Origin of the sequence: Fictibacillus sp. 7GRE50, from assembly GCF_015903875.1 — a bacterium.
GTDB lineage: Bacteria > Bacillota > Bacilli > Bacillales > Fictibacillaceae > Fictibacillus > Fictibacillus phosphorivorans.
In genome coordinates, this window is the sequence record NZ_JACZDW010000003.1 from 633,255 (window position 1) to 689,908 (window position 56,654).

A 56,654-nucleotide genomic window follows, 5' to 3' on the forward strand; every position below is an offset into this window, starting at 1 on the left:
CATGCCATCTCAACAGCTTATCATGCATACCGTTTGTCTCAAAAATATGGTGTGAATCCTGATTTAGCGACAAAGGCTGCTTTTCTTCATGATATCGGTCACTATACATGGTATAAGAATGGTCATTGGGACTATGACATGTACAAAGAAAATGATATTCATGCGATTAAAGGTGCAGAACGTGCACATCGAATTTTAGTGTCTCTCGGTGAAGACCGTAAGAATGCAAAAGAAATTGCTCTTGCCATTTTACTGCACACCGATTCTTATCTCCCTGCTGGCTCGCTAAACCTTAATCCGTTGCAAAAAGTTGTTGCTTTAGCTGACGAAGCAGATGAAGAACCAGGCGGAAGCCACCACTATCGTACGATTAGTGATATGAAAGCTATAACCATGATCAAAAAATTAGATGAAATGGTAGATGAATATCATGAAGAAGAAAAAGTAAAACACTCTGTTTCCTAAGAAAGGAAAAGAGTGTTTTTAACATTTCTACCTATTTTTTTAATAAGCTACAAATCCAATAGCTTTTTCACTCGAATACGTTCCGATCGTGCTTCCAAATCGAGTATAGATCACTTTTGGGAAACTAGATAATGAAAATAATTCTTCAAATTCCTTTATCACTTCATCAGTAGAAGGAAAACTATGAATGAGGTAAAGAGTTTTCTCAGGATTTTCTGCTTTCCATTCAGTGATGTATTCTTTCATCTTAGAAAGACCCTTCTTACTTCCTCTAAACTTCCCAATCGTTTCAACAACACCATCAATGATTGAAATCATCGGTTTAATATTTAGCATTCCTGCTATAGCACCTTGAACAGCAGATATTCTTCCACCTTTTTTCAAGTTTTCTAACGTTTCAAGCAGTACATACGCTTTAATGCCTGACTTCGTCTTCTCTAAGTTACTCACGATTTCAGTTAAAGCTTTTCCTTCACGTGCTAATTCAATCGCTTCATTTAGTAAAATTTGCACACCACCTGAAGCGATACCGGAATCTAGAATGATCACTTTTTCCTGTTCTTCTTCAGTTAACATGCTCTTACCGATCGTAGCACTTTGAACCGTTCCACTTAAGTTAGATGAGATGCCAATGTATAGGACATCATGGCCTTTATCCACTTCTTTTTGAAAGGCTTCATAAAAAGATTGTGGAGAGGGCTGACTTGTTTTTGGTAATTCTGGTTCCATACTCATACGTTTATAAAATTCATCTTCAGTAATATTCACGCCATCTAAATAATGGTCTTCTCCAAATTGTACATTCAATGGTACAACGGTTAACGAGTAATCCAGTTTCTCAAGATCTATTTTAAGGTCACTTGCGCTATCTACTATAAAACTAAGGTTCATATTGTTCTACCCCATTTCTGCTTCTCGATCAATTATTAGGGATGTATAAAGCATTGTATACGCTTTACACACTTCTATTAGTTTAACATAAAAACGACCTCCTGTATTATAGGAGATCGTTTTAAATGTGTTAATTCTGTTGCTTTACAGCTTCTTCATCATAAAGGTGACATGCTACCCAATGACCTTCTCTAGCTTCTTGCCATTTAGGTTTAACTGCTGCACACACATCCATTGCATGTGGGCAACGAGTACGGAAACGGCAGCCACTTGGAGGATTGATCGGACTCGGAACATCTCCCTCTAAGATGATACGTTCACGGCTTCTTTCAAGTTCAGGATCCGGAACTGGAATCGCTGATAAAAGAGCTTGTGTATACGGGTGAAGCGGCTCTTCATAAAGCTCATCACTTGTTGTAAGCTCTACGATATTACCTAGGTACATTACACCTACACGATCAGAAATATGTTTAACCATAGATAGATCATGGGCAATAAATAGGTAAGTAAGTCCACGTTCTTTTTGCAGTTCCATCATTAAGTTAACAACTTGCGCTTGAATGGATACATCTAGAGCTGAAATCGGCTCATCGGCAATAATAAAGTCCGGATCTACGGCTAGTGCACGAGCAATTCCGATACGTTGACGCTGTCCACCTGAGAATTCATGCGGATAGCGGTTTGCGTGTTCTTTGTTTAATCCTACTGTTTCAAGTAGTTCATAAACTCGATTTTCACGGTCTTTCTTTGTTTTCGCCAATCCGTGAATATCGATACCTTCAGCAATTATATCCTTAACCGTCATACGAGGATTAAGAGAAGCGTATGGATCTTGGAAGATCATCTGCATTTTGCGATTAAATTTCTTTAACTCGGAACGAGATTTTTTATCATGAACATCATCGCCTTCGTAAAGAACTTCACCTTCAGTAGCATCATAGAGACGGATAATTGTACGTCCAGTTGTAGATTTACCGCAACCTGACTCACCTACAAGTCCAAGTGTTTCTCCTTTATAGATATCAAAGGAAACATCATCTACAGCTTTTAGTACGCCCTTTTTTCCAGCTGGGAAATACTTTTTAAGATTTTTTACTTCTAATAATTTTTCTCTTTCTACTACTGCCATTATCGAGCACCCCCAACTAATGCCTCTTCCGGCGGTTCAACTTTTGGCGCTCGCTCATCTAATAACCAGCAAGCTGCTTTGTGAGAAGAAGATACATCTGTAGCTTCAGGCATATTCTCCAAACAAACTTCCATTGCATATGGACAACGCGCTGCAAACGGACATCCCTTTGGAGGATTCATTAGATCAGGCGGTGTTCCTGGAATCGCTAAAAGTTCTTTTGATTCTGCATTTATCTTCGGCATTGAAGCCAATAATCCCCAAGTGTACGGGTGTTTCGGCTTATAAAAGATTTCATCAACTGTTCCAGTCTCAACGATCATACCACCGTACATTACAGCTACACGTTGAGCTAAGTTAGCTACAACTCCAAGATCATGTGTGATCAAGATAATCGCTGTACCTGTTTTATCTTGTAGATCACGCATCAAGTCAAGAATCTGTGCTTGAATAGTAACGTCAAGTGCTGTTGTCGGTTCATCCGCGATTAATACTTTTGGGTTACAAGCTAGAGCTATGGCGATAACTACACGTTGACGCATTCCACCTGAAAATTGGTGTGGATACTCTTCCACACGAAGCTCAGGATTAGGAATACCAACAAGTTTCAAAAGATTAACAGATCTTTCTTTTGCTTCACTCTTGCTCATGTTTTGGTGCTTACGAAGACCTTCCATGATCTGTTTCCCGATTGTCATCGTCGGATTTAGAGATGTCATTGGATCTTGGAAGATCATTGAAATTTCAGCACCACGAATTTTTTCCATCTCACGCTCTGATGCTTTTGCCAGGTCTTTTCCTTGAAACTTAATCGATCCTTGCTTGATCGAACCAATTTTATTTGGTAAAAGTCTCATGATTGATTTAGATGTTACTGATTTACCTGAACCAGATTCACCAACGATAGCAAGTGATTCACCTTTATCTAATGTAAAGCTAACGCCACGAACAGCCTTAACTTCTCCCCCATACGTTTGGAAGGAGACATGAACATTATCTAACTCTAATAGTTTTTCCATTTTATAATCCCCTTCCTATTTTCTCATTTTAGGATCAAGTGCGTCACGAAGACCATCACCAAGAAGGTTAAAGCTGATCATCAAGATACACATTACTGATGCAGGAAAAATCGCCAAATGCGGATAGATTCGAATTGATTTAAATCCATCTGATATTAATGATCCAAGCGATGCTGTTGGCGGCTGAATTCCTAAACCGATAAAACTTAAGAATGCTTCAGAGAATATAGCTCCAGGAATTGTAAATGTACTTGCAACAATTATTGCACCTAACGTATTTGGCAACAAGTGTTTAGAGATTAATCGTCCGTTTGCAGAACCTAAAGTCTTAGATGCTAAAACGAATTCACGATTTTTCAATGAAATGACTTGTGCACGGACTATACGTGACATCCCGATCCAACCTGTAATTACGAGTGCAAGTGTTATTGAGAGTATTCCAGGATCAAGAATGATAATGAATAAGATAACGACAACTAGTTGTGGTATACCAATTAGTATTTCAACTATACGTTGCATGATATCATCTGTTCTTCCACCATAAAAAGCAGAAACCCCGCCGTATGTTACACCAACAATCAAATCGATTGCAGCTGCAAGAAATGCGATGTAAAGTGAAATCTGAGTACCTTTCCATACTCGTGTCCATTGGTCACGTCCAAGGCTATCAGTTCCGAACCAAAAGTAATCACCTTTAGGAACATTCTTCATTTCATATTGGTTTACATCACGAATGTCTACTCCGTTTAATCCTAAAAATTCTATTTTTTCAAGTCCAGGAATTTTAGGAGGTAAATTTGACCTCATTAATTCCTGATCGTCAATCCCATACTTACTTAACACGGGAGCAACAAATGAAAAGATTATGATAAACACGATTGCAAATAACCCTAACATTGCGCCCTTATTCTTTTTCAAACGTCTAAACGCATCTTGCCAAAAGCTTAAACTTGGTTTTAATATCTCTTCTGCTTTATTCGAATCAAGATTAGCTGGGCGGAATAAATCAGGTGTTAGTTTACGTTCTGACATACTCATTATGATTTACCTCCTGCTACACGAATACGAGGGTCGATGATTCCGTATAAAATATCTACTACTAATATGATTACAACAATTAAAAAGCTAAAGAATAATGTTGTACCCATAATAACCGGATAGTCATTAACCGTAATTGCTTTTACGAACTGTTCTCCAATTCCAGGGATGGAGAAAATATTTTCAATTACTAGGGAACCTGTTATGAGGGCCATAGCCATAGGGCCTAGTATCGTAATAATTGGAATCAAACTATTTCTTACACAGTGCTTAAAGATTACTGCCTTTCTACTAACTCCCTTAGATCTTGCCATTAAGATATAATCTGTTCCTAGAATTTCAAGCATTTCAGTACGCATAAAACGAGCTACTGTCGCAATAACTCCTACGGATAAAGAGAAAGCTGGTAATATGTGGTACTCAGGTCCGTTCCAAAAGGCTACTGGCAGCCACTGAAGTTTTACTCCTACAAAGTATTGCAATAGTCCTGCAAATACGAATGAGGGAATAGCAATACCTAGAACCGCTATGATCATAGCCCCATAATCAAGAAACGTATTATGTCTCAATGCAGCAATGATACCTAATAGTAGTCCTACAAGAGTACCGAAAACTAGAGCCTCAAAACCGACAGTTGCTGATGGTCCCATACCATTAACGATTAATGAATTAACGGTACGTCCATCGAATTGAAACGTATACCCTAAATCACCCTGTGCCAATTTCCCTAGATAATTTATATATTGAACAGGCACCGGGTCATTTAACCCGTATTTTTCATTTAATGCATACCTTTGAGTTTCCGTTAACTTGTCTTGGTTGTTAAATGGAGAACCCGGTAACAACTTCATTAAAAAGAATGTAATCGTTGCAATGATCAGCATCGTCAAAAACATGTATAATACTCGCTGTGTAATATAACGCAACATTACAAACACCTCCCCCAAATGTTTCAAGCCTTAATATTTTGAAATCTTTCTGTAATATCTATCTTAAGGGACAAAATATTTTATATCAATAGAAAATATTCTTTTTTCGACATTTTCTGATTTCTTTTTTGATTAATAAAAATTTCCATCTGTCCTTTTCATGGCAAAAAAGAGAGTACATGTCAGGAACACATGTACTCTCCTGAGAAAAACTATTTACTATTTTACAATAGAACTAATTATTGTTGCTTACCTTCGATATACATCCACTTGTAAGAAGTATCTGCACCGAATAAGTGGTGTACAATACCTTTAACGTAAGGTTTACGTAGACCAGTTAGACCTCTTTGGTAAATAGGAGAGATTGCTTGATCTTCAAATAACACTTTCTCAGCTTCAAGCATCATTTCCCAACGCTTGTTAACGTCAGTTTCTTTTTTCGCTCCATTTACTAACTCATCATACTTAGGATTAGAGTATTCCATTTGGTTATGAGCTCCACCAGTTACGAACATATCGATGAAAGTCATTGGATCTTGATAGTCAGGACCCCAACCAGCATAAGAAATATCATATTCTCCGTTAGACTCTAACTCAAGCTTTTGCTTGAATGGTTGTGCTTTAATAGAAACTTTCAAACCAGGTAGATTTTTTTCTAATTGGTTCTTAATGTATTCTCCATCTTTCTTAGCACCGTCAGAATCGTAGTTTAAGAATTCAATTGAAACTTCTTTCTTACCGATTTCTTCTAGTCCTTTTTCCCAAAGTTTTTTCGCTTCTTTAGGATCAAATTTACCAAAGTCTCCGTTTGTTTTACGGAAATCTTCGTTTCCTTCAGGGCTGAACGTGAACTCACCAGGAACTAGGTAGTATGCTGGCGTAGATCCATTGTTAAGTAACACATCAACTAATGATTTTTTATCGTAAGCCATATCAATCGCCTTACGGATGTTTACGTTTTTAAGTTCTTCTTTCTTTTGGTTGATACGAAGGAAGAATACTGTTGCTTCTCCACGTTTAGTTAAATCTTCGTTACCTGCGAACTGATCAACAAACTCAGAGTTCAAACCAACAGAGTCCACTTGACCTGTTTCATATAAGTTAACACCTGTAGCTACGTCTTTAACGATTTTCACGTTGATTTCGTCAAGCTTAACCGTGTCTTTGTCCCAATATTCATTGTTTTTCTTGTACTGCCATCCTTCGTTATGCTTCCACTCAGAAAGAACGAAAGGTCCGTTGTAGATCATTGTATTAGCTTCAAGAGAGAACTTATCTCCTTGAGATTTAACATATTCTTCTTTTTGTGGGTAGAACGTTGCAAATCCAGTTAGTCCTAGGAAATACGGAGCTGGAGCTTCTAATGTTACTTCAAGAGTAGTGTCATCAACTGCTTTAACACCTAGCTCTTCAACTTTACCGTATAATGGGTCACCCTCAGTTTGGATTGCGTTAGCATTCTTTACAGGTCCCATGATATAAGCATACTCAGAAAGTGTATCTGGGTGTAATGCTTTTTGCCAAGCGTAAACGAAATCTTTCGCAACTACTTGAGATCCATCGCTCCATTTAGCGTCTGGGTTTAATTTAAACGTGTATACTGTTCCGTCTTCACTAACTTCATGACTTGCAGCTACACCTTCAGTTGGTTGGTTGTCTTTGTCAAGACGGTATAAACCTTCAAATACGTTGTTCATTACTTCGAATGAAACTGCGTCAGTTGCTTGTGAAGAGTCCATTGAAGGAATTTCTCCAGAATCAACTAGATTAAGTACTTGTGGCTCATTTGGCTTTTCAGTTGCTTTCTCGCCTTCGCCGCCTTTAGAATCGCTTGCCTTGTCTTTGTCTCCGCCACTACATGCAGCTAAGAACATGCTTAGTACAAGTACTAATGTAAGAAGCAATGACCATTTTGACTTCTTCATGAGTCGACCTCCCCTTTTTATCCTGTTAAATTGTTAGCAGATGAAAGCATCAAGAATTATCAGACATTTTCATCTACAAGTTCGATTATACAAGTTTTCAAACAATTGTGCATTTATTTTTTTTAAGAGTTTTACAAAAAGCCCATTATATTTACTTTTCCTTAACAAAAAATAGGTATATATACCTATTACCAAACAGGGTTTATTTTCTGATAATTCTACAAATTTTACCAAAATTATGTGTAAACTAGCATGAATATTACATTCTCGATTTTTTGTGAGGATAAGACATGCTTCACTTTGTAAGATAATTCGTCATTTTTATATTTCATTTGTTACAATGGGAGTAAAGTCTGACGGTATAATTCAAAAAATATGGTACATTTCTTTATGTTTATGGTGTAATTCTTACTAGATGGAGGCTTCTACAGATGAACATACTTTTTAAAAGAATCCTGATCATATCAGCGTTCCCTGTCGTGATAGCATTTGGCGTTAGTTTGATATCTTCCGGACCTTTTACCCTTGAAAAATACGTAAATACTTTATTTTATTTTTCATTGTCGATTGCGCTTATTGGCATTGCTTTATACGTAGCAAAAGGTGGATTCTTTGATTTTATAACGTACAGCTTTAAAAAAGTGGCTCGATCATTATCTAGACATCCAGAGATCGATGATGTGGTTTCATTTAAGACAAACTTTCAAGTATCAGAGCGAATAAATGTCTCATATATGAAGTCGTTTTTATACAGTGGCCTTCTTTTAACTTTCATCACGATTGCCGTTGCATATATTCTATAATTTGTGTATACTACAAAAAATAAATGTTATATGCGATGAGAAAGAAGAGTACATGATGTGAAGCTCTCAGAGAGCCTGTGGTTGGTGAGAACAGGTAGTGAATCATGATGGAATGGGCTTTTGAGCATTCTGACCGAACCTTACTAGTAGGCTCAGGCGTGTAGATGTCCGCACGATATAATGGACAGCGTATCGGTACTTTACCTGTACGTGTCAAAGTGATTTTCGGTATGTATGAAAATTATAAGGGTGGCACCGCGGTCCATTCGTCCCTTGCATGAGGCGACGAGTGGGCCTTTTTATATTGATTTTTAAAAACAAAGGAGAGATGAATCATGTCTGTAATCTTCTCAGGCATTCAGCCGAGCGGAAATTTAACGATCGGTAACTACATTGGAGCGATGAGGCATTTTGTTGAACTTCAAAATGAACACGAATGTTATTTCTGCGTTGTTAATCAGCACGCCATTACGGTGGCACAAGATCCTGTTGAATTGAAAAAAAACAGCAGAAATTTAGCTGCTTTGTATTTAGCAGCAGGAATCGATCCTGAAAAATCGACAATTTTCATTCAATCTGAAGTTCCAGCTCACACGAAAATGGGATGGATGATGCAATGTGTTACGTATATTGGTGAATTAGAGCGCATGACACAGTTCAAAGATAAATCAACTGGAAAAGAAGCTGTATCTGCAGGATTATTAACGTATCCTCCTCTTATGGCAGCAGATATCCTTCTTTATAACACGAGTATCGTTCCAGTTGGAGATGATCAAAAGCAGCATCTTGAGTTAACTCGAGATATCGCTGAACGCTTTAATAAGAAGTATCGTGAAGTCTTTGTGGTTCCAGAGCCTCGTATTGCTTCGGAAGGTGCAAGAATCATGTCACTTGTGGATCCTGAGAAAAAGATGAGCAAGTCTGATCCTAATCAAAATTCATTTATCTCTATGCTTGATGACGAATCTGTAATCTTAAAGAAGATTAAGCGTGCTACTACTGACTCAGAAGGTGTAGTTGCTTATGACAAAGAAAATAAGCCAGGCATTTCTAACCTATTAACGATCTATTCACAGTTATCAGGAGAAAGCATCAAATCGCTCGTAGAAAAGTATGAGGGCAAAGGGTATGGTGACTTTAAACAAGGTGTGGCAGAAGCTGTCATTAACGCTCTTAAACCTATCCAAGAACGTTATAAAGAATATTTAGCATCGACTGAATTAGATGACATTCTTGATTCTGGTGCAGAAAAAGCTAATCGTGTGGCGAATAAAACGTTGAACAAAGCGGAGCGAGCAATGGGATTAGCTCGTAAACGTGTTTAATTTTATCGATTTTTCGAACTCTATAAAAAATTGAACACACAAAAAAACCAGCAGAACTGATTTTTTGATCAACTGCTGGTTTTTCTTATTTTAGAAACGATACCTAGTTCACTTGTGTACCGTTCTCAAGCTCCCAGATCTTTTCAAAATACGGTTGTCCTTTTACTAGCCTCTCACACATATCCACATGTTGTTTGGACCATCCGCTTTTTAATTCACAGTATAACGCATCCCATGCTTCGTCAAAATCCATCCGCTGAATTCTTCCATATTGCTCTGGCATCCACTCTGTACACCAATATCTCATCTCAGCGACATTTTTTGTTGAATGAAGCTGATCTAAAGCCATGAATAAGAGTTGCTTCAATTGTCTCTCTTTGCGCGTTAAGCCTCGCATGCTGTCTGGATTCGGAGATAGGATGTGATATTCCTTACTTAACTGCTTTTCACTGAACGTATAGACGTTTGTCTCCGTCTGCTCTGCCATCTCAAATACTAGCTGTTCTTGTCTTGGTATGAGTCTGCTCTTACGGATTGGTATTCTATAACCCATCGTATCTATGATGAGAGATTTCTTTTCATCCGTGATGATAAAGCAATGTTCGAGTTGCACCCGTTGGTTGTTCTTTCTAACGTAAGCTTTCTGGTGCACCTCTTCAAGTAGGGAATCCGGCAGATCATTCAAATCATTCTCGATATAATGAAAGAGTGTGGATTCTATTTTAATAATGGGTACTTGATCCAATAATTCAATATAGTCGTCTTTTCTCCATTCATGAAACTCACAAACGTTATAGCCGTTCTCTTCTCCTTCAAACCAGTTGACCCAAACATCACGTAAATATAACATCTGTACCCCTCACTTCTTTGCCGATTTGTATTTAAAATCAGTATAGTCAGAGGTTGTCCTTTTTATTCTAAATAAAGGTAATTAACTCGAAGTATGCAAAACCCCGCTTTCAAAAGAAAACGGGGTTTGACAACGAATTATTCTTCTATTTTTTTAAAGACTAATGATGCATTATGTCCACCGAAACCTAGTGAGTTACTAAGAACAGCTTTCACTTCTGCCTGTCTTGCCGTATTTGGAACATAATCTAGATCGCACTCTTCATCTGGTGTTTCATAGTTAATTGTTGGAGGAAGAATACTTTCCTGAATCGCTTTTACAGAGAAGATTGCTTCAATTCCACCTGCAGCTCCTAATAAGTGGCCTGTCATTGATTTTGTAGAGCTGACCGGAATCTTATAAGCATGCTCGTTAAACACAGCTTTAATGGCAGCTGTTTCAAACTTATCGTTGTAATCCGTACTTGTACCATGCGCGTTAATGTAAGAGATTTCTTCTGGAGCTAGACCGCTATCTTCAACAGCTTGTCTCATGGCACGTGCTCCGCCTTCACCGCCTGGAGCAGGTTGAGTGATATGATAAGCATCACCTGTAGCTCCGTACCCTACGATTTCTGCGTAAATTTTAGCTCCGCGTTTTTTCGCAAATTCGTATTCTTCTAGAACTAGAATCCCAGCTCCTTCACCGATGATAAATCCAGTTCTGTCTTTATCGAACGGACGGCTAGCTGTTTTTGGATCTGGATTCGTTGATAGTGCTCCTGCTTGGCAGAATCCTGCTAGTGCCATGTCTGTGATCGGTGCTTCTGTTCCACCTGTAACCATTACATCTGCATCTCCGCGCTGGATCACTTTGAATGCATCTCCGATTGAGTTTGCACCTGATGCACAAGCCGTTACGGTACATGAGTTCATACCTTTAGCACCAATTGTAATTGAAACTTGACCAGATGCCATATCCGGAATCATCATCGGTACGAAAAATGGACTAACGCGTCTTACACCTTTCGCTTCAAAAATACGGAATTGTTCTTCATGAGTATCCATTCCACCAATACCAGAACCAATCCATACTCCTACGCGAGGTGCAATTTCTTCCGTGATATCTAAATTCGCATCTTTAACAGCCATAATAGATGCTGCTACCGCAAACTGCGTAAAACGATCCATACGGCGTGCTTCTCTTTTATCCATAAAATCTTCCGGATTAAATTCTGTTGCTTCTGCAGCAACTTTAACCGGAAACTTTTCTTTATCTCTTCTTGTAAGTGGACCTACACCACTTTGACCTTCAACAATCTTTTTCCATGTTTCTTCTACGCTGTTTCCAAGAGGTGTTACGGCTCCTAGACCGGTTACGACTACTCTCTTTTTCATTGTAAAACCAACTCTCCTTTGTACACATTGTTGTAATTGATGATTTATCGTCCCCAACGAAGCGCAACAGCACCCCAGGTTAGTCCTCCACCAAATCCAACAAGTACGATTGTATGATCTTCTTTTATTCTACCATCTTTCAGGGCTTCTTTTAATGCCATTGGTATTGAAGCAGATGATGTATTTCCAAACTTGTCAATCGTCATGACCATTTTTTCTTTCGGAAGCTCTAAACGTTCTCGTGAAGCTTCCATGATTCTTATATTCGCTTGATGCGGGATTAAGAAATCAACGTCTTCTTTCGTCAAACCTGCTTTATGAACAACATTTAATGAAGTCTCACCCATTTGACGCACAGCAAATTTAAAAACTTCTCTGCCGTTCATATGGATAAATTCGTCTTGGTACAAATGTTTTGCTCCTGTTCCGTCTGAACCAAGCTCAAATGAAAGGATGCCTCTACCTTCACTAACATTTGAAAGGATAGCAGCTCCAGCTCCGTCTCCGAAAAGCACAGCTGTATTACGATCTTTCCAATCTGTTATCTTAGATAGCTTTTCAGCACCAACGACTAGAACATTTTTATATGTTCCCGTTTCAATAAATTGCTTTCCTACCACCAAACCATAAATAAATCCTGCACATGCTGCACTTACATCCATACCTACGGCGTTCTTCGCACCTAGTGATTCTTGTAATTGGCATGCTACTGATGGGAATGGATTGTCTGGTGTAACGGTTGCGACCACGATTAGATCAATTTCTTCTGCAGAGATGCCAGCATCTTTTATTGCTTCTTCCGCTGCAAATCTAGCCATATGAGACGTTGTCATCGATTCGTCTGCAATTCTACGTTCTACGATTCCTGTTCGAGTTCGAATCCACTCGTCACTTGTATCAACCATCTTTTCCAGGTCGGAGTTCGCTAGAATTTTTTCAGGGATATAACTTCCCATCCCTATGATTCCTGCATTCATAACATTACCCCTTTGGCTTTAGTTTATTTTCAATGAAAATCTTTTCCATCGCTCCCGTTTAGGTGAGCAACTTGCAACTACAATTTATTACTTCCTAAAAGGAAAGAAGTAATTGTAGAATCTTTATAATCAAATATTATGACCTGGTACTAATTTTATGATATCTCTTATATTTTGTCTAGTTAAAGTTCTTTTCTTTTCACCAATATAAGCCGTAGGGCATATCCTGTATGGAAGAAAAATGTAAGTTTAGTGAAATTGATATTAGGAGTGGTTCAACATGCATAATCCTCAAGCTAGACAGCAACCAATGTATCCTCCGCAGTTTCCTGGACGTTTTCCAATGGGCCAAAACCAGCAGCATATGCAGCAAGGGTTTCCACCACCTCAACATTTTGGCGGCCCTGGATTCAGAGGCATGCCGGCACCACCGTTTCATCAACCGATGCCTCGACCATTTCTACATTCTTTTCGAACGCAGGAAGGTTCTCTAGACTATAATAAAATTTTTGCTGTTATCGACCAATCAGTAAAAGTCGCACAACAGATCTCACCTATCTTTTCTGCGTTTAAGAAGAAGTAAAAAAAGCCAACCCGAGCTGGTTGGCTTTTCTTTGTTTACTTACCCTCTTCTTTTCCAAGTTCGTATGCATCGTTCATTACGTTCATCAAAAGCTGAAGCATCGGCTGCACATCCTCCATGCCAAGCTCAATTCCTTTTTTCTCTAAAAAAGCTTGTGCTTCTGGCAGATGTGACATAGCGATCTGCATAAATTTCATATTGCGTTCTGTATCCATCTTCTTAAGTTCCTCCCTTACATTATGTAAACGCTTTTTAACCCATTTTCTATTATAAAGAAAAATGTTCGGTGGATAAAACGTTTTGTGATTAATTTTCAAGCCAACTATGATTTCGATTATACTGGCTAGGGTATCCATACAATTAATTCAAGAAATTTTTGAAATAATCCTAGAAATGTGAAACTTATTCCGGCGAGTTTTTGCAATAAACTAGCGAGCTTTTCTCATTTACTTGCGAGGCGACAAACCTCGACAATGATAAACTACAAAATACCCTATCCCCCACTACCATTCATTTAGTCCGTAAACTTCCCTAAACATCTAAAAAGGTGCTCCCAAAAATCTTCAGGACCACCTTTTTTAGCTAAATCTCTTTAGAATTCGGCTTTGATTTTTTGTTTCTATTTCTAAAATGCATTATTTGTTTCATGATGCCTTCTTTTATTTTCGTTTTCGCACGAAACCCGAGCTCAGTCTCCGCTTTTTCACCTTTAATCCGCATCTTTCTTTTTTCTTTAAATGTTAATTGATCTGCTTTTAATTCTGTTAATCCTTCTATCCATTGGTCCTGGTTGCCACTAGATATGTTATAGATCTCATTTTTCGCGGTTGATTTACCTGCCAAGAATAATGCCTCAGCTGCGTCATCAACGAACAATACGTCTTCTGTAACAGAATCTTTGGAGATTGAATCATTCCTATTCTGGTCTTGGTCCTCTATTGAAATCACCTGTTGGTACGTATGATGTTCGGGCTGTCCGGGTCCATAGACAGTAGGAAGTCTCATGATTACGAACGGAAAATCATGCTGTTCAGCAAGTTGTTTTACGATATTTTCTTCCGTTAGCTTTATTAGACCAAAAAGGGATTCTGGATTTTTTGGTGAAGTCTCCAAAACATCACCCTGTCTTTTACCATATACATCATAGGAAGATACATAAATTAATTTTGTTTCACTATTAGCTAATGAAGCGACTTTTTTAAGAACGGATACGTTTCTTTGCACTTCATCTTCAATATTCGCCCACGGTGCTGTTGGTTTGACTGAGCAAGCTAGGTGGAAAATAACATCGCAGCCGTTTGAATGTGGTTGAAGATCCGTTTCATTAATATCATAAGGAAGATATTGAAATCCGGCATGACGTGCAATAAAATCAATCCGGTCTGGAGATTCTGCCATATCAATGCCGACGACGTCCACTTCTTCATCCAACAAACGGCTGCACAAATGGTAACCGATAAACCCTGCCGCTCCTGTTACAAATGCCTTTTTCATGTAAGAGCCTCCAGTCCATTTTTCTCCTCTTACTATCCTATGGTGATACTCGAGAGAATACGATACTTTTTTTGCACACAAAAACCCCATCACGTACTACGGTAATGGAGTTTCTATAACACTTTTTCATGGTTTTTAAAATATTCTTGAAAGGCCCTTGCCGGATTAAACGTAGCTTCAGGTACATGAATAGATAATGATATAGGCGCATCAATCTCTTGTCTTCTCTTCTCATATGGCCTGCTGTGTTCTTTAAAATTAAATGCAACACCGCGTGCCGCATGCCATATCTGAACAGGAGTTTTCGCTGTAAGTTGTTCTGTTTGAGGTAGTTTATCTATAAATGAATCAATATCTTCTTCGGAGTTGTAAGCAGAAATAATTTCTCTTTTCAGCCGTTTAAAAAATAACCGGTTCTGTCTTTCATGATTAAAATGATGCTGCAGGTCTATACAAGGGTTTATAAATAAGGCGGAGCGAATATTTTTTTCCATATCCTCCATAAGCTGCAGTGCAACAAGTGATCCCATACCCTCTGCGATCAAATGAATATTCGGGTTTAATATTTCATGCTTCATAACATAGTGGTATAGTCGCTTTGCAAGAATGACTGCTCTCGGACTGCCCCAATGTCTTCCGTATAAGTTAGAATAAAAGATGGTATATCCTTGATTTTTGAGGGCTTGAATGAGATTTGCACGTTCAGTGTTTTGTTTCCAAAGACTTGTATGCTCATCTACATAATGACTGCAATCGCCGATGATCATGACGCCAAAACCGTTCGGCTGCTTCGGTAGGTGTATAATATTCCATTGATTGTCTATCTGGAAAGTGCGTTTGTCGATACTCACATTTCTCCCCTCGAATTCGCTTTTCTTAACCAATGTATGCAGGGGAAACAAATTAGCTAAAGTTATCTGCCTAAGAATTAAGTTCTTTTTTCAATTGTTCTAACGTTTGTTTTCCTTCAGAAGTCAAATTCTTTTCTTCTTGTTCTTCTAACGCTTTCAATTCATCCAACTTTTCTTCCATCTTTCATCCCTCCGAATATTAATGTCTATTTTATATGTACTTTCTTCTTCGTACTCATTCCTTATCCTGTTAAGCTTGAACAATTTATGAAAATTTCTAACATTTATGGATTATTGATCGATTATTTACACAAAGAATCTTTCCCTTTATCTCAACTTTTGTTACTATACAGAAGGGTAAAGAATTCGTTTACATAAAGAGGTGAATGTGGCATGCGTTATATTTGGACGTTAATATGGTCTTTATTATTAAGTAATATGATTTTTTATGTGCTCGTTTCAATGCAAGGCGGAACATTCGATTTCGTAACAGCTTGTATTTTTGGAGTAGTATTTACAGTCATTATTTCTATTCTTGGTGAGTTATTACCAGCAAAAAGCGAAGAAATATAAAATAAAAACCCGGGTTAGTTACCGGGTTTTTATTTTTGCTATGGCTTTCTTTTATATGTCCAAACTCTGTTATGATTCGTTGTCTCTGGAAATCGGTCACCGGCTGATAAATGGACCTGCTGCGGATCATTTACCATACTTCCTGTTTCACCAATTTCTACATACATCCCGTTATTTGGTGCTTTCTGGCCATGTTTAAAATGTTTATTTTGCCCCATACGTTGATGTACCCTCCTTTCTTCTATAGGTTACCCGCGCTTACACTGATAACTCTTGCTAAAAAAAGAAGGATTCCATCAAAATTTCCCTTAAAACGCTCCGTTTACTCCTGCCACAGCATGAAGCGGAAACATACATCGATAGATCTGATATCCTCTTACATCATATTGCGCTTCTGAGTTGCGATTTTCTTGAGCTTCTTCTACATAAGGGATAGCAAAATAAACGTTTTGTTGATCGACATATTCAATAAATCCTGTATAAGTTGCACCATCCATCAACATTAATTGCACATGCTGATTTCTGTTTTTTAAGCATGTTTTATACATTTTTTTAAATGGGGATCGACCCATTCCCGCCGATTGCCCACCAAAATTTTGTGATCCTCCATACGGATATGGTTGCGGATACATATTACCCCCTCCTTCTACCACATCCTATTCAAAGGAAAAGAAGATGGTACATATATCTATAGACAGATATTCTAAGTTGAAGGGATTGTGAAAAACCTTGGAGAAAGGTACATGTGAGCTTTGTAGAAGAGAACCACTCGAATTAACCGTTCATCACCTAATACCTAAAGAAGAAGGCGGCAGATTCTCTGCCACCGCAAACCTATGTATCCCTTGTCATAAGCAGATTCACTTTTTGTATACAAATTCTGAGCTAGCTTTACTTTACAACACGGTTGAAAAGTTAAGAGATGCGCCAGAACTAAAAAAATTCTTAAAATGGCTACGTAAACAGCCCTCATCAGCGTTACCTCGAATGAAAAAATCAAACCGTTTAAAGCGAAGGAGATGAAGGAATGAAGGAACTTGTAGGGAACTGTGCAATCTGCGCTAAAAATTTATATTGTGTGGACGGTTTTTTTCAAGGTCACATCGTAAATAATCAAAATCTCTGTTTATCTTGTTTTGAACAAAACAGAAAGGAACCTACGGAGTAACGAGTCAGGCAGGTTCCTTCATTTTTTTCTATAAGTTTTTTGCTTTTGCATGTTTCTAGTTCTCTACATACGCAAATTGATTTTCGCTCAAATCAACTACTTTCAAAATATACTTCTCGGTTTTTAACAATCACTAGTCATTAACCCCCACTAACAGGTGGTATGAAAGCAACCGTGTCCCCATCGTTTACTTGATCCGTTAAATCTACATACTCCTCATTTACAGCAACGAGTGCATTTTCGATTCCAGATAGTTTTCCGACTTGATTTTGAAGCATGTTTCTTACTTCTTCTACAGAAAGAGGAGATTTTACTTCAATAGCAACTCTTTCTGTTTCGGCTTGCTGCGCCAAATTTGCAAACAATAAAATTTTTATCATCATTTCTTCACTCCATCTGGGTGTCCAGCAGGATAAGTTTTTGTACCTATTTGGTTGCCTACCCACTCTTCTCCATCTGCATAATGCTCTTTTTTCCAAATGGGCACTATTTCCTTGATACGCTCAATTGCATATCGACTTGCTTCAAATGCATCTTGCCGATGAGGAGTAGATACAGCAATCGTAACCGCGATATCAGATATTTGGAGGGTTCCGATTCGATGTGTTATAGCCGTGATCGCATTCGGCCATTTTTCTTGAATCTCTATTCCGATTTTTTCAAGCTGCTTTTCTGCCATCGGTACATATGCTTCATAATGAAGAAACTTCGTTTGTTTTTCTCCAGTCATTTCCCTAACCGTACCGATAAAGACAGAAATGGCACCTGCATTGTGATGGACCACTTGATCAATGACTTCTTGATTGTTTATAGACTTCTCCGTGATATTAAATCTTTTCATGACCCACTCTCCTTGCGATGTTCTTGAATGATGTATGTTACTATACAATCCAACCACTTCTTTTCATCATCCCTTGTAAATCTGGGACTAGGACTGCCTGTTCTCTGAATTGGTGTTGCTAAAGACTTGTTCAAATGGATCGTTGCGATCACATCAAGAGAATGAATCAATAGATCAATATCTTCTGCCTCGTTTCGTAAAAGTACGACTCGTGGAAATTGTATATTTTTATAACCTTCTATTAGAATACAATCCATTTCAAGGGTTTCGTATATAGCGATTGCTTTATTCAATGGTAATTCTGAATTCATAGTCAATATTGAGTTCTCAGATGAAATCACACATGTTACATGCGCACCGGCGCTTCGATGTTGCTCTGTATCTTTTCCAGAATCATTATGATCTACCCGAACTCCGTGACCATGATGCTTAATCACTCCTGTTTGTAGATGGAGTTCCGCCAACCTTTTGAGCAATTTTTTTATTAGTGTTGTTTTTCCACTGTTTTGATAACCGACGACTTGGAGAATAACGGGTGATCCCACGGCCATTCGCTCCCTTCGCCGTGCCATGTGATTACACCAACCTCGTTTCCTTTTTCCAAACCTCTTGTACCTCCAGGCAAAACAATTAGACAGTTTGCCTCTACTAAAGAGGAAACTGAGCTTGATTTATCAAGGCCAGCAGGCTTTACGATGTTTCCACCGCCTACTTCAGTTAATACAGCTCTAACAAATCGAGTAAACGGATTAGGCTTTGGAAAATCACTCGAAAGCATTGCGTTTGTAACTGTGCAGTGTGGTTTTAACATGTTCATTCCTTTTAAAATTACAGGTCTTACAAAAAGTTCAGCTCCAACAAAGCAAGCTGACGGGTTTCCTGAAAGGCCAAAAAGCCATTTATCTTCATAACGTGCAACGGTAGTAACACTGCCTGGACGCATGGCAATTTTATTAAAAAGAACATCTGCACCAAGCTTTTTGTATACCTCCGGAAGAAAATCATAATCACCAACAGATACACCACCTGTTGTGATCAAAACATCAGTTTCCTGCAGTGCTGCTTTAATACTTTTATATAAAGAATCAAAGTTATCCTCACGATGTTGATAGAGCTTTACTTCTGCTCCCATCGCTCTAACTTGTGCTGCACACATGTAGGCATTGCTGTTTCTTATTTTTCCTGGCTGCAGTTCTTCCTTTACGTCGAGAAGTTCTGTTCCTGTTGAAAGAATACCTACGATAGGTCTTTTGTACACAGAAACGGTGTGATAACCAAACGTTGAGAGAATCGCTACTATTCCTGGAGTGATTTTTGTTCCTGCTCTTACTAAGAGTGTTCCATTTTGTGTGTCTTCCCCTTGAAAGGAAATGTTTTCATCCTTTTTAACAGATCGTTTTATGATGATTTGATTTTCGCTATCGTTAACAAGCTCTTTTACTAGTTCCAGCATGATAACTGCATCAGCACCATCCGGGATTTGTGCACCTGTCATAATGCGAACTGCCATCCCGCTCTTCACTTCACGCATTGCAACTTGTCCTGCCCCTATCGTCTCTACAACATTTAATGTAATGAGGTTATCCAGTGATGCATGTTTCGTATCTTCAGAACGAATTGCGAAACCATCATATGGTGACCGATTGAAAGGAGGAACATCATGGGTAGCTGTAAGATCCTCTGCCAATATTCGATGATCACACTCCATGATTGAAACTTTTTCAATTTCCCATAGACGGGTGTGTTCCATGATTTTATTTACTGCCTCAGCAATAGGTAGTGGTGTTCTTTTTGTGACTGGCAAAATTCCCACTCCTTTAATTTTCAGAATATATACACTTTTCAGTTTACTTTTATCTTTTTCTTTGTTATTATTTTTTTAAATTATGGAAAGGATGTTGATCGAATGAAGGTTTCTTATGAATATTACCACCGATCCGGCTATAAAGTAACCATAACCGACATCCCAGAAGAATTTAACGAACAGGGAGTTTGGTCCCTTCGCATCATGCATTCTCTACAAAAGCAAATTGACGAAATCGACCATATGTATCAGCCAAAAAGAACATATAGGCTTAAGCTTGAAGAAACGGGGTAATCTTTACACCGTTTCTTTTTTTACTTTCAATTGTTGTGCAATCCACTCTACTGCGTTTAAATAGGCAGCACGTGAAACTTTGTGTCCGGAGGTTTTGTCGTTCATATACACCGATGAACTATTCTTTTCGGTTAAGGTTTGTACGTAAGGTTTTGCAAACTCATATGGTATTACTGCATCAGCTTCACTATGCCAAATGAATAATGGACGGTTATTAAGCTTTTCAAGATTTAATGTAAGATCGAAATCCTTCAATGTAGAAATTGATTCTTCAAGCTCTTCTAGTGTAAGAGGAATATCGTAACCTGCCTTCTGAATTCTTTCGATCTGCCATTTAGCAAACTTTTGATGAGCTGGTGTTCCCATGAGTGCACATCCGGCACTGATCATCGGGTTATTTACGAGTGAACCGTAAGTAATGATAGCTCCCATAGAAGTTCCACCTACCGCAATTTGATCTTCCAAAACAAATTCGTTTTCTTTTGCCCAATCCATTATATTGTTCACATCTTGAATACCTTGTTGAACGATATTCCAGAAATCATACTCCATCGACTTAGGAGGGTTTGCAACGATTCGTTCACCATGATGAAGTGCATCTGGTAAAATGACTCGAAAATCTTTTTCAGCTAGTGAATATGCAAAATGTAAATTATGCTCTTTTGCACTCGTATATCCGTGTATGAAAATAAAAAGCGGCAACGGTTTACCTGTATTTTCTTTTTTTTCCGCAAGTAAGAAAGGAATATCGCCGATCGTTCCTTTTTGTATACATACCATGTGTGTATCTCCTCTTTCTCTTTTTTTCCATCTTATCATGAGACATGTTTCTTTTTCATGAAAGACGCCCTGTATGAATAGACTTTTTGTAAGTAAAATAATACACTTTATATAAGCATCCTAAAAAAGGCAGGTACTTTCGTGACACAACCTTACTTAATTGCATTAGATCTTGACGGAACTTTATTAAACGATGAGAAAAAAATTCCTAGAAAAACAAAAGAACTACTTTTTCAATTGATCGATCATGGTCACCATGTTTGTATTTCTACTGGTCGTCCTTTTCGTTCTTCAAACATGTATTATGAGGAGCTAGAACTTAACACTCCCATTGTGAACTTTAATGGTGCTTTTGTTCATCACCCACATGATGCAAGTTTCGGAATTCACCATTCCCCACTTGAACTTGACGTTGCTAAACGTATCATTTCAGCCTGTGAGACGTTTAAAGTTAAGAATATTATGGTCGAGGTTCTTGATGATGTATATTTAAAAAAACCTGATGAAGTGATTGTTAATACTTTCATCATGAATGAAAATCCTCTTCAAATTGGCGACCTTCATAAAACCTTGAAAGATGACCCTACCGCAATTCTTGTTCATCCAGAGGATCATCATATTCCAGAGTTAAGAGCGATGCTTGAAAAGGAGCATGCCGAAGTTGTCGACCAAAGAGTTTGGGCAGCTCCATGGAATATTATAGAGGTTATTCGTTCTGGTATCAGCAAAGCCTCTGGCCTAGAAAAAATCGCTGCATACTACAACATCCCACAAGATCGGATCGTAGCTTTTGGCGATGAAGACAATGACTTTGAAATGATTGAATACGCAGGGCATGGAGTGGCAATGGGAAATGCGATCGATGAGCTTAAATCCCGAGCGAATTATGTAACCCTTACAAACGAAGAAGAAGGTATTGCTCATTACTTAAAAAATATATTAAAACTTGTTTAATCACGATAAAGATCTTCTGCTGAATGTCAGCTGGAGATCTTTTTTTCCATTTCTTTTTTAAAACGTTTGAAGCTTTTAGCTACATATTGTACTTCTTACGGTAAAAACTAAAGATACGGGAGAAAAGGAGGAATTTAAAATGAGTAAAAAGAGTCGTTCCAAACGAGCAACTAAGCAAGGAGCCGATATGGTAAGTCAGGAAACAACTATGGCTTTCAGTAAAGATGAGCAACAAGATCGCAAACGTGAAAAAGAAGAAAGAAATTCATTAGGAGGCATATAACGATGGCAAACAGATTATTTCAAATCGCAAGAAATGCTGTTCAACAGGCTGTTGGAAAGGTACAACATTCCACACATGATTTAAATAACAAGATATCTAACAGTGAACATGCCCCTCATGCTGAACTTTCTGGTCATGACAAGGAAGTTGCACAGAATGCTCTTTCTTCTGCAATGGCTAATTCGTCTGATGCAGAGCGAGCTCAGTTGGCTGAGTTCCAAAAAGAATTGGATGGCCACGCTGGTGTTTCGTCTTCTGTCAATCCTACATCTGAACATGCAGAAAACCAACATACAGAGTCAGGTCAGCCTCAATCTTTTACACAAGCCACTGGCTTAAGTTTAGAAGACGCTGAAAGCTTATTGGAAGACAATCCCGATCGCCTAAACTAGAACTAGAAACAGCTTTCTCTTTTCACGGAGAAAGCTGTTTTTTTGGGAATGTAATGGCTGTCAATGTTTTGATTTTTCTTAGCACAAGTTCACTTAATTCTTCATATCCGAATTTATTAAAATGAAGACCATCATCTATCACGTATTTTTGAATGTTCTTTTCCACTAGTGTTTCGAACAAAGGTACATATGATGTTCCCTCGTGTTTCGCTACCTTTTTAACCGTTTGTGCATACTTTTTCATTCTATCATTCGTGCGTGCCATTTGCTGTTTCTCAAACACAGGAGCTGGACTGATCAAAATCACTTTTTCTGCCCCAATTTTATTTACCATGTAAGTCAGGTTCTTTTCGTACTCTTTTAATGGAATAAGTCTATGATCGCTTGAATCATTCGCGCCAAAAAGAATGGTTACAAAATCAGGGTGATGCCTTAGAACGTCATCTTGTAGTCTAACTAGAGCAGCTCTCGTTGTTTCTGCAGGTATTCCAGCATTCATAACTACCCATTCGGTTAGTTCTTGCCTTAAACGGGAAGTTAATCTAAGTGAGCCATCTTTACTCTTTTCTTTTGAAGTGATGCTGTCTCCAAAACAAACAAGAGTCTTCATTTCTTACTCATCTCCTCTTTTAAATCTCTCTATTTAAACTATTCGAAAGAAATTACCTTTTATCAAACGTCAAACTCTCATTATTTTTGTTATAATGTGTTTGTGAGCGGATATCTTATGTTTTAGAGTAATTTTGGGGGCATTGTATGAAAATATATCGTGTAACGAATGAAGCTGAATCTCATATCATTGAAGAAATTGCGCATTTATTCTTACAGCAGCGTACGATGGACGGTGAACCAGAAGAGAAATCCAGAACGTTTGCTGGTATTAAGATGGCACTTGAAAACCCAGATAAAAGCGGAATTATCATTGCCGAAGAAGAAAATTCCGTGATTGGACTAGCCTTCTTCAACTTGGGAGTAAGTCTTCGTATCGGTGGACCATATCTTTGGTTAAATGAGCTTTATGTACATGAAAAACACCGTAACAGAGGAATCGCACGTAAAATTTTGCTACACTTGATCTATTGGGCCGAAAGAGATGGCATTAAATCCATTGAACTCGAAACGGGTATCAATAACTCAGTTACGAAGCATCTGTATAATTCATTGGATTTCCATGATATCATCTCTAAAAGATATGCATTTCATTTTTAATACTATACTTTGAAGGAGTGTTTGTAATGGCAGTAGAATTTTCAATCCAACCAACACCTAATCCTAACGCAATTAAATTTGATGGTTCAGAGAAATTTTTAGAAGGAAGACTTTCTGCACGCGTAGGTGATGATTCAGATTCACCTCTAGCAAAAGCACTTTTATCCATTGATGGCGTAGAATCAATTTTTGGTTTTGAAAACTTTATTACAGTAAATAAAACGAACGACAGTGACTGGAACGAATTAATGCCAGAAATTCAAAAAGCATTAGAAGAGAATGCTTAAATGTTCACACCAGCCTATAAGATTAGGCTGGTTTTTTTGTTGTTAAAAACTTGTAAGCATGACTAACGTCTATTTGAATGATTGAAGCGGCACCGCTAGTGTATCTGATTTTCCCCCATTTTTAGGATTGTAGTTATACAATTCAAGCATGAGGGTGCCGTTTATAGGTAAATCTTCCTCTGGAATGTTAATGTTAAACGAGAATGGAGCCCAAGCTGGTGCACCTTCAGCTGTTTGTTCATGTCTTTCAATAAAAACGTTATGACCATCAGATACTGAATAGCCAAAAGATGCTTCAAATACTCTCGCCTCTCCTGAAACTTTGTAACTACCGTCTTTTCCTGAAAAGTGTATGTTTCGAAAAGAATTATTTCTCAGTTCTCCAGTTCCTCCTTGAAGAGTGAGCGTTTCTTTCACTGTTACATTCTCAGTCTTCAATGAACCAGGTGAGATCTCATTCGGTAGAAAGGTTGCGTTCACTTTATAGATTCCGGCTTTTCTTTTTGCAGCAGAAAGTTTCCACTTTGTTTTCCAAATGTGACTTGCTCCTGCTTTTATCTGTACATCCTCTTGTTTTTTCTCATAGTTTTTCCCTTTAGAATGCCTGAAAACTTCTTTACTTGAAGAATTCACTATAGAAACATCGAACATCTTGGAACTGTTGAATGATAAAGTTACTGTATGATTGCTTTGGTTCTCGAGAACAGCTAGTATATCAATGCCATCGTTTCTTTGTTGGATGGATAGAACGGGACTAAGCTGAGAAGCTACTTCACCTTGTTTTTCTTTAGGCTTCTCCTTTTCCTTGCTGCAAGCTGACATTAGAAAAATAACCGCACAAAAGGTTAGAAAGACTATAACGGTCGTTTTATATGGCTTCATGTTAACAAATCACCTCACTTTCATTCTTACCTTTATATGGTGATTTTATTGAAAACATTCGCAAAAAAACACACGGTATGGACCTTGTCCATACCGTGTGTACAAAAGTGAAGTTTTGTAATTGTGTGGGGTCAGACCCCCCCTCAGTCGTTTCTGAAGAAGCCGTAGATGCCCGTTGTGTGCACGATATTTGTGAAGGCTTTCGGATCAACTTCTTTAAGAACCTGTTCTAAATCATATAGTTCATATCGTGTGATAACGATGATAAGCATCTCTTTATCTTGCTTAGAGAAAGCTCCTTTTGCTGGTACGATCGTTATTCCTCGAACCATCTTACCGTGGATGGCTTCTTGGATCTCATTCCCCTTCTTAGTAACAATCATCGCCGTAAGCTTTTCGTGACGCGTATGTACCGCGTCAATAACACGAGATGATACATAGAGAGCTACAAGCGTATATAACGCCTTCTCCCATCCAAATAGGAAACCTGCAGCGAGGATGATCAAGCCGTTTAGGATAAAGAAATAACCACCGATCGGTTTGTTCTTCATTCTTGATAAGATCATAGCGATGATATCAAGTCCACCTGTTGAAGCCCCATACTTTAAGGTAACACCTACACCTAAAGCTGCTATAACTCCGCCGAACACAGCATTCAGCAAAATATCAGAAGAAACAACGGTTATGGGTATGATCTCTAGAAATGCCGTGATCATGATAACGCTCAAGAAGCTATATACCGTAAAAGATTTTCCTACTTTCAGCCAGCCTAAAATCGTAACAGGAATATTAAACAATAAGTACAAAATACCAGTGCTGATCGGGAAAGCAGTGTTAACGAGTAAGGATGAAATCAACTGGGAAACCCCAGTAAATCCACTAGCATAAACTTTTGCCGGTATTAAGAACATGTTAAGAGATACGGCATTAAGCAGGGCTCCTACAATGATAAAAAAGATCTTTTTTAGTTCAGTTATACCTAAGTCGCTTAAGCGAAAACGTTCTGACATAAGTGAGAGTCCCTCCTTTTTTCATTAATCCAAGATTCATTTTTAACAGATAAAGATACCCCGCGTCAATAGTCATAAGAGCTATTTTTTAAACATGATTATTGCCTTTTCATTCCATCACAAGTTAAACTATAGAAAAAAGCCAAGCAGGTGAACAATAATGACTACGATAATAACCGATACAGGATCTGATCTACCTAAACAGCTTTTGGATGAATACGAGATTATTATGCTTCCTTTAATCGTTCAAGTAAATGATGAAGAGTATTTAGATCGATCTAATATCGAACCAAAACAGTTATATACATATATGAAGGAAGGCGCTGTTCCTAAAACGGCTCAAGTCCCTCCATCTATTATTAAAGAAACATTAACTTCATTTGCAAGGAATGGCCAACCTGCCATTTATATTACTTTGTCCTCAGGAATCAGCGGAACCTATCAGACAGCTGTTCTTATGAAAAATGAAGTACTTGAAGAATTTCCAAACGCTCAGATTGAAGTCTTTGATAGCCAATCTGCATCATTAGGATATGGATTAATGGTGCATGAAGCTGCTAAAGAAGCGAAGGAAGGAAAATCTTTTGATGAAATCCTTCAAACCCTTCAACATTACCAAAACCATCTTGAACATATTTTTACCGTAGATGACCTTGAATATTTATTGCGCGGCGGCAGAGTGAGTAAAACGGCTGCAGTCATGGGAACACTCTTAAAAATAAAACCTGTTCTTCATATGGAAGACGGAAAACTGTTTCCACTCGAAAAACTGCGTGGAAAGAAAAAAGTTTTAGGACGCATGGTAGAAATCATGAAGGAAAGAGCTTCTTCTCTTGATGACATAACGATCGGCATCAGTCATGCAGATGATACTGAAACGGCGAAAGCATTAAAAGATTTAATCATTGAAGAAACAGGAAACAAAAATATTTTAGTTACCATGATCGGCTGTGCGATAGGCGCTCATGCAGGGCCAGGAACAATTGCTTTATTCTTCTTAAATACACCTAAAAATGTATCTTAAAACATGATGAATAATAGAACCCCTTCTGACAGATGTTAGAATCAGGAGGGATATTTATGACACACCGTAATACGAAAGACAATAATAAACGACCAGCAGATAATCAAGCTATGAATCAAATGAAAAATGAAGCAGAGCTTGAAAATAAACAAAACGGAAAACAACCTTATTCTAAAAAACCTGATCATCTTTAAAGATAGGAAAAGCCCCCTTTTGAAAGGGAGCTTTTTTTGTTCATTATTCAACATTTATCATCACCGTTTAGATGATTGGAAATTTAATCGTAAAACAAGTATCGTCTTTCGTTGAAGATACTTCAATCGTACCATTATGTTTTTCAACGATCTGTTTACACACAGAAAGCCCAAGCCCTGTTCCAAGTGACTTTGTCGTAACAAAAGGTTCAAACACGTTCTCGAGTAAATAATCAGGAATCGGGTTACCATTATTGCAGATTGATAATTCTGCCATGTTTTCTTCGTTTTCCCTTAGTGATACTTTAATCTTTCTCTCACCGTTCCAACCGCTCAATTCTTCGACTGCATTCACTAGAATATTTAATAACACTTGTTTGATCTGTGAACTGTCTCCTTCGGTATATACGGAATTTTCAACTTGTGAGATGGTTACGATATTCGCTTCAGTAAAACGCGGATACATAAAATTAAGCATTTCTTTCAAGAGGGATGATAAAGAAACTTTTTCAAGCTTATCTTCTAAGCCTCTCATCTTTGATAAATATAAAAATTGCGTAATCTTTTCTTCAAGACTCTGCATCTCATTTTGAATAATTTCAAAGTAATACTCTGATTGATCTGTTTTATTTAATTCCTTTTGTAGAAGGTAGATAAATCCTTTAACTGAAGTCAGCGGATTTCTAAATTCATGAGCAAAGCTGGCAGCGATCTGCCCAAGCATCGTTAATCGATCGTGATGCATCTCTTGAATGAACTGATTTTTCCGATCAATAATTGAATCCTTAAGTGCTGTGTATTCTTTTACACTCAAAAAGACGAGCTGATCAAAATACCGCTGCATCTTTAATACCCCATCACCTTTTAATTGATCATTTAAAAGTGAACACATTAAAAGTTCATAAACGATGCTTCGTCCAACGTTGATGTTATGAACGAAATCGCCTACGTTCGCTTTGGCTTCGATTCTTTCTTTGGCAATCTTGCTTGTTAAAGCCTTTAGCCTTTCGAGTGACCCTGTTTCTAAATAGTTTATTAATTCTATGATTGTTTGATGGCCGTTCTTTTTCACTTCTTCAAAGAAAGGGTCATTTTGAGGCAACAGTACGTTCTCCAGCCATTTTTCAACAATGCTTGTTTTTTGCATCTTCAAGAATTGAGCAAGTTCTGTATTTGTTTGTATGTTTGTACTGCTATCCAATGTTATCACCCTTTTATTGAAAGCGGCTGTTTTCGTTTTCATTGTTGCTTTCGATAGTTGTTGATTTCCGCTCTAAGGTTGCTCGCCTTCCATGGGGCGTGCGGGGAGTCTCCACCTGCCCGCTCGTCCCATAAGAGTCTCGAACCTTATGCTACAAACAACTTGTCAATGATGCGTTATTAGTCGAAATCAAAAGCAACAATCATTAGAAAAGAGCCTATTGAAAATCTCTATTCTCATTATGAATGATATTACATGTTTCTACAATGCATTGTCGAAATCTGTATAAACTATGGAAAAATATACATGATGTTGATACGTCTGGAGAAACTATTTGTAAATGAGTTTGGAAGGATGGTCATGATGCACACGATGTGGAAAGGTGCGATTAGCTTTGGTCTTGTGAATATACCGATCAAGCTGTTTGCCGCAACTGAGAATAAAGATATTAAGATGAGATATTTACATGAAAAGTGCCATAGTCCTGTTCAGTATGAAAAAATCTGCCATGTATGTGAAGAGACTGTGGATTCAAAAGAAATCGTTAAAGGCTATGAGTATGAACCGGGTAAATTCGTAGTTGTTGAGAAAGAAGAACTTGATGAATTAGCAGGTGTATCTGATAAATCGATCGAGATCATTGATTTTATTAAATTAGAAGAGATTGATCCTATCTTTTATAATCGTTCTTATTTCGTTGGACCTGGCGAGAATGGGACAAAATCTTTCGCACTCTTGAAAAAAGCTATGGAAGAAACCGGAAAGATCGGACTTGCTAAATTCACACTTCGGTCAAAGGAACATCTTGCAGCTGTTCGAGTGTACAAGAACGGTTTAGTTCTAGAAACTATCTTTTATCCGGACGAAGTAAGAAATGTTGACCATGTTCCTGGTTTAACAGATGAAGTGTCATTAAATGAAAAAGAAGTTGAGATGGCTAAACAGCTAATTGAACAATTAACTGCTCCGTTTGAGCCTGAAAAGTATGAAGACGAATATCGTGAAGCGGTTCTCGAATTGATCAACAGCAAGATTTCTGGTGATGAAGTGAAAGTTGCTAAAGAAAAGCCAAAAACAAATGTCGTAGATCTTATGGAAGCACTTCAGGCCTCCATCAATGAGAGTAAAGGAAAAGAATCGACTGATAACAATAAGAAAACAAAGGATACCTCGTCTAAAAACAGTAAAAGTGCGGATGAACCAAAACCTAAGAAGAAAAAAACATCTGCAAAGAAGAAAGCTAGTTCATGATTCAACACTTTTTAAAGCCCATGCTCCCTTCTCTTTCAAACGAATTGCCGGAAGAGAGTCATTGGGTATATGAAGTGAAATACGACGGTTTTAGATGTTTACTTTATTGGGATCACGCGAATGTTATCATGACATCTAGAAATGGTCATCCTCTGCATACCATTTTTCCTGAGGTTGTAGATCACCTTAAAACGATCGAAAATAAAGTTAAAGACTTGTTCCCCATACTTTTAGATGGAGAACTATGTATTCTAGAAAATGAAAATAAAGCAAACTTTGAACAGATTCAAAAAAGAGGCAGACTAAAACAGCTCGATAAAATTGTGATAGCTTCTAAACAATATCCTTCTTCTTTTTGCGCGTTTGATCTGCTGGCGATAGAGAATGAATATATGAATACACTACCTTTTTTGGATCGGAAAGAAAAATTGCTGAAACTGCTTCAGACTACAGGTATTTCTAACATTAAAATATCACAGGATCGTCGTCTTAATTTTATCAATTTCACTTCTGAAAAATCTAAAATCATGGAGGATGTGAAAGGAAGTAATAGCGAAGGAATTGTGGCGAAGAAGCTTTATAGTAAATGGTCTTCTGGCATCCGAACGAACGAATGGATCAAAGTTAAAAATCTTAAATTCCATCCATTTATTTTATTAGGTTACGATACAGAGAACGGTTTTTTTCACGTTGGCGTTATTAAAGATCGTTCTGTTCAATTCGTGGGGTTATTCTCTCATGGCATTTCCCCTCAAGAGAAGGAAGCTTTAATACAAATTATAAAGAAAAATATTGCCAGCAAGAACGGGTCTCTTATTTTAATAGAGCCGTCAATCTGCGTAGAACTTTCTTATTTAGAACTATATAAAAATCAATTGAGACAGCCAAGGTTTGTTTCATTCCGTTTTGATACAAATTGGGAGGATTGTACATGGGAAAGTCTACAAAAGAACAAGTAGATCTCAACGTAAACAACGAGATCGTAACATTAACAAGCCCTAACAAACCACTTTGGCCAGATCTCGAAATTGTAAAAGTCGAATATATTAACTATTTAACCCAAATTGCACCTTATATGCTGCCTTTTTTAACAGACCGGGCTTTAACGGTAATCAGATATCCTCATGGAGTTGGTGAGGAGCGCTTTTATCAAAAGAATTGTCCTGATTATGCTCCACACTATGTACATACGAGTATAGAAGAAGATATTAATTATATCGTTTGTAATAACTTACCTACACTACTTTGGCTAGGAAACCAGCTTGCCTTTGAGTTTCATATTCCATACCGAACAGTTAAGAATAGTCATCCATCTGAGATCGTGATGGACTTAGATCCTCCATCTCGAAAGGAATTTCATCTTTCCGTCGAAGCTGCGCTCTTGATAAAAGAAGTGTGTGACAAGTTACATCTCACTACATTTATCAAAACAAGCGGTAATAAAGGCATGCAGATATACATTCCGTTACCTGAACAAGCTGTTACCTTCGAAGACTCACGACTATTCACAGAGTTTCTAGCCCATTATTTAATCGAACGAGAGCCGAAATGGTTTACGATTGAACGTTTAAAAAAGAACAGAGGCAACCGTTGTTACATTGATTATATTCAACACGCAGAAGGCAAAACAATCATTGCTCCCTATTCTGTTAGAGGAAATGATGATGCTTTAGTTGCCACTCCTTTATACTGGGAAGAAGTGAATGCCGCATTAAAGCCTGAGCAATTTCCACTTACCACCATCATCGATCGTATAAACGATGTAGGTGACCCGTTTAAAAATTTTTATTCTTGTAAAAGTAAACAGCCTATCCTACCTGTTATTAATGCTCTTAAAGAAAAAAGCCTCTAAGAAGATTTCAACAATCTTCTTGAGGCTTTTTTTGTATATTTTGTTGCTATCGTTCCACTCAAGGTAACACGTTTTCCATGGGGATGCGAAGAGCCTCCAGCCGCTACACGCCATAAGGAGTCTCCACCTGACAGCTCGTTCCATAGGCAGATCATTACTTTTCGCTAACTTTACTGCATGTCTGCCTTTCGATCAATTGAAAAGGTACGACTACTCGTTTTGCTTCTTTTTCTGGACATTGAATACATTCTAGAAGTCCCTTAGCCGCTTCATAACCAAGTTTAAAGATATTGATGTCTACTGATGTTAGTGAAGGTGATGAGAGTTCAGATAGCATAACGTTGTTGAAACTTAGTAATGAGATGTCATCTGGTACGCTCACTCCTAACTCGTTTAATGTGCTCAGCACACCGAAGGACATAACGTCATCAATAACAAGAAGTGCTGACGGAGGCTCATTTAGCGCGAGGAGCTCTTTAACTGCTTCCTGCCCGCCTTCTTTTAAGAACTCCTCATGAACGATGTACTCATCTTTATAAGGCAGACCCGCATTTCGGATCGCTTTTTCATAGCCTAATAACCGGTCAATGGTTACGACTAGATTTAAATTTCCACCTACAAACCCGATTCGTTCATGACCAAGTGATATGAGATATTCAGTCATTTCTTGAGCAGCTTTGAAGTTGTCATTATCTATATGTGTGATTGTTTCAGCGTTCTTAAACGGCTTTCCGATTACCGTGAAAGGAAATTTCTGTTCTTGTAAGTAGCACATGATCCGATCATCTACACGTGAATACAACATAACGATACCATCCACTCGACGTCCTTGTACCATTCGAACAACACCTTCAAATATTTCATCTTCTGTATTTCCAGTCGACATGTATAGAGCGTATTCTTGCTCATGTGCAATGGTACTGATGCCTCTGATTACTTCTGGAAAAAACGGATTCTGGAAGGCTTTGTCAGCAGAACTAGGCATGACAAGTCCGATCGCCTGCGTGCTTCGGTTTGCCAAACTTCTCGCATTAAAGTTTGGATGATAGCCAAGATAGTCCATCGCTTCTTTTACTTTTCGTTTTGTTTTTTCTGATATTCGAGGATTATTCGCGATTACCCTTGAAACGGTTGAGGGTGCAACATCTGCTAATTTTGCTACATCTTTTATAGTAACTGACATGATATAGTCCTCCTTTCAGACTATTTGGCTTAGTGTATACGCTTACTTAATTCCATCAATAATTGTATAGAATTCGTAGGAAAAAAGAAATAATAATTCCTTTCCACTTTTAATGTTTTTCACTATTTTTGTAAATTGAGCGGTTTCTTTTAGACTATAAGGCTTAACTCGTCTTATTCCGCTACTAGCTTGTAATTATGAGCGTTGTTTTCTTCTACTGATTAGATAGAAAGAGCTCAATATTACTACAACAATTGCTACAGCAACAATCGAATATAGCTTCCATTGTGAATCTGCTTTTTGAACAGCATATATCTCAGCCGTTTCCCCAGCCATATTCACTTCAACAGAAGTATCATTCACCTTTATCTCTTCATTTGATAAAAGACTCACAAGCTTTTTATTATGAAGGCTTTTATCTGAAAAAGAAATACCCGACTTCTTCTTATCATTGTTAAACACGATAAATAATGTTTCATCTTTAAATTTTCGTTTAAAGACCGCTTTCCCATCTTTATCAACAATCATTGAATAATCGCCCCGTCTAAGTGCAGGATGTTTTTGTCTAAGCTTTCCCAATTTAGAAGTGAACGTTTCAAACTCCTTATTTTGAGTAAAGTCCATCATGCGACGGTTGTCCGGATCTTTGGCTCCGTCCATCATATGCTCTGTTCCTTGATAGAGGATAGGAATACCAGGTGCCGAGTAAAGATAGGTAAGAGCAAGCTTCAGCCTTTTTTCGGGATCTTCTTGCTTCAACAGCACTTCACGTACAAATCGAATGTTATCATGATTATCAATAAAGTTTCCTAACGTATACGGATCTTTATAATAGAACTTATTCCGCTCCCATACAGCGTTCAGCTCTGAAAGTGATTGCCCGCTTTGTCTAAAGATACGAACCATCTCATTAAACAAAGGATAGTCTACAAACGATTGTATTCCTGCTTTATTGTACTCAGCAATATATCTTGGATCATTGTGCCAAACTTCACCAATTAAATAAAAGCCAGGCTTTGCTTTCTTCACTCGTTCAGAAAAATCTATCCAAAAGTCTTTTGGCACATGTTTAACAGTATCTAAACGGTAGCCGTCTATATCTGTTTCTTTAATCCAATATTCAGCCATGTCGAGTAAATACTTACGTGTTTCATTGTTCTCTGTGTTCAGATCGGGCAATCCAGCGAGCCAGCCGTTCTCAACTTCTTGTTGGTTATCCCAGTTCCCGATCTCCTTCTCTGGGTGAAACCAAGCCTTTTTTGACGCCTCATCTAACCAAGGATGTTTATAGCCTGTATGATTTACGACTAGATCTAATATAACTTTTATATCACGATCATGCGCTTTTTTAACAAGTTGCTTCAACTCATCCTTTGAACCAAAATGTTCTTCCGTTTCATAGAAATTCTCCGTCCAATAACCGTGATAGCCACCGGGTTCGTTCTTAACCACAGGTGTTAGCCATATCGCCGTAACCCCAAGGTCATCAAGATAATCAATTTTATCCATGATCCCTTTGAAGTCTCCCCCATGGTAAGCTGTGGGGTCATTAAGATCTACATCAAAATCGTTATCTTTATTTCCATTATTAAACCGGTCCACCATAATAAAGTAGATCGTTTCGTCTTTCCATGATCGTTCTTCCTTTTTTTCTGCAAGCGCTTTATTTTGAACAGATAAAAAAAGAAGAAACGACATAGCTAAGAATATCATTCTTTTGCCCATCGCCGTTCCTCCTATAGTAAGGTGCTGTGATTAACCTTTTGTACCACCAGCAGTTAAGCCAGAGATAAAGTAACGCTGCAGTGATAAGAATAATAGACCAATCGGAATCGCTACTAATACAGAACCCGCTGCAAACAATGTAAAACTGTTACCGAATTCGTTCTTAATCATGTTAAACAGACCAACCGCAAGTGTCATCTTCTCATCTGAACTGATCAGAATGGACGCTAAGATAAAATCAGCGAACGGTGAGATGAAACTGAAAAGTGCGATTACCGCTAAGATTGGCTTTGAAAGTGGCAGGATGATCTGCCAAAAGATACGAAAGTGACCAGCGCCATCAATTCGCGCAGATTCGTCTAGTTCTTTTGGAATCGTATCGTAATAGTTCTTTGCCAAGTATGTGTTCATCGGAATCAATCCACCCACATAAACAAGGATTAAGGCAAAGTGTGTATCAAGCAATCCTACTTGGTAAGCTAGGATGTAGATTGCAAGAATCGCTACGAATTGTGGAATCATCTGCAAAATTAGGAAAAGAAGCAATCCGTTCTTACGACCAACAAACTTATATCTTGAGAAAGCATAAGCCGTTAAGCCAATAAAGATTACAGAAAGCACCATTGTTATAAAACAGATTTTTAGCGTGTTCCAGTACCAGATTAGATAATCCGTTTCAGCGAACAGCTCTTTATAGTGAGCTAGAGTTGCATTCTCTGGAATGATCGTCGAACTTGATAAAGTGTTACCTGGGTTGAATGAAGATCCAATTACCCAAAGAATTGGGTAGACCACAATCGCAATCGCTGACAATAGTACTAGATAGGACAGAGTTAATCGTATTCTTCTTGCTGTTTTTATACTCATATTAAATCATTCCTTCGTCCTTAAATGATTTCGTTTTTCTAAACTGCCACAATGCAAGTGACACGATGATCAACGATAATAATACAGTTACAGCTGCTGCCTTACTATATTGAGCTGAAGTCATCGTTAAGTTGTAGATCCAAGAGATCAAGATGTCTGTCCCTCCTGCATTTTGATCAGCCACTGCAGGTCCACCGTTGTTGAATAGATAGATAACGTTAAAGTTATTAAAGTTAAACGTGTATTGTGTGATTAATATTGGTGCTGTTGTAAATAAGACCATCGGAAGTGTGATCTTACGGAATTTATCCCAATTTGATGCCCCATCTACAGTTGCAGCTTCATAAAGTTCACCAGGAATAGACTGAAGTACTCCTGTAGTCATAGCCATGATGAACGGGAAACCAAGCCAAGATTGGATGAAGATCAAAGCGATCTTTGTATAAAAAGGATCAGTCATCCATGGTATGGAATCGATTCCAAGAGGTGCTAAAATAGATTGGTTGATTGCTCCAAACGTATCATTAAATAATCCAGAGAAAATTAAGATCGAAACGAATGCTGGCACTGCCCAAGGTAAGATTAAAAGTGTACGAATAATCCCTTTAAACTTAATTTCTTTTTGATTCAAGACTACCGCCAAGAAGATTCCAATTGCGACTTGAAGGGTTGTTGCAGTAAATGTCCAGATAATCGTCCATGCAAATACAGAGATAAACGTTTCACGCCAAATATCTAAAGAGAAGATTTCGATAAAGTTCTTAAACCCAACCCAATCAACAAGCTTTGCTGGTGGAGAGTTGTACAGATTATAGTTCGTAAATGCTAACAACAACATAAAGATGATCGGAAAAATGACAACGAAGATCAAAAGTAAGAATCCAGGTCCCACCATTAGATAAGGAAATCCTTTGTCTACAACATTATGATATTGCTCTTTTAGTGAGTTAAGTTTCAAGCCGTTATCACGTTTTTTCCCATTTTGGAACGCATCATAGATATTAAAGTAGTAAAACCCTAAACCGATACCTACTACTAGTATGGAAATAACGCCGTTCACTAGTAAGAAGATGGAATGATCTCTAGGCACTTCTGTACCTAGTGTTACGATTCCCCAAAGTCCGATATTCAGAAAATCAAGAAATGCAATAAAGTAACATATCGCTAAAAACAAGAATGCGAAACCTTTAACAAATTGCTTGTTATAGAATTGCCCCATTCCTGGAATGATGGACAGCAAAGCTGCCGTCTTACGGTGTGTCATTACAGGTTTCCCCTTTCTTTTCCCCACTAACTGTTTTGTGTGTAGTTCGAAAGATTTTAGGACCCATACATAAGCGAAATCTTTCCAACACACACAATAGTTAGAGAAAGCAGTACCCGCGACGTCTGGGTACCGCTTTCCACTTATTGCTTATTATTTTTTACCATGGTTCGCTTCAATGTTTTGTCCAATCGTCTTAACTGCGCTTTCTAGAGCAGCTTTTGGCTCAGACTTTCCAGTAGCAGATAATTGAAGTGCGTTTGCAGCTGGAGCCCAAACTTCTGCCATTTCAGGAATGTTAGGCATTGGAACTCCACGTTCTGATTGAACCGCTACAGCTTTAGCTGCTTCGTTGTCTGCAATGATTGGGTCCTCCATTAAAGATACAACTGGAGGAATTTCTGCTGTTTTCTCAAAACGAGTCTTTGCGCTTTCTTCGTTTGTGATGAACTCAACCAGTTTAGCAGCCCAATCTTGGTTAGGAGAGAACTGACTTACGTTGTAACCTTTAACTCCGATGAATGTTTTAACATCTTCACCGTTTGGAAGTTTAGGCATTGGTGCAACACCGATATCGATTCCAGCATCTTTATAGCCTTGGAAAGACCAAGGTCCGTTCATTACAGAAGCAACTTTACCTTCTTGGAAAAGACCATCGATTGTTTGTCCTGCTTTTTCACCGATGATTCCTTTTGGGAACAAGCCATCTTTGTACCAGCTAGTGATATAATCTAGTCCTTCAACTGCACCTTTGTTAGAAAGGCCAAGGTCTTTAGGATCTAATGTTCCGTTGTCGTCTTTAAATACATAGCTTCCATATCCAGAAAGCACACCATTTGCAAAGTAGAAATCAGTCCAGTTTGCTAGGAAACCGTATTGCGCTCCACCTTTATCACCTTTAGAGAATGCAAGAACATCTTCTAAAGATTCTGGTGCTTCAGGCATCTGTTTTTTATTGTAGATAAATACTGGTGTTTCTGTTGACTTAGGAAGACCGTAAAGTTTTCCGTCATATGTTAATGCGTTAATTGAAGATTCAGTGTAAAGCTTTGTTACATCATCAGATACTTTAATTGGTGCGATAAGACCTTCGATCGCTAATGGTCCAATACGGTCATGCGGAGTTGTAATAACATCCGGTCCTTTTTTAGCTGGTCCATCTAGACGAAGCTTCTCTTGCTGATCTAGCATTGGAATTTCTTTTAGCTCAACTTTGATCCCGTATTTCTCTTCGAACTTTTTAATGGCATCTTTTGTTCCAGCACCTTTTTCTTGGTCTTCCCACATAACTAATTTTTCAGGCTTGTCTGAGCCAGATTCTTTCTTACCACCTGTAGAAGAACTATCTTCTTGCGGTCCGCAAGCAGCTAACGCACTTGCAGCTAGAGCAAAAGTTAAAGGCAAAGCTAATAACTTTTTCATCAATTGTACCCCCCATTATTGTTAAAAGATCAAAGCATACAAACGTTTGCACAGATTAGCAAAAAAAATGTTTTTCTGTCTTCTTATGAAGTTTTTTGCCGTTTATGAAAACGATTGCATTACCTGCTCAATTTCATTATACCTATGCTTTGAATTTTTACAATACTTTTTTAATTATTTTTGGTTTCGCTTTCATTTATCTTGATTTTATCGCTGAGAGCGGTTTATACTATCAGCATTACAAGTTGAAGGCAATGTACGTTCTTTTAGGGGTACAACCTAGTTTTTATAGGTTGTGCCCCTTTTTTATTGCTGAAACTGAGAGGAGATCATACTATGTTAAAAGAAGCTATCTACCACAGAGCAGGTAACAATTTTGCTTATGCTTATGACGAGACTACCCTCCACATCCGTCTTCGTACCAAAAAAGGTGATGTTGATTCAGTTACGTTAATTCACGGTGATCCTTATGACTGGACGAAGGATGGCTGGCAGACGTCTCGGTCACTGATGACTCTATCAGGTACAGATGAATATTTTGATTACTATTTTATTGCTATCTCTCCCCCGTTTCGCCGTTTACGCTATGGATTTGAACTGAAGAACGGTGTTGAGACGTTGGTATATACTGAAAAAGGCTTCTATAATGAAGCTCCGTTCGATGACACAGCTTATTATTTTTGTTTTCCATTCTTAAATGGAATAGATGTATTCCGTGCCCCTTCTTGGGTGAAAGATACGGTTTGGTATCAAATATTCCCTGAACGTTTTGCGAATGGAGATACGAGCAACGATCCTGAAGGTTCTCTTCCGTGGGCTAGTGAAGAGCCGAAGTTTAACAATTTTTTTGGAGGAGATTTTCAAGGTGTGATCGATCATATCGATCATCTCGTTAAACTAGGTGTGACTGGTATTTATTTCACACCGATCTTTAAAGCGAAGTCTAATCACAAGTACGATACGATTGATTATTTAGAGATCGATCCACAATTCGGTGATAAAGAAACGTTCAAGCAACTAGTAAAAATTTGTCATGAGAACGGAATTAAAGTTATGCTCGATGCTGTGTTTAATCACAGCGGATACTATTTTGAACCATTTCAGGACGTACTTCAGAATCAAGAGAATTCTACTTATAAGAATTGGTTCCATTTAAGAGAATTTCCAATCCAGACTGAACCACGCCCTAATTATGATACGTTTGCTTTCGAAAAAGCGATGCCGAAACTGAACACTGAAAACCCAGAGGTTCGCGAATACTTACTCAAGGTCGCTCGCTATTGGGTGGAAGAGTTTGATATTGATGGATGGAGATTAGATGTTGCAAATGAGGTTGATCATTCATTTTGGAGAGAATTCAGAACAGCTGTTAAGTCTGTCAAACCAGATGCATATATCTTAGGTGAGATCTGGCATGATTCCATGAACTGGCTACAAGGAGATCAATTCGACGCCGTTATGAACTATCCATTCACAAATGCGGCTCTTGATTTTGTAGCAAAAGAAACGATTGATGCAAAAGTGTTTGCTGAAAAAATGACGGCTGTACTTCATATGTATCCTGAAAATGTTAACGAAGCTGCGTTTAACCTATTAGGTTCACATGATACAAAACGTGTTCTAACGTTCTGTGATGAGAATAAGGATAAGATGAAGTTATTGTTCTTATTGATGTTAACCTTTAAAGGAACTCCATGTATCTATTATGGAGACGAGATCGGTATGACAGGTGGTAATGATCCAGGTTGCAGAAAATGTATGGAATGGGATGAAAACAAACAAGATTTAGATCTGTTTGAACATATTCAATCTTTGCTAACTCTTCGTCAAGATCATAAAGTTCTAGCCAATGACGGCGAAATGAAGTTTATCAAGGCAAATGAGAAAACATTAGTATATGAGCGTTCATCAAATGAGGAAAATGTATGGATCCTTTTAAATGCGGGTGAAGAAAGCGCTGATCTTTCCATTGATATCCCTGAAGGCTACACACATATTTTGGGGTCATCATTCTCAGGATCTTTGCCTGGATACGGCTTTAGTATATATAGAAGAAAATAAACATGTTCCCCCTCACTGTAAAAAGTGAGGGGATTTTATTTCAGTGACTACTCATACCTGATACAATAGGTAAATGTTAAAACCATACAATATAAACACGATGGAGAGGGATTTACATGAAAGGCAACAAAGCTGCTAAGCTTTCCCTTTTTGCCATAACGTGGCCAATATTTATTGAAATAATGCTTCATATGTTGATGGGGAACGCTGATACTCTTATGCTCAGTCAATATTCTGATCATTCAGTGGCTGCTGTCGGACTCACTAATCAACTGTTATCGATCGTAATCGTTATGTTTGGATTTGTTGCAACAGGAGCGAGTGTGGTTATTGCACAGGCAATAGGTGCTAGACTTGAACGTACAGCTGCTGAAGTAGCTGTCGTTGCCATCTTAGGGAACTTGCTTTTTGGGGTACTCTTAAGTGCTGCATTACTTGTCTTTGGCGATGTATTTTTAACATGGATGAATACGCCACCAGAGTTGATGGCTGAAGCATCGAGCTATTTAATGATCGTAGGAGGATTTTCATTTATCCAATCGGTTATTATGACGATCGGAGCTGCCATTAGAAGCTACGGTTTTACGAAAGATGCCATGTATGTCACGATCGGGATGAACATCTTGAACGTATTTGGAAACTATTTATTTATCTTCGGCGCTTTCGGTTTTCCAGTATTAGGTGTTGAAGGTGTAGCGATTTCAACATCTGTTAGCCGATTTTTAGGTTTACTTGTAATTCTGTATCTGTTGTTTAAGCGCTCTTCTATACCATTACCTTTTTCCAGCTCATTCAAATTATTCCCTCTTCATATAAAGGGTGTATTAAAAATCGGATTGCCATCAGCTGGAGAGCATCTATCTTATAGTGGATCTCAGATGCTGATTACGTTCTTCATCACGCTGCTTGGTACAACGGCACTTACTACAAAGGTATATACCTTTAATATTATGATGTTTATCTTCCTTTTCGCTGTAGCGATCGGCCAAGGTACACAGATATTAATTGGTCACTTAATCGGTGCTAAATCGTACGACTCTGCTTATAAGATGTGTCTCAAAAGTCAGACGTATGCCATGATCATAAGTTTTCTTATGGCAGGTATAGCTTCACTATTTGCAAAGCCACTTCTATCTATTTTCACAGATAATCCTGAGATTATTAAGGAGGGTACTATTCTTTTATACTTAACGCTCCTGCTCGAACCTGGCCGTTCTTTTAATCTTGTTATCATTTCAAGTTTGAGAGCTGCAGGTGATGTTAAGTTTCCGGTCATTATGGGTGTCATCTCTATGTGGGGAGTTAGTGTACCACTCGCATACTTGTTAGGGATTACTTTCGATCTTGGTTTAATAGGGATTTGGCTCGCCTTCACTGCAGATGAATGGCTGCGGGGACTCTTTATGCTGTCGAGGTGGCGAAAAAGAAAATGGCAAAAACAATTAGTCGTCAAGCATGAAGCAACTGCATAAATTAAAAAACCGGAGAACAGAAATGTTTCCGGTTTTTTCGTTTAATCTACGATATTAATATTATAGTCGGTCAGCCAGCTGTCGATCTGCGCAAGATGAGCCATTAATTGTGGGCCGGTCATAAGTTGACCAAACCAAGGCTCTTTAAACGTCTCACCATTCGTTTGAATAATTTCTTGAACACGGGCTCGGTTTAATACTTCAAACAATGGTGAGTTCTTTTTCGCGACGATGCTTGTTAACCAATCTTTTACGCCGTTCGTATAATCCGGATGGAACGTTTTCGGGTAAGGGCTCTTTTTTCGATACAGTACATCATTCGGAAGTACCCCAGTAAGTGCTTTTCTAAGTATTCCCTTCTCTCTTCCATCCAGCATTTTCATGTCCCAAGGAATGTTCCATGCGTATTCTACAATTCTATGATCTGCAAAAGGTACCCTCACTTCTAATGAAGCTCCCATACTCATTCGGTCTTTACGATCCAACAGTGTCGTCATGAACCAAATCATATTCAAATAGAAGATTTCACGTCTTCTCGCTTCTATTTTAGATTCTCCTTCTAAAACAGGCGTTTCATTCACTGTTTCTTCGTATCGTTGCTGAACATATGAAGCTAGATTCAACTTGCTAGCCCATGAGTCTTGTAAAAGATTTTGGCGCGCTTCTGTTGAACGCATCCACGGAAACATTGGACGATGCAAGAGTTCCTCTTTATGAAACCATGGATACCCACCAAAGATTTCGTCTGCGCATTCTCCTGAAAGTGCAACTGTTGACTGAGGTTTAATCTGGCGGCAGAACCATAAAAGTGAAGAATCAACATCAGCCATTCCTGGCAGATCTCGAACTGTGACAGCTTCACGCAAATGATTGATTAATAGTTCGTTATCAATCACGCAGCTATGATGAACAGAGCCTGTAGCTTCAACCATCTGATTGATCCAATACGCATCTGAATTCGGCTGATAATCACTCGCTTTAAAATACTTATCATTATCTACATAATCAATGCTGAACGTATGGAGGTCACCTTTGTTTTCTTCTTTAAAATATTTCGCTGCGATTGCGGTGATCGCACTTGAATCGAGACCGCCAGAAAGAAAAGTACTTACTGGTACGTCTGCAATCAGTTGTCGCGTCACTGCATCATTCACGAGATATTTCACTTTTTCAACCGTATCTTGCAAAGAATCTTGATGTGGTTTACTTTCTACGTTCCAATACCGCCAAATTTTCAGCCCGTTTTTTGAATACGTCGCAGCATGTGCCGGACGGAGTTCTTTTATCCCTTTATATACTCCGTTACCCGGGGTACGAGATGGTCCTAGACCGAAAACTTCTTGTAGTCCTTCACGATCTATTTCAGCCTTGACATCTGGATGAGCTAATATGGACTTTATTTCAGACCCAAATAACAGCATACCGCCTTTTTCAGTATAGAAAAATGGCTTTACCCCTAATCGATCACGAGCTACAAACAAGCTTTCCTTTTCTTCATCCCAAATTCCAAATGCAAATATTCCATTAAACCGATCGATACAACTCTCTCCCCACTCCATATAAGAAGTAAGTAAAACTTCCGTATCGGAATGCCCATCAAACGTGTACCCTCTTTGTAAAAGTTCTTTCCGGAGATCTTCTGTGTTGTACAGCTCTCCGTTATAGCAAAGTGTATAATTCGATTTGTTCTTCGTTCTTGTCATCGGCTGAACGCCGCCTTCAATATCTACAACTGCTAACCTTGCGTGACCAAAACCTGCATGTGTGGTACTCCATACATTAAGTGCGTCTGGTCCTCTTTTTGATAATGGTGAGGCCATCTTAATTAATATATTTTTTTCATGTGTGAGGTTACGATTCCAATCTGCCCAACCCGTTATTCCGCACATTGGTTTCATCCTTTCTGTACAAACTCCATTTCTAGTATCTATGCCCATTACTCAGCATATGCTTTTATCCTTGTACGGGTGTTTTTTAAAAATTTGTGTATGTTCTTATAAGTTGTATATAATGAATACATATTTCAGAAGATAAAGGTGATCATTAAATGCCACAGTCGAAATTTTTTCGTATCGGTTACGGATTTCTCCTCATTTTTTTAATCATTCTAGTAGGAACCAAGATTGATTTTATTTTCAGGCCGATCGTCGTTCTCGTTCAAACGTTATTTTTCCCGTTTTTACTTGGCGGTGTTCTTTATTATCTGTTCCGGCCAGTCGTTCAGTTCTTACATAAGCGAAATGTGCCGAAGGTGTTATCCATCCTTCTCATCTATCTGCTTGCGATCGGACTTTTCGTATTGCTATTCTATTCTATTGGTCCGATATTACAAAGACAGGTAAGTAATTTAATTGAGAATACACCTGCTTTAATCGATGCTATTCGTTCTAAGCTAAATGATTTACAGCAAAATGAATGGGTAAGCCGTTTCCAAGAAAGTGACCAATTTGATGTGAAAGAAATCTCTGATAAAGTGACTGCTTATTTGTCTACGAGTGTTCAAACAATTGGTACGAACATCGCAAACTTTATTGGAATCATCACAAACATTATTATGATTTTTGTTACCGTTCCTTTCATTCTTTATTACATGCTAAAAGAAGGTGAAAAAGCTCCACAGATGGTGCTTCAAACTCTTCCTGAAAGACAGCGTAATAATGGAACAAAAATCCTAAAAGACATGGACATTGCCCTTAGTTCATACATCCAAGGACAAATCCTGGTCAGTGTTTGTGTGGGAACAATGCTCTATATTGGATACCTTGTAATTGGAATCGAGTATTCACTGATCTTAGCCATCATCGCGATGTTCACAAATGTTATTCCGTTTCTTGGCCCGATTATTGGAGTCGTTCCTGCGCTGATCGTAGCGGTCGTTGACTCGCCGGCGATGGTCATCAAAGTACTAATTGTTATGGTTATCGCTCAACAGATCGAAGGTAATGTAATCTCTCCTCAAGTTATGGGTAAAAAGCTGGATATCCATCCGCTTACCATTATTTCAATCTTGCTTGTTGCAGGAAGCCTAGGTGGTCTCCTTGGATTGATTCTAGCCGTTCCAGTATATGCGGTTCTTAAGGTTATCGCCCTGCACACCTATCGTTTAATCAATCTAAGAAAATCAAAAGAGCTTTAAAATAATGAGGAATTTGAAAAAGCATCGGATATTAAAGTCCGATGCTTTTTCTTTGCTCGTATTTTCTGTATGGCGCTCGTCCAGCGTGCTTGTCAGCCGCCGGACGAGCGCCTGAACCCGCCAACTACTCTCTCATTACAAAAGAAAACACACCATTTCATTCAAATAAAATGGTGTGCCAGGTTTATTATTTTGCTTCTTGTGGCTGTTTATCGTAGATCGGTACCCAGCCTTCTTTTGATTTGAAGATGCGAACCGCTACTACTTTACGATCTTCTTGCAGCGTGAAATAGTGACGGAAATTTTCTGGAACGGAGATTAGATCTCCCGGCTCAAGCTCTACATCAAAGAACCTTCCATTAGGTCCTTCGATCGCAAAGATTCCATGTCCAGAAACGATAAATCGTACTTCATCATCTGTGTGATGATGTTCTGCTAAGAAGTTTTTCAAAAGCTCATCTAAGTTTGGTGTCGCATCAGAAAGGGAGATAACATCTTCTGTTACATACCCTCTGCGCTCAGAGATATCATCGATCTCACTGCGGAAGGTTTGAATCACTTCTTCTTTGTCCTCATCACTTAACGAGAAATTTTCACGAAGGTGAGATGGAAGTTTTTCAATGTCCCACTTTTCGTAAATAACTTCCTGTGAGTTTAAGTACGATTCTACCTCGCTTTGTTTTTCAATTCTTTCGTTGTTATCATGAAATCGTAGTTGTGCCATTTTTAACGCCTCCAAATGATTGATTTTTATTTAAAACGTTTAAAGTTTGTAATTTGATATGATAAGAGAACAGAAACTCAAAAGCTTCTAAGTGTTTCTTCGCTTCAAAAGCATTTCTGCCCCATACGGTAATCCCATGATTGCGGATCAAAACAGCTTTTGTATCATGCTTTATCACCACACCAACCGCTTCTGACAGCTTCGAAAGGTCACCGTAATTTTCAACGATAGGAACCGTGATACTTCCTTCTTCTTCCCATATTCCAAAAGCTTTTATCAGTTCTTGACCTTGAAACGTAATCTTCCCTACATCACCATATAACTCAGAGATTAAGTTATTATCCACGGTGTGAACGTGTAAACAGCAGCCTGCATCCGTTAATCGATAGACTTCACAATGAATGCCTGTTTCTGCTGAAGCTTTTAAATGCGTTTCTTCTACCGGATCCCCATACTGATCTACTAAAAGAAAGTCTTCAGAGGTACGTTTTGTTTTATCTTTTCCGCTTGCAGAAACGTAAAAAGCGAGCGGTGAGTCACTTACTTTAATCGATACGTTACCACTTGTTCCGGGAAACCAGTTCCGTGAAGCCAGCTCATCCTTTACATCTGCAAGCTCAATCCATCGCTGTTGTTTACTCAACTTTTCACACCTCTTTTCTCTAAGACATGAATGATGTCATGAAACGTTTCAAATGAAGTATAGGGTATTTGGTTTTCTTCGCATTTTTCAATCAGATAATCTCTTGCGAAAACAACATCAGCCATCTTAGAAGCTTGAAGATCAGTAATTGAATCACCGATCACAATCTTTTCTGTTCGGGGATACTTCTCTTCCAGTCGTCTGATAACAGAAGGTTTGCAACACCCACAATCATTATCACATTGATCATCACACGCGTTCGGCCAAGTGATTTTTATCGTGTCACTGGTAAAGTCACTGGCATTACAAAATACGTATTGTGAATCTAGCTTGTTTTCTAAAACAGGATGAACAAAAAAATCAATGCCACCACTAACGATGTATAATGGAATTCTCTCGCTTTGAGTAAATTGAATAAATTCCTGAAAGCCATCTCTAATCTTAGAACGTGTTAAAACGAATTCAATAATCTCTTTCTTTTTATTCGAAGGAATTCTGGAAAACATTTTTCCTACACCTTCTCGAATCGAGATCGTTTCATTCAAGATTTCATTTACGATCGGCTGCCATCCCTCAGGTGAAAATTCTTCCATGATGGCGACGATGTTATCTTTTTCGGTAACAGTCCCATCAAAATCACAAAAGATTACCGATCGGTGTTGAGTTGTCATTTTACAGGAACACCACCCCAAAGCTCTAATGCTTTTTGAAGTTCTGCATGTTTTTCAGCAAAACTTTCAAAGTCTTCTCCTTTAACAACGGCATCTATCGCCTGACGGAAAGCACGTGCTCCACCAGCAGCTCCATCTGGGTGACCATGTATGCCTCCACCTGCATTTATAACGCTGTCCAAACCAAAGTCATTGTATAAAACCGGTGTTAGTCCTGGATGGATACCAGCTGAAGGGACTGGAAACGATTTGTTTAATGAGATGCTCTCTGTTGTTAAGGCATCCGCAATGCTTAATGTTTCTTGACGATCAAGTGCTACACTTCCATATGGTGATGGGAACAACACAAGATCTGCTCCTGCATAACGAAGCAATTTGCCTAATAATACTGAGTAACCAATTCCGTAAAGTGATGATGACCCTATAGCTCCGGATAGTGCAGGATGAGCCATGATCGGTAGTTGAATCTCTTTATCTTCGGCCAGTTCTTGCAATACATCTGGTCCGTAAGATAAAACGTTAAATAGTAATGCGTTTGCTCCTAATTCTGCTGCGCGCCTCGCTTTATCTCGAAGTTCACTCGTTCTGCCTGTTAAGTTAACTGCGTAGAGCGTCTTTTCGCCTGTTCGCTCGTGAACAGACTTTAATACTTCTTTAGCGATTTTCACTCTTTCTTCAAAAGGAGTGAGTGGGTTCTCAAAAAGAATTTCATCATCTTTTACAAGATCTACCCCACCTAAAGCCTGCTCATATAACTGCTGCTTGAAGAATGATAGATCTTTTCCGAGTACCCCTTTAAAAATACTCATAACTAGTGGACGGTTATGTACGCCTAAGATATCTCGAATTCCTGTTATTCCAAACTTAGGACCAGGAAATTGTTTTTCTAGCTCTCTATCAAACTCTAAATCTATGAGCTTGATCTCACCATCTAACGAAAGTTTACCGAAAACCGTCGTTAGAATTGCTGGAATATCATTTGAAAAGTTCGCTGATGGATAGGAAATCTTAAGCAAGCCCTTAGTTCTTTTACTTCCTAAAAATTGATCAGCACGTGGATCTTCAGGAAGTTCAATGACCTCTTCCACAATCCCTTTATGTTTTTTTAGCTGTTCTTTCTCTAGTTGAGGAAGATCTGTCCAAGAACCTACTGTAAGTCCTAGTGCAATTCCTTCCGCTTTTTTTTGTAAGTTTTCTTTCTTATCATGTACTAAGTACGTCGCTGTAATTTTACTCATGTTTGTCGTTCTCCTTTCAAAAACACAAAAAACCCCTTCACGAGGAAGGGGTGTCTACATATTGACAGTTCCACTTCCTCTTATCTCTCAGTCAACGTTCGACTGCAAGAATTAGCACCGTTTTCAGCTAATACATAATTAGCTGAATGGTTGCCGGGTTTCATCGGGCTAGTCCCTCCACCTGCTCTTAATAAGAGTGCAAATTGTTAGAATATAATTTTAATTGTGATTATGACAGGGTATGAACGATCTGTCAACCCTATCTTCTTTCTTCAGTGTATTGAAAGTGATTTGATTTCCGTTCCAGATGCTCGCTTTCCGGGGGGCGTGCGGTGAGCCCCTTGCCGCTTTGCGCCCTTAAGGGTCTCACCTGCCACACTCGTCCCCCAGGAGTCTCCCATCTTGCACTACAATCAAATGTCAGTGGAGGTAAACACTAGTTATCGATTATTAGTTTAGCAATCCGATCAGCAGCCTCTATCAGACGTTCTTCTGATGTTAGTAGGCCAGCACGTACATACCGATCGCCTTCGCTTCCGAATCCGATGCCTGGCGCGACTACGACGTGTGCTTTCTCTAGCAAATAGTCTGCGAAAGTTTCAGAAGTATACCCATCAGGTACAGGCAGCCAGCAGAAAAATGAACCTTTTGGCGATTCTACCTTCCAGCCATTTTCGTTCAAACGTCCGATGAATGCGTTTCGGCGACGTTCATATGTATCTACCAGTTCATCCACACATTCCTGTGGTCCGTTCAATGCCTCAGCCGCCGCGTGCTGGACAGCTCCGAACAAGCTTACATAAAAATGATCTTGAAGTAGGTTAATAGATTCAATAACAGTTTCGTTTCCAACCGCGAATCCAACGCGCCATCCTGCCATGTTATACGTTTTAGAAAGGGTGTAAATCTCTATACCTACGTCCTTTGCTCCTTCTATCTGTAGAAAACTGACCGGCTTTTGTCCATCAAATCCGATTGCTCCATAAGCAAAATCATGGCACACGAGAATATCATGTTTGTTAGCGAGTTCTACTGTTTCTTTAAAAAAGGATTTTGTTGCAACCCCTGCTGTAGGATTGTTCGGATAATTTAAGAACATAAGCTTTGCTTTGTTCAATACTGTCTCAGGTAATTCATCATACTTCGGGAGAAAGTCATTTTCTTTTCTTAAGGGCATCGTCTCCATAGTAGCACCAGCCATTGCAACACCTGACCAATAATCAGGGTATCCCGGGTCTGGAACGAGTGCAACATCTCCTTGATTTAAATAGCACTGCGATAGCTCTACTAAACCTACTTTCCCGCCAAAGAGTACGGCTACTTCTTTCTCAGGATCGAGTGTTACTCCATATTCTCGTTTATAAAAATCGGCAGCTGCCTGCTTCAAAAATCCATGTCCGCGAAACGGTGAATACTTATGAAAATCAGGTCTATCGGCTCCATCTTTTAATGCATCAACAATATGCTGTGGAGTTGGTTGATCAGGATTCCCTTGTCCTAGATTAATAACATCAAAGCCTTGCTCTACATAGTAAGATACTTTTTTTACAAGCTTGGCGAAAAATTGCTCTGGCAGTTTCCCCATCACTTCTGCCTGCTCAAAACGTTTCACGACGATCACTTCCAGTCTAATTTGAATGTTCTTGAAATTCTAATCAGTTATGTTATACGCTTAAGGAAATTCTGTAAAGACTTTTTTTACAACCTGGAGGGTACAATCATGAAAATTGCCTGCATACAAGTTGACATTCAATATGGGAAACCTGATGAAAATTATCAACACATCGAAAATAAAATTCGTAAAGCCGTTAAACATCATAATCCTGATACGATCGTACTACCAGAACTGTGGGATACTGGGTATGATCTTACCCGATTAGATGAGATTAGCGATCATGATGGTGAGAAAGCAAAGAAATGGTTAAGCGAGTTATCTAAAGAGCTTGATACTAATATTGTCGGAGGGTCTATCGCATATCGTGAGAGTAACTCAGTTTACAACACATCACTCACTTACAACCGAAACGGTGAACATGTCGGCACCTACTCAAAGGCTCACCTGATCACACTTATGGAAGAGGAAAAATATATCTCCCCCGGCAGTAATAGCAATCTGTTTACAATCGACGGTAATCTCTCGACCCTTGCTATCTGTTATGACATCCGTTTTCCTGAATGGATCCGAGCTCCTTTCATAAAAGGGGCAAAAATATTGTTCGTTCCTGCCGAATGGCCGATTCAAAGACAATCTCATTGGCGAGCATTGCTTATCGCACGTGCTATAGAGAATCAATGCTACGTTATTGCTTGTAACCGAGTTGGAAGCGACCCTAAAAACACCTTCGCTGGTCAATCACTAATTATTGACCCATGGGGAGATATCATTGCTGAAGGATCTGTGCACGAAGAGGAGATCCTTACAGCAGAGATCTCACCTGAATTAGTAGACGAAGTCCGTGTAAAGGTTCCTGTATTTAACGACCGTCGAACAGATCTGTATTAAATCCATTTAAGAATTTAGTGTTGACAGATCTCCATACAACGTTGTAGTATAACGATTATGAATTGCGTGAATATTGTTACGCATTAACAAAACGAATAATTTTGGTCTCTTATCAAGAGCAGGTGGAGGGATATGGCCCGATGAAACCCAGCAACCGACCGTAATACCATTGTAAGATGGGGCGCCCGCATTATACGGGGAGCCGCTGATTAATTCAGCGTATGGCACGGTGCTAATTCCGGCAAAACATTTTTGTTTTGCTAAGATAAGAGGCGCGGGAAATCATCATTCCGAGCCTCTTTTCTTATACGAAAAGAGGCTCTTTTTATTTGTAAAAAAACTTTCCGGGGGGAACAAAAATGAGCGTACAAGTAAGACCTACATATGAACCGTTAAACGAACTGACAGTGCTTGATGTGGTAAAACCTTTAGCATTTTTTGATGCATCCGAACAAGACCAACTGCATGTTAGAGAGATTGGAGATGGCAACTTAAACCTTGTCTTTCATATAGAAAGCGCACTATCCAAAAAAGCTGTAATCGTTAAACAAGCACTTCCTTATGCAAAAGTGGTTGGAGAAAGCTGGCCGCTCACACTAGATCGTGCACGAATCGAGAGCGATGCGTTATTAAAAGAAGCTGAATCCGTTCCTCACTTAGTTCCGAAGGTTTTATTTTCAGATTCAACACTTGCTGTCACAGTTATGGAAGATCTGTCTGACCATGTCATCCTTCGAAAAGGACTTATTGACGGTCAAATTTATCCCAAACTTGCTGATGACATTGGAACATTTGCTGCTAAAACAGCTTTTTATTCTAGTGATTTCTACCTGCATCCTTTTGAAAAAAAAGAACAAGTTAAACAATTTTCAAACCCTGAACTTTGCAAGATCACGGAAGACTTAGTGTTCACTGATCCATTCTTCAATCATGATACAAATGACTTCCCTGCTGAACTCCAAAGTGAAGTTGATGTAATTTGGAATGACAAAGAGCTTTTACAAGAGGTAGCTCAACTGCGACTCTCATTCTTAACTAAAGCAGAAGTTCTTCTTCATGGAGATCTACATTCTGGAAGTATTTTTGTAAAAAGCGATTCTACTAAAGTGATCGATCCTGAGTTTGCGTTCTATGGGCCAGCCGGATTCGATATCGCTCACTTCATAGCTAACCTTGCGCTTAATCATCTTTCTCAGAATGCACATGCAAAAGAGCCATTTCATCGCGAATCTTTACAAACCTACCTGTTACAAACGATCGAAAAGACTTGGGAAACATACAGAGAAACGTTCTCACAACTATGGAACGAGAAAGCAACAGACCCTTTTGCCAAGATTGACGGTGTACTTGATAATTTCTTGGAAAAGACTTTCAAAGAAGCTATCGGTTTTGCTGGTTGTGAGATTATTCGAAGAACGATTGGACTTGCACACGTTGCTGATCTAGACACTATCCCCCAAAAAGAGGTCGAGCTCTTTTATAAAAAAACAGCACTAGCGCTAGGGGCAAAACTTGTTAAAAATCAAAGGAAACTTACAAACATCACAGAACTTACTGACTGGATTAGAGGTGCTTAAATGATGACTGTAGCAGAAAAATGGGTTCCTTCAGTTCGATACAGAGGTGACCATCTTCTTATATTAGATCAACAACAACTTCCCCATCACACGGTTTACTTAAATGTAACCACGATTGAACACGTATGGGACGCAATTTCTAAGCTTAAAGTTCGAGGCGCGCCAGCTATTGGGATCGCTGCTGCATTCGGACTCGCACTATGGAGTAATTCTGAAAAAGAGGTGGATCATTCCTCGTTTTTAACTAAATTGCAAAGACAAAGAGATTACTTAGCGTCTTCCCGCCCTACCGCTGTTAATTTATTTTGGGCATTAGATCGTGTTGTTGCTTCTGCTCAACAATCAACTTCAGTAGAAGAGGCGAAAAGTAGAATTGAAGCTGAATCACTTTTAATTCAAGAAGAAGACGAGAATACATGCAGAAAGATCGGTGAGTACGCTTTGTCACTTCTCCAAGACGGAGACGCTGTCATGACGATCTGTAATGCAGGTGCCATCGCGACAAGCAAATATGGAACAGCATTAGCTCCTTTTCATCTTGCTAAAGAACAAGGCTGGAACCTTTCTGTTTACGCGAACGAAACTCGTCCTGTTTTACAAGGTTCTCGTTTAACAGCATGGGAGCTGCAAGCAAACGATATTGATGTGACCTTGATCACAGATAATATGGCAGCCCACACGCTAAAAACAAAGAACATTAAAGCGGTGATCGTTGGATGTGACCGAGTGGCAGCGAATGGCGATACAGCTAACAAAATCGGAACTTTTGGTCTTGCGCTACAAGCAAAAGCGCTTGGTATTCCCTTTTATGTCGCTTGTCCTCTTTCTACCTTAGATCTCAGTACAACAAGCGGTGATGATATTCCGATTGAAGAACGTCCGGAAGAAGAAGTCACGCATCTAAACGGTGTTCGCATTGCACCAGAAGGAATAAAAGTGTTCAATCCCGCTTTCGATGTAACTCCCGCTGAATACATCTCAGCGATCATAACTGAAAAAGGAATCGTCAATGGCAATTATAAAGAAGCACTATCCACACTTAAGGAGGAAGAAAAGCATTGAGACCTTTTAGAATCTTGGCAACCGCTTGCCTAACGTCAGCCTTGTTCTTAACAGGATGCACTAATGAGCAAGATGCTCTTTCCAATAAGACAGAAACAAAACCTGCTGCAGCAAATGAGTCACAATCAAATTCTACAGTAACTGCTTCTACGTCAAGCAAAGTTCCAAAACAGCTTCAGAAGCCTTTAAAGATCGCTTCAATTAATCAGTTCTCTATCGGTACTTTTTCTTCTCAATATATTAGTGGCGTAAAAAAGCAAGTGGAAGAGTTTGGCGGTGAGGTGCAAATCTATAACGCTGATAACGATCTTTCAAAAATGGCAGCATATGTTGAAACAGCTGTTAACCAACAAGTTGATGGAATCTTAATCGATCATGGTCGTGCAGATGCGATCGCTCCAAGTGTGAAAAAAGCAGTTGCAGCAGGAATACCAGTTGTCGCTTTTGATAGTGATATCAACATTCCAGGAGTAACAGTCATCGATCAGGATGACTATAGCCTTTCTTGGAATGCTTTACGAAGCATGGCGCAAGACTTAAATGGTAAAGGTGAGATCGTATACGTTTGGGTAGGTGGTTTTACACCGATGGAACGAAGAAACGTTATGTATGAAGCTTTTAAGAAACGTTATCCTTCGATTAAAGAAATCGCTCGATTCGGTACAGCGACACAAAATACTGCACTTGATACACAGTCACAAATGGAAGCTTTACTACAGAAATATCCGAAAAAAGGTGATATTGACGCTGTATTCGCTCCTTGGGACGAATTTGCTAAAGGCGTAACGCGTGCGATCCAACAAGCTGGACGTGACGAGATTAAAGTATATGGAATCGACTTAAGTGACGAAGATCTACAACTGATGCAAGAAGAAAACAGTCCTTGGGTTTCAACAGCAGCGACAGATCCTGCTGATGTTGGAAAGCTGCAGGTACGCTTTCTCTATCAAAAAGTAGCCGGTGAAGAAACACCTCAGATCTATAGTGTACAGCCTCACCTTGTTGAAAAAGAGGATCTGCCAAAATCTAAGGTATCCATGGATGAAATCGGTAAGTACGTGGAAGGATGGGGCAAATCTGACGCGGGAACATCTCCATGGATGGAAAACTTAAGTAAGGATACCAAACAATGACGATACTCTCCTTAACTTCTATACAAAAGTCATTTGGTGAACAGATTGTATTAAAAGGAGTGGACTTTACCGTAAAAAGCGGTGAGGTCCATGCTCTTTTAGGAGCAAATGGTGCTGGTAAAAGTACCCTTATGAAAATACTGTCTGGTGATTATGAACGTGATGGCGGTGTTATCACACTGGATGAGAAAGAGCTGATACTTAAAACACCAGCTCATGCAAAAGAGGCTGGCATTGAGATGGTCGTTCAAGAAGTAGATACCGCTCTCGTTTCCTCATTAAGTATCGCTGAGAACGTTACAATGAATACGTTTATCTCAGGACCTGCTTTTTTTTCTTGGAAAAAAAGATATAAAGTAGCCCAAGAGCTTTTGAACAGAGTTGGTCTACATCTTGACCCTGCCCTTCCTCTTTCTCATTGCTCTTTAGCTGAAAAACAGTTGGTTCTCATTGCAAAAGTCATTTCTCGGAATATATCTTTTATTATTCTTGATGAACCTACAGCCGCACTTAGTACGAAAGAAGCTCAGCATCTTTTCTCTGTACTTCGTGAACTTCAAAAGCAAGGTGTTGGCATTATCTATATTTCACACCGTTTACCTGAAGTCATGGAGTTGTCGACTAGAGTAACCGTCTTAAAAGATGGGTATGTGACGCTTCAAAAAGAAACGTCTGACTGCTCTTCTGAAGAAATAGTTCGCGCGATGCTAGGCAATGAATTGGTTGAACTCTTAAACGATGAAGAAGACAGAATACTGGGCGATACACTTTTAGAAGCCAAACATTTCAGTGTTCCTGCTACCAATGAGTCTGTATCTTTTTCCGTTCGAGAAGGTGAAATTGTAGGCGTTGCCGGATTAGTAGGTGCAGGAAAGACCGAAACGGCGAGAGCATTATTTGGTGCAGATCCCTCTAGAGACTCTATTTACATGAAAGGAAAAAAAGTTAGAATCTCTAACCCTCAAAAAGCCATTTCTGCTGGTATCGGTTTTGTTCCAGAAGAACGCCGTAAAGAAGGGATACTCGTGGATTACAATGTGATTGAGAACTTAACACTACCCGTCTTAAAACAGTTTACCAAGTTTGGGTTTATCCAAAGAAAACGCGAAAAAACAGAAGCTGAGAAATGGATCAAACAGCTCGGTATCAAGACACAAAAATCGTCTCTTCTTCTGAACCATTTAAGCGGAGGTAATCAGCAAAAAGCTTCGATCGGTAAATGGCTTCTTACGGACGGGGATGTATTTATTTTCGATGAGCCGACAAAAGGAATCGATGTTGGCGCTAAGCAAGATGTGTTTCAATGCATCAAAAACTTAGCTGCAAACAAAAAAGGAATTCTCTATTTCACGAGTGAGATACAAGAACTACTCGCTTTTTGTGACCGTATCATCATTATGTACGATGGTAAAATTGCTGGAGAATTAAACAAACACGAAGCTACCACTGAAAAAATTATGCACTATGCAACTGGAGGTCATTATGGCACAGTACGTTCATAAAGAACATGTTGAGAACGACATAAACACTACTAAACTCTCACTTCAAGAAAAGGTCTTTCCTTTTCTTTACCGATACGGCACGCTTCTTGTCATATTATTAACCGTAATCGGCTTTAGTCTAGCAAACGACAAGTTCTTAAGCTATCAAAACTTTACGGATATTTTACGCTCTGTTTCCATTATTACATTGCTTGCGATCGGTGTAACCATCTCTTTAATCGTTGGTGGCTTTGACCTTTCTGTCGGATCAACGGCAAGCCTTGCGACCGTTACGAGTGCTGCGGCTCTTGTTCTGTATCGCCAAGAAACGATTATCGCCATTCTCATTCCCATTGCTATTGGTTTATTAGTAGGACTATTAAACTCGTTCTTCGTTGTAAAAGTAAGACTTCCAGATCTGCTCGCAACTCTTGCAGTTATGTATATAATCAATGGATTGCACCTTACCTTCACAAAAGGATTTTCGATCTACAACAACATGCCTTTGTCAGAAGGTGGAACAGCTCCTGGGGTTTTCCTTCCTTCTTTCTTATTTATCGGTCAAGGTGAAATATGGTCGGTTCCAGTTCCCGTCATTATCATGCTGATCGCCGTTATTGTTGTTCATATCATTCTACAGCAGACTAGGTTTGGAAGATTATTGTATATTACAGGTGGAAATGAAGAAGCAGCTCGTCTATCTGGTGTCCCTGTTCAGCGTTACAAGATGTATGCTTATCTTTTATCTGCATTCTTTGCCACTCTTGCTGGTATTCTATTAGCGGCACGAATCGGAACTGGCCAAGTTTCTGCTGGTGCTCCTTTGTTAATGGATGGT

The 56,654-nt window shown here is 38.8% G+C and carries 60 protein-coding genes, 2 riboswitches and 1 other annotated feature (2 of these 63 cut by a window edge); of the genes, 26 read left to right on the forward strand and 34 right to left on the reverse strand.

Annotated features, from left to right (window positions below):
• Positions 1-465, forward strand: partial view of an HD domain-containing protein gene (locus IHV12_RS14445; protein WP_197191271.1) — the 3' portion only. Its footprint begins 75 nt before the window's first position; 465 of the gene's 540 nt are visible here — the last part of the coding sequence; its start codon lies beyond the left edge, outside the window; the stop codon is at positions 463-465.
• Positions 466-504: 39 nt separating this feature from the next.
• Here IHV12_RS14445 and IHV12_RS14450 read toward each other — a convergent pair whose 3' ends face one another.
• The 6 genes from IHV12_RS14450 to IHV12_RS14475 form a co-directional block, all read right to left on the reverse strand.
• Entirely contained in the window at positions 505-1,356 is an 852-nt protein-coding gene (locus IHV12_RS14450) for a DegV family protein (protein ID WP_197127530.1), read from the reverse strand.
• A 130-nt stretch (positions 1,357-1,486) separates the two neighbouring features.
• Positions 1,487-2,485 (reverse strand): ABC transporter ATP-binding protein, encoded by a 999-nt coding sequence (locus IHV12_RS14455; protein ID WP_144701136.1) that lies wholly within the window; start codon positions 2,483-2,485, stop codon positions 1,487-1,489.
• Positions 2,485-3,504 (reverse strand): ABC transporter ATP-binding protein, encoded by a 1,020-nt coding sequence (locus tag IHV12_RS14460; RefSeq protein WP_197191272.1) that lies wholly within the window; start codon positions 3,502-3,504, stop codon positions 2,485-2,487. Before IHV12_RS14460 ends, IHV12_RS14455 begins: the two co-directional genes overlap by 1 nt.
• A gap of 15 nt (positions 3,505-3,519) precedes the next feature.
• A complete protein-coding gene (gene opp3C / locus IHV12_RS14465; protein WP_197191273.1) occupies positions 3,520-4,542 on the reverse strand; it encodes an oligopeptide ABC transporter permease in 1,023 nt (340 codons plus the stop codon).
• Complete coding sequence (opp3b, locus tag IHV12_RS14470; protein ID WP_197191274.1) at positions 4,542-5,471, reverse strand: oligopeptide ABC transporter permease; 930 nt, start codon at positions 5,469-5,471, stop codon at positions 4,542-4,544. Before opp3b ends, opp3C begins: the two co-directional genes overlap by 1 nt.
• Positions 5,472-5,710: 239 nt before the next feature.
• Positions 5,711-7,396, reverse strand: a complete 1,686-nt coding sequence (locus IHV12_RS14475; protein ID WP_197191275.1) for a peptide ABC transporter substrate-binding protein — start codon at positions 7,394-7,396, stop codon at positions 5,711-5,713.
• Between the two features lie 431 nt (positions 7,397-7,827).
• On the opposite strand from IHV12_RS14475, the gene IHV12_RS14480 reads away from it, so the two are divergent.
• Complete coding sequence (locus IHV12_RS14480; RefSeq protein WP_197191276.1) at positions 7,828-8,199, forward strand: DUF3899 domain-containing protein; 372 nt, start codon at positions 7,828-7,830, stop codon at positions 8,197-8,199.
• A gap of 26 nt (positions 8,200-8,225) precedes the next feature.
• Positions 8,226-8,476, forward strand: a binding site (T-box leader).
• Between the two features lie 58 nt (positions 8,477-8,534).
• The gene (gene trpS, locus IHV12_RS14485; protein WP_197191277.1) at positions 8,535-9,524 is read left to right on the forward strand and encodes a tryptophan--tRNA ligase; all 990 of its coding nucleotides are present in this window, start codon (positions 8,535-8,537) and stop codon (positions 9,522-9,524) included.
• 103 nt (positions 9,525-9,627) lie between these two features.
• Here trpS and IHV12_RS14490 read toward each other — a convergent pair whose 3' ends face one another.
• From IHV12_RS14490 to IHV12_RS14500, 3 genes are all read right to left on the reverse strand, one after another.
• On the reverse strand, positions 9,628-10,374 hold the full coding sequence (locus tag IHV12_RS14490; RefSeq protein ID WP_197127522.1) for a YjbA family protein: 747 nt from the start codon (positions 10,372-10,374) through the stop codon (positions 9,628-9,630).
• A gap of 137 nt (positions 10,375-10,511) precedes the next feature.
• Positions 10,512-11,750 carry a beta-ketoacyl-ACP synthase II gene (gene fabF, locus IHV12_RS14495; RefSeq protein WP_144701151.1) on the reverse strand — a complete coding sequence of 413 codons (1,239 nt, stop codon included), beginning with the start codon at positions 11,748-11,750 and terminating at the stop codon, positions 10,512-10,514.
• Between the two features lie 44 nt (positions 11,751-11,794).
• The gene (locus IHV12_RS14500) at positions 11,795-12,727 is read right to left on the reverse strand and encodes a beta-ketoacyl-ACP synthase III (protein ID WP_197191278.1); all 933 of its coding nucleotides are present in this window, start codon (positions 12,725-12,727) and stop codon (positions 11,795-11,797) included.
• A gap of 280 nt (positions 12,728-13,007) precedes the next feature.
• Here IHV12_RS14500 and IHV12_RS14505 point away from each other — a divergent pair, with 280 nt between their 5' ends.
• Complete coding sequence (locus tag IHV12_RS14505; RefSeq protein WP_197127520.1) at positions 13,008-13,310, forward strand: YppG family protein; 303 nt, start codon at positions 13,008-13,010, stop codon at positions 13,308-13,310.
• A gap of 35 nt (positions 13,311-13,345) precedes the next feature.
• Here the strand turns inward: IHV12_RS14505 and IHV12_RS14510 are convergent, their stop codons facing one another.
• From IHV12_RS14510 to IHV12_RS14520, 3 genes are all read right to left on the reverse strand, one after another.
• Positions 13,346-13,525 (reverse strand): ComZ family protein, encoded by a 180-nt coding sequence (locus IHV12_RS14510; protein ID WP_197127519.1) that lies wholly within the window; start codon positions 13,523-13,525, stop codon positions 13,346-13,348.
• A 367-nt stretch (positions 13,526-13,892) separates the two neighbouring features.
• Positions 13,893-14,804, reverse strand: coding sequence for an NAD-dependent epimerase/dehydratase family protein (locus IHV12_RS14515; RefSeq protein WP_197191279.1), 912 nt, complete (start codon positions 14,802-14,804; stop codon positions 13,893-13,895).
• Positions 14,805-14,917: 113 nt separating this feature from the next.
• Positions 14,918-15,655, reverse strand: a complete 738-nt coding sequence (locus IHV12_RS14520) for an alpha/beta hydrolase (protein WP_197127517.1) — start codon at positions 15,653-15,655, stop codon at positions 14,918-14,920.
• 393 nt (positions 15,656-16,048) lie between these two features.
• Between IHV12_RS14520 and IHV12_RS14525 the strand changes: the two genes are divergently transcribed.
• The gene (locus IHV12_RS14525) at positions 16,049-16,228 is read left to right on the forward strand and encodes a YjzD family protein (protein ID WP_197127516.1); all 180 of its coding nucleotides are present in this window, start codon (positions 16,049-16,051) and stop codon (positions 16,226-16,228) included.
• 38 nt (positions 16,229-16,266) lie between these two features.
• Here IHV12_RS14525 and IHV12_RS14530 read toward each other — a convergent pair whose 3' ends face one another.
• On the reverse strand, positions 16,267-16,446 hold the full coding sequence (locus IHV12_RS14530; protein ID WP_137789873.1) for a YjzC family protein: 180 nt from the start codon (positions 16,444-16,446) through the stop codon (positions 16,267-16,269).
• Positions 16,447-16,536: 90 nt separating this feature from the next.
• Positions 16,537-16,860: a hypothetical protein gene (locus tag IHV12_RS14535; RefSeq protein WP_197127515.1), complete on the reverse strand. Its 324-nt coding sequence runs from the start codon at positions 16,858-16,860 to the stop codon at positions 16,537-16,539.
• A 97-nt stretch (positions 16,861-16,957) separates the two neighbouring features.
• On the opposite strand from IHV12_RS14535, the gene IHV12_RS14540 reads away from it, so the two are divergent.
• Entirely contained in the window at positions 16,958-17,251 is a 294-nt protein-coding gene (locus IHV12_RS14540; protein ID WP_197127514.1) for an HNH endonuclease, read from the forward strand.
• Between the two features lie 285 nt (positions 17,252-17,536).
• On the opposite strand, the gene moaD is transcribed toward IHV12_RS14540, so the two are convergent.
• Genes moaD through IHV12_RS14560 form a run of 4 tightly spaced genes read right to left on the reverse strand, consistent with a single transcriptional unit; the run spans position 17,537 to position 20,041 of the window.
• Positions 17,537-17,779, reverse strand: coding sequence for a molybdopterin converting factor subunit 1 (gene moaD, locus IHV12_RS14545; RefSeq protein ID WP_231620743.1), 243 nt, complete (start codon positions 17,777-17,779; stop codon positions 17,537-17,539).
• Positions 17,776-18,237: a molybdenum cofactor biosynthesis protein MoaE gene (locus IHV12_RS14550; RefSeq protein ID WP_197191280.1), complete on the reverse strand. Its 462-nt coding sequence runs from the start codon at positions 18,235-18,237 to the stop codon at positions 17,776-17,778. Before IHV12_RS14550 ends, moaD begins: the two co-directional genes overlap by 4 nt.
• Positions 18,234-18,809, reverse strand: coding sequence for a molybdopterin-guanine dinucleotide biosynthesis protein B (gene mobB / locus IHV12_RS14555; protein ID WP_370568811.1), 576 nt, complete (start codon positions 18,807-18,809; stop codon positions 18,234-18,236). Before mobB ends, IHV12_RS14550 begins: the two co-directional genes overlap by 4 nt.
• On the reverse strand, positions 18,722-20,041 hold the full coding sequence (locus IHV12_RS14560; RefSeq protein WP_197191282.1) for a molybdopterin molybdotransferase MoeA: 1,320 nt from the start codon (positions 20,039-20,041) through the stop codon (positions 18,722-18,724). Before IHV12_RS14560 ends, mobB begins: the two co-directional genes overlap by 88 nt.
• Positions 20,042-20,143: 102 nt before the next feature.
• Here IHV12_RS14560 and IHV12_RS14565 point away from each other — a divergent pair, with 102 nt between their 5' ends.
• Entirely contained in the window at positions 20,144-20,335 is a 192-nt protein-coding gene (locus IHV12_RS14565) for a hypothetical protein (protein ID WP_153238689.1), read from the forward strand.
• A 3-nt stretch (positions 20,336-20,338) separates the two neighbouring features.
• On the opposite strand, the gene IHV12_RS14570 is transcribed toward IHV12_RS14565, so the two are convergent.
• A complete protein-coding gene (locus IHV12_RS14570) occupies positions 20,339-21,154 on the reverse strand; it encodes a prolyl oligopeptidase family serine peptidase (protein WP_197191283.1) in 816 nt (271 codons plus the stop codon).
• A 102-nt stretch (positions 21,155-21,256) separates the two neighbouring features.
• On the opposite strand from IHV12_RS14570, the gene IHV12_RS14575 reads away from it, so the two are divergent.
• The 3 genes from IHV12_RS14575 (at position 21,257) to IHV12_RS23090 (ending at position 22,744) form a co-directional block, all read left to right on the forward strand.
• Complete coding sequence (locus IHV12_RS14575) at positions 21,257-22,069, forward strand: Cof-type HAD-IIB family hydrolase (protein ID WP_197127509.1); 813 nt, start codon at positions 21,257-21,259, stop codon at positions 22,067-22,069.
• A gap of 139 nt (positions 22,070-22,208) precedes the next feature.
• Positions 22,209-22,352 carry a hypothetical protein gene (locus tag IHV12_RS14580; RefSeq protein ID WP_186320544.1) on the forward strand — a complete coding sequence of 48 codons (144 nt, stop codon included), beginning with the start codon at positions 22,209-22,211 and terminating at the stop codon, positions 22,350-22,352.
• A 2-nt stretch (positions 22,353-22,354) separates the two neighbouring features.
• Entirely contained in the window at positions 22,355-22,744 is a 390-nt protein-coding gene (locus IHV12_RS23090; protein ID WP_197127508.1) for a DUF3813 domain-containing protein, read from the forward strand.
• 22 nt (positions 22,745-22,766) lie between these two features.
• Here the strand turns inward: IHV12_RS23090 and IHV12_RS14590 are convergent, their stop codons facing one another.
• Entirely contained in the window at positions 22,767-23,354 is a 588-nt protein-coding gene (locus IHV12_RS14590; protein ID WP_197191284.1) for a GDSL-type esterase/lipase family protein, read from the reverse strand.
• Positions 23,355-23,500: 146 nt separating this feature from the next.
• Between IHV12_RS14590 and IHV12_RS14595 the strand changes: the two genes are divergently transcribed.
• Together IHV12_RS14595 and IHV12_RS14600 are read left to right on the forward strand one after the other, a co-directional pair.
• Positions 23,501-23,953, forward strand: coding sequence for a GNAT family N-acetyltransferase (locus IHV12_RS14595; protein WP_197191285.1), 453 nt, complete (start codon positions 23,501-23,503; stop codon positions 23,951-23,953).
• A 26-nt stretch (positions 23,954-23,979) separates the two neighbouring features.
• Positions 23,980-24,240 carry a NifU N-terminal domain-containing protein gene (locus IHV12_RS14600; RefSeq protein ID WP_066393044.1) on the forward strand — a complete coding sequence of 87 codons (261 nt, stop codon included), beginning with the start codon at positions 23,980-23,982 and terminating at the stop codon, positions 24,238-24,240.
• A gap of 69 nt (positions 24,241-24,309) precedes the next feature.
• Here IHV12_RS14600 and IHV12_RS14605 read toward each other — a convergent pair whose 3' ends face one another.
• Both IHV12_RS14605 and IHV12_RS14610 read right to left on the reverse strand, forming a co-directional pair.
• Positions 24,310-25,122: a BsuPI-related putative proteinase inhibitor gene (locus IHV12_RS14605; RefSeq protein ID WP_197191286.1), complete on the reverse strand. Its 813-nt coding sequence runs from the start codon at positions 25,120-25,122 to the stop codon at positions 24,310-24,312.
• Between the two features lie 143 nt (positions 25,123-25,265).
• Complete coding sequence (locus IHV12_RS14610) at positions 25,266-26,132, reverse strand: YitT family protein (protein ID WP_197127503.1); 867 nt, start codon at positions 26,130-26,132, stop codon at positions 25,266-25,268.
• Positions 26,133-26,292: 160 nt separating this feature from the next.
• On the opposite strand from IHV12_RS14610, the gene IHV12_RS14615 reads away from it, so the two are divergent.
• On the forward strand, positions 26,293-27,156 hold the full coding sequence (locus IHV12_RS14615; protein ID WP_231619416.1) for a DegV family protein: 864 nt from the start codon (positions 26,293-26,295) through the stop codon (positions 27,154-27,156).
• Between the two features lie 56 nt (positions 27,157-27,212).
• A complete protein-coding gene (locus tag IHV12_RS14620) occupies positions 27,213-27,350 on the forward strand; it encodes a DUF3941 domain-containing protein (protein WP_197127502.1) in 138 nt (45 codons plus the stop codon).
• Between the two features lie 67 nt (positions 27,351-27,417).
• On the opposite strand, the gene IHV12_RS14625 is transcribed toward IHV12_RS14620, so the two are convergent.
• Positions 27,418-28,551, reverse strand: coding sequence for a histidine kinase N-terminal domain-containing protein (locus IHV12_RS14625; protein WP_197127501.1), 1,134 nt, complete (start codon positions 28,549-28,551; stop codon positions 27,418-27,420).
• A gap of 363 nt (positions 28,552-28,914) precedes the next feature.
• Between IHV12_RS14625 and IHV12_RS14630 the strand changes: the two genes are divergently transcribed.
• The 3 genes from IHV12_RS14630 to ligD are packed head-to-tail and all read left to right on the forward strand — an operon-like array spanning position 28,915 to position 31,654.
• Entirely contained in the window at positions 28,915-29,802 is an 888-nt protein-coding gene (locus tag IHV12_RS14630) for a Ku protein (protein WP_197191358.1), read from the forward strand.
• Positions 29,799-30,761 carry an RNA ligase family protein gene (locus IHV12_RS22700; protein ID WP_231620745.1) on the forward strand — a complete coding sequence of 321 codons (963 nt, stop codon included), beginning with the start codon at positions 29,799-29,801 and terminating at the stop codon, positions 30,759-30,761. The genes IHV12_RS14630 and IHV12_RS22700 overlap by 4 nt, the downstream gene beginning before the upstream one ends.
• A complete protein-coding gene (gene ligD / locus IHV12_RS22705; RefSeq protein WP_231619414.1) occupies positions 30,734-31,654 on the forward strand; it encodes a non-homologous end-joining DNA ligase in 921 nt (306 codons plus the stop codon). The genes IHV12_RS22700 and ligD overlap by 28 nt, the downstream gene beginning before the upstream one ends.
• Before the next feature lie 154 nt (positions 31,655-31,808).
• On the opposite strand, the gene IHV12_RS14640 is transcribed toward ligD, so the two are convergent.
• The 5 genes from IHV12_RS14640 to IHV12_RS14660 form a co-directional block, all read right to left on the reverse strand.
• Positions 31,809-32,837: a LacI family DNA-binding transcriptional regulator gene (locus tag IHV12_RS14640; RefSeq protein WP_197127500.1), complete on the reverse strand. Its 1,029-nt coding sequence runs from the start codon at positions 32,835-32,837 to the stop codon at positions 31,809-31,811.
• A gap of 195 nt (positions 32,838-33,032) precedes the next feature.
• On the reverse strand, positions 33,033-34,562 hold the full coding sequence (locus IHV12_RS14645) for an alpha-amylase family glycosyl hydrolase (RefSeq protein WP_197191287.1): 1,530 nt from the start codon (positions 34,560-34,562) through the stop codon (positions 33,033-33,035).
• Positions 34,563-34,592: 30 nt separating this feature from the next.
• Positions 34,593-35,429: a sugar ABC transporter permease gene (locus IHV12_RS14650; RefSeq protein ID WP_197127498.1), complete on the reverse strand. Its 837-nt coding sequence runs from the start codon at positions 35,427-35,429 to the stop codon at positions 34,593-34,595.
• A 1-nt stretch (position 35,430) separates the two neighbouring features.
• Complete coding sequence (locus IHV12_RS14655) at positions 35,431-36,693, reverse strand: carbohydrate ABC transporter permease (protein ID WP_197127497.1); 1,263 nt, start codon at positions 36,691-36,693, stop codon at positions 35,431-35,433.
• A gap of 153 nt (positions 36,694-36,846) precedes the next feature.
• Complete coding sequence (locus IHV12_RS14660; RefSeq protein WP_197191288.1) at positions 36,847-38,115, reverse strand: extracellular solute-binding protein; 1,269 nt, start codon at positions 38,113-38,115, stop codon at positions 36,847-36,849.
• Positions 38,116-38,451: 336 nt separating this feature from the next.
• Between IHV12_RS14660 and IHV12_RS14665 the strand changes: the two genes are divergently transcribed.
• Positions 38,452-40,176, forward strand: coding sequence for a glycoside hydrolase family 13 protein (locus IHV12_RS14665; protein ID WP_197191289.1), 1,725 nt, complete (start codon positions 38,452-38,454; stop codon positions 40,174-40,176).
• Positions 40,177-40,292: 116 nt separating this feature from the next.
• Positions 40,293-41,648: an MATE family efflux transporter gene (locus IHV12_RS14670; RefSeq protein ID WP_197191290.1), complete on the forward strand. Its 1,356-nt coding sequence runs from the start codon at positions 40,293-40,295 to the stop codon at positions 41,646-41,648.
• 41 nt (positions 41,649-41,689) lie between these two features.
• On the opposite strand, the gene asnB is transcribed toward IHV12_RS14670, so the two are convergent.
• Positions 41,690-43,537, reverse strand: coding sequence for an asparagine synthase (glutamine-hydrolyzing) (gene asnB / locus IHV12_RS14675; protein WP_197127493.1), 1,848 nt, complete (start codon positions 43,535-43,537; stop codon positions 41,690-41,692).
• A 158-nt stretch (positions 43,538-43,695) separates the two neighbouring features.
• Here asnB and IHV12_RS14680 point away from each other — a divergent pair, with 158 nt between their 5' ends.
• The gene (locus IHV12_RS14680) at positions 43,696-44,784 is read left to right on the forward strand and encodes an AI-2E family transporter (protein ID WP_197191291.1); all 1,089 of its coding nucleotides are present in this window, start codon (positions 43,696-43,698) and stop codon (positions 44,782-44,784) included.
• Between the two features lie 187 nt (positions 44,785-44,971).
• On the opposite strand, the gene IHV12_RS14685 is transcribed toward IHV12_RS14680, so the two are convergent.
• From IHV12_RS14685 to IHV12_RS14705, 5 genes are all read right to left on the reverse strand, one after another.
• The gene (locus IHV12_RS14685) at positions 44,972-45,508 is read right to left on the reverse strand and encodes a 1,2-dihydroxy-3-keto-5-methylthiopentene dioxygenase (protein WP_197191292.1); all 537 of its coding nucleotides are present in this window, start codon (positions 45,506-45,508) and stop codon (positions 44,972-44,974) included.
• Entirely contained in the window at positions 45,486-46,151 is a 666-nt protein-coding gene (locus tag IHV12_RS14690) for a methylthioribulose 1-phosphate dehydratase (RefSeq protein WP_197191293.1), read from the reverse strand. Before IHV12_RS14690 ends, IHV12_RS14685 begins: the two co-directional genes overlap by 23 nt.
• Positions 46,148-46,822 (reverse strand): 2-hydroxy-3-keto-5-methylthiopentenyl-1-phosphate phosphatase, encoded by a 675-nt coding sequence (locus IHV12_RS14695; protein ID WP_197127489.1) that lies wholly within the window; start codon positions 46,820-46,822, stop codon positions 46,148-46,150. Before IHV12_RS14695 ends, IHV12_RS14690 begins: the two co-directional genes overlap by 4 nt.
• A complete protein-coding gene (locus IHV12_RS14700; RefSeq protein WP_197191294.1) occupies positions 46,819-48,060 on the reverse strand; it encodes a 2,3-diketo-5-methylthiopentyl-1-phosphate enolase in 1,242 nt (413 codons plus the stop codon). Before IHV12_RS14700 ends, IHV12_RS14695 begins: the two co-directional genes overlap by 4 nt.
• Before the next feature lie 77 nt (positions 48,061-48,137).
• Positions 48,138-48,257, reverse strand: a riboswitch (SAM riboswitch).
• Positions 48,258-48,496: 239 nt separating this feature from the next.
• Positions 48,497-49,672, reverse strand: a complete 1,176-nt coding sequence (locus IHV12_RS14705; protein ID WP_197191359.1) for a pyridoxal phosphate-dependent aminotransferase — start codon at positions 49,670-49,672, stop codon at positions 48,497-48,499.
• Between the two features lie 21 nt (positions 49,673-49,693).
• Here IHV12_RS14705 and IHV12_RS14710 point away from each other — a divergent pair, with 21 nt between their 5' ends.
• The 6 genes from IHV12_RS14710 to IHV12_RS14735 form a co-directional block, all read left to right on the forward strand.
• Positions 49,694-50,563, forward strand: coding sequence for a carbon-nitrogen family hydrolase (locus tag IHV12_RS14710; protein WP_370568813.1), 870 nt, complete (start codon positions 49,694-49,696; stop codon positions 50,561-50,563).
• Positions 50,564-50,669: 106 nt separating this feature from the next.
• Positions 50,670-50,835, forward strand: a riboswitch (SAM riboswitch).
• A gap of 87 nt (positions 50,836-50,922) precedes the next feature.
• Complete coding sequence (mtnK, locus tag IHV12_RS14715) at positions 50,923-52,140, forward strand: S-methyl-5-thioribose kinase (protein ID WP_197191296.1); 1,218 nt, start codon at positions 50,923-50,925, stop codon at positions 52,138-52,140.
• A 3-nt stretch (positions 52,141-52,143) separates the two neighbouring features.
• Positions 52,144-53,202, forward strand: coding sequence for an S-methyl-5-thioribose-1-phosphate isomerase (gene mtnA / locus IHV12_RS14720; protein ID WP_370568819.1), 1,059 nt, complete (start codon positions 52,144-52,146; stop codon positions 53,200-53,202).
• Positions 53,199-54,335, forward strand: a complete 1,137-nt coding sequence (locus tag IHV12_RS14725) for a sugar ABC transporter substrate-binding protein (protein ID WP_197191298.1) — start codon at positions 53,199-53,201, stop codon at positions 54,333-54,335. The genes mtnA and IHV12_RS14725 overlap by 4 nt, the downstream gene beginning before the upstream one ends.
• On the forward strand, positions 54,332-55,837 hold the full coding sequence (locus tag IHV12_RS14730) for a sugar ABC transporter ATP-binding protein (RefSeq protein ID WP_197191299.1): 1,506 nt from the start codon (positions 54,332-54,334) through the stop codon (positions 55,835-55,837). Before IHV12_RS14725 ends, IHV12_RS14730 begins: the two co-directional genes overlap by 4 nt.
• Positions 55,818-56,654 carry the 5' portion of an ABC transporter permease gene (locus tag IHV12_RS14735; protein ID WP_197127481.1) on the forward strand. 201 nt of this gene lie beyond the right edge of the window, so only the first 837 of its 1,038 coding nucleotides appear in the window; it begins with the start codon at positions 55,818-55,820; the stop codon falls past the right edge of the window. Before IHV12_RS14730 ends, IHV12_RS14735 begins: the two co-directional genes overlap by 20 nt.

What these genes read in the sequence shown, in the direction of transcription:
- IHV12_RS14685 (WP_197191292.1), bottom strand. Translation starts at nt 45,508, where the DNA reads ATGGCACAACTACGATTTCATGATAACAACGAAAGAATTGAAAAACAA.
- opp3b (WP_197191274.1), bottom strand. Translation starts at nt 5,471, where the DNA reads ATGTTGCGTTATATTACACAGCGAGTATTATACATGTTTTTGACGATG.
- opp3C (WP_197191273.1), bottom strand. Translation starts at nt 4,542, where the DNA reads ATGAGTATGTCAGAACGTAAACTAACACCTGATTTATTCCGCCCAGCT.
- mtnA (WP_370568819.1), top strand. Translation starts at nt 52,144, where the DNA reads ATGACTGTAGCAGAAAAATGGGTTCCTTCAGTTCGATACAGAGGTGAC.
- IHV12_RS14590 (WP_197191284.1), bottom strand. Translation starts at nt 23,354, where the DNA reads ATGAAGACTCTTGTTTGTTTTGGAGACAGCATCACTTCAAAAGAAAAG.
- IHV12_RS14490 (WP_197127522.1), bottom strand. Translation starts at nt 10,374, where the DNA reads ATGTTATATTTACGTGATGTTTGGGTCAACTGGTTTGAAGGAGAAGAG.
- IHV12_RS14570 (WP_197191283.1), bottom strand. Translation starts at nt 21,154, where the DNA reads ATGATAAGATGGAAAAAAAGAGAAAGAGGAGATACACACATGGTATGT.
- IHV12_RS14550 (WP_197191280.1), bottom strand. Translation starts at nt 18,237, where the DNA reads ATGAAAAGATTTAATATCACGGAGAAGTCTATAAACAATCAAGAAGTC.
- IHV12_RS14525 (WP_197127516.1), top strand. Translation starts at nt 16,049, where the DNA reads ATGCGTTATATTTGGACGTTAATATGGTCTTTATTATTAAGTAATATG.
- mobB (WP_370568811.1), bottom strand. Translation starts at nt 18,809, where the DNA reads ATGGCACGGCGAAGGGAGCGAATGGCCGTGGGATCACCCGTTATTCTC.
- IHV12_RS14510 (WP_197127519.1), bottom strand. Translation starts at nt 13,525, where the DNA reads ATGGATACAGAACGCAATATGAAATTTATGCAGATCGCTATGTCACAT.
- IHV12_RS14515 (WP_197191279.1), bottom strand. Translation starts at nt 14,804, where the DNA reads ATGAAAAAGGCATTTGTAACAGGAGCGGCAGGGTTTATCGGTTACCAT.
- IHV12_RS14605 (WP_197191286.1), bottom strand. Translation starts at nt 25,122, where the DNA reads ATGAAGCCATATAAAACGACCGTTATAGTCTTTCTAACCTTTTGTGCG.
- IHV12_RS14695 (WP_197127489.1), bottom strand. Translation starts at nt 46,822, where the DNA reads ATGACAACTCAACACCGATCGGTAATCTTTTGTGATTTTGATGGGACT.
- IHV12_RS14615 (WP_231619416.1), top strand. Translation starts at nt 26,293, where the DNA reads ATGACTACGATAATAACCGATACAGGATCTGATCTACCTAAACAGCTT.
- IHV12_RS23090 (WP_197127508.1), top strand. Translation starts at nt 22,355, where the DNA reads ATGGCAAACAGATTATTTCAAATCGCAAGAAATGCTGTTCAACAGGCT.
- IHV12_RS14655 (WP_197127497.1), bottom strand. Translation starts at nt 36,693, where the DNA reads ATGACACACCGTAAGACGGCAGCTTTGCTGTCCATCATTCCAGGAATG.
- fabF (WP_144701151.1), bottom strand. Translation starts at nt 11,750, where the DNA reads ATGAAAAAGAGAGTAGTCGTAACCGGTCTAGGAGCCGTAACACCTCTT.
- IHV12_RS22700 (WP_231620745.1), top strand. Translation starts at nt 29,799, where the DNA reads ATGATTCAACACTTTTTAAAGCCCATGCTCCCTTCTCTTTCAAACGAA.
- IHV12_RS14630 (WP_197191358.1), top strand. Translation starts at nt 28,915, where the DNA reads ATGCACACGATGTGGAAAGGTGCGATTAGCTTTGGTCTTGTGAATATA.
- IHV12_RS14565 (WP_153238689.1), top strand. Translation starts at nt 20,144, where the DNA reads ATGAAGGTTTCTTATGAATATTACCACCGATCCGGCTATAAAGTAACC.
- IHV12_RS14460 (WP_197191272.1), bottom strand. Translation starts at nt 3,504, where the DNA reads ATGGAAAAACTATTAGAGTTAGATAATGTTCATGTCTCCTTCCAAACG.
- IHV12_RS14595 (WP_197191285.1), top strand. Translation starts at nt 23,501, where the DNA reads ATGAAAATATATCGTGTAACGAATGAAGCTGAATCTCATATCATTGAA.
- IHV12_RS14480 (WP_197191276.1), top strand. Translation starts at nt 7,828, where the DNA reads ATGAACATACTTTTTAAAAGAATCCTGATCATATCAGCGTTCCCTGTC.
- IHV12_RS14610 (WP_197127503.1), bottom strand. Translation starts at nt 26,132, where the DNA reads ATGTCAGAACGTTTTCGCTTAAGCGACTTAGGTATAACTGAACTAAAA.
- moaD (WP_231620743.1), bottom strand. Translation starts at nt 17,779, where the DNA reads ATGATGATAAAAATTTTATTGTTTGCAAATTTGGCGCAGCAAGCCGAA.
- IHV12_RS14660 (WP_197191288.1), bottom strand. Translation starts at nt 38,115, where the DNA reads ATGAAAAAGTTATTAGCTTTGCCTTTAACTTTTGCTCTAGCTGCAAGT.
- IHV12_RS14450 (WP_197127530.1), bottom strand. Translation starts at nt 1,356, where the DNA reads ATGAACCTTAGTTTTATAGTAGATAGCGCAAGTGACCTTAAAATAGAT.
- mtnK (WP_197191296.1), top strand. Translation starts at nt 50,923, where the DNA reads ATGAGCGTACAAGTAAGACCTACATATGAACCGTTAAACGAACTGACA.
- IHV12_RS14670 (WP_197191290.1), top strand. Translation starts at nt 40,293, where the DNA reads ATGAAAGGCAACAAAGCTGCTAAGCTTTCCCTTTTTGCCATAACGTGG.
- IHV12_RS14535 (WP_197127515.1), bottom strand. Translation starts at nt 16,860, where the DNA reads ATGTATCCGCAACCATATCCGTATGGAGGATCACAAAATTTTGGTGGG.
- IHV12_RS14700 (WP_197191294.1), bottom strand. Translation starts at nt 48,060, where the DNA reads ATGAGTAAAATTACAGCGACGTACTTAGTACATGATAAGAAAGAAAAC.
- IHV12_RS14580 (WP_186320544.1), top strand. Translation starts at nt 22,209, where the DNA reads ATGAGTAAAAAGAGTCGTTCCAAACGAGCAACTAAGCAAGGAGCCGAT.
- IHV12_RS14500 (WP_197191278.1), bottom strand. Translation starts at nt 12,727, where the DNA reads ATGAATGCAGGAATCATAGGGATGGGAAGTTATATCCCTGAAAAAATT.
- IHV12_RS14665 (WP_197191289.1), top strand. Translation starts at nt 38,452, where the DNA reads ATGTTAAAAGAAGCTATCTACCACAGAGCAGGTAACAATTTTGCTTAT.
- IHV12_RS14730 (WP_197191299.1), top strand. Translation starts at nt 54,332, where the DNA reads ATGACGATACTCTCCTTAACTTCTATACAAAAGTCATTTGGTGAACAG.
- IHV12_RS14645 (WP_197191287.1), bottom strand. Translation starts at nt 34,562, where the DNA reads ATGGGCAAAAGAATGATATTCTTAGCTATGTCGTTTCTTCTTTTTTTA.
- IHV12_RS14620 (WP_197127502.1), top strand. Translation starts at nt 27,213, where the DNA reads ATGACACACCGTAATACGAAAGACAATAATAAACGACCAGCAGATAAT.
- IHV12_RS14475 (WP_197191275.1), bottom strand. Translation starts at nt 7,396, where the DNA reads ATGAAGAAGTCAAAATGGTCATTGCTTCTTACATTAGTACTTGTACTA.
- ligD (WP_231619414.1), top strand. Translation starts at nt 30,734, where the DNA reads ATGGGAAAGTCTACAAAAGAACAAGTAGATCTCAACGTAAACAACGAG.
- asnB (WP_197127493.1), bottom strand. Translation starts at nt 43,537, where the DNA reads ATGTGCGGAATAACGGGTTGGGCAGATTGGAATCGTAACCTCACACAT.
- IHV12_RS14640 (WP_197127500.1), bottom strand. Translation starts at nt 32,837, where the DNA reads ATGTCAGTTACTATAAAAGATGTAGCAAAATTAGCAGATGTTGCACCC.
- IHV12_RS14455 (WP_144701136.1), bottom strand. Translation starts at nt 2,485, where the DNA reads ATGGCAGTAGTAGAAAGAGAAAAATTATTAGAAGTAAAAAATCTTAAA.
- IHV12_RS14680 (WP_197191291.1), top strand. Translation starts at nt 43,696, where the DNA reads ATGCCACAGTCGAAATTTTTTCGTATCGGTTACGGATTTCTCCTCATT.
- trpS (WP_197191277.1), top strand. Translation starts at nt 8,535, where the DNA reads ATGTCTGTAATCTTCTCAGGCATTCAGCCGAGCGGAAATTTAACGATC.
- IHV12_RS14505 (WP_197127520.1), top strand. Translation starts at nt 13,008, where the DNA reads ATGCATAATCCTCAAGCTAGACAGCAACCAATGTATCCTCCGCAGTTT.
- IHV12_RS14530 (WP_137789873.1), bottom strand. Translation starts at nt 16,446, where the DNA reads ATGGGGCAAAATAAACATTTTAAACATGGCCAGAAAGCACCAAATAAC.
- IHV12_RS14600 (WP_066393044.1), top strand. Translation starts at nt 23,980, where the DNA reads ATGGCAGTAGAATTTTCAATCCAACCAACACCTAATCCTAACGCAATT.
- IHV12_RS14650 (WP_197127498.1), bottom strand. Translation starts at nt 35,429, where the DNA reads ATGAGTATAAAAACAGCAAGAAGAATACGATTAACTCTGTCCTATCTA.